The organism is Streptomyces sp. NPDC096013 (assembly GCF_044763565.1).
Lineage (GTDB): Bacteria > Actinomycetota > Actinomycetes > Streptomycetales > Streptomycetaceae > Streptomyces.
Map to the genome: position 1 here is coordinate 57,422 of NZ_JBIWGK010000025.1, position 45,154 is coordinate 102,575.

Below are 45,154 nucleotides of genomic sequence, written 5' to 3' on the forward strand. Positions count from 1 at the left end.
GGGGAGGTAGGCGCCGGGACGGCTGCGCATGGTCGGCGATGCGGGCGCCGAACACTGCGACGGCCAAGGCGATACCGGCAGAAGCAACCCCTCATTCCGCTGGTGGGTGCCCGTGGCTGAGCTCAGGCTCTGCGTCGACCCACGCCGATGCGTGAGCGTGGCCCGTCCGGGCGGGTCACTTGCCGACCAGACCCATGTGGGTCTCGTTGTAGCGGTCACCGTGGACACCAAAACGTCCCGCTGCCGCATCCAGATCCGCCCGCTCGTCCGCGGACAGCGCCACGTGCGTGGCGGCGGCGTTCTCCTCGACCCGCTCGATACGACGGGTGCCGGGGATCGGCACGATCGAGGGGTGCTGGGCGAGCAGCCACGCCAGCGCCACCTGGCCAGGTGTGGCGTTCTTCGCCCGGGCCAGGGCGGTGACGTGGTCGACCAGTTGCTGGTTGGCGGCACGGTTGTTCTCGCTGAAGCGGGGGATCGTGGTGCGGATGTCGCCGTCGGAGAACGTGGTGGCGGTGTCGACGGTGCCGGTGAGGAATCCCTTGCCCAGGGGGCTGAACGGCACGAAGCCGATGCCGAGTTCGGCCAGTGCCGGCAGCACCTCGGGCTCGGGGTCCCGGGTCCACAGGGAGTATTCGCTCTGCACCGCGGTCACCGGGTGGACCGCGTGGGCCCGGCGGATCGTGGAGGCCGCCGCTTCGGAGAGCCCGAAGTGCCGTACCTTCCCGGCCTGCACCAGCTCGCCGACGGCGCCGGCCACGTCCTCGATCGGGACGTTCGGGTCCACACGGTGCTGGTAGAACAGGTCGATCGTCTCCGTCCGCAGTCGGCGCAGCGAGGCGTCGGCGACGCGCTTGATCTGCTCGGGGCGGCTGTCGAGGCCGGTTGAGGCGCCGTTCTCGATGCGCCAGCCGAACTTCGTCGCCACAACGACCTGGTCCCGCACCGGGGCCAGGGCCTCACCGACGAGTTCCTCGTTCACGTAGGGGCCGTAGACCTCCGCGGTGTCGAAGAAGGTGACACCGCGCTCGACCGCGCCGCGCAGCACCCGGATCATGTCCGCGCGGCTGCCCGGATTGGGGCCGTAGCTCTGGGACATACCCATGCAGCCCAGGCCGATGGCCGAGACCTGCAGACCCTGGCCCAACGTACGTGTGTGCATCGTCGTTTCTCCCCTGCCGGTGTTGCCTCTGTGGTGGTGCGGGACGCGGGTGGCGGCTGGTTCAGTGGCTCGTGTACCCGCCGTCGACGGGCAGGGCCACGCCGATGACGAAGCCGGCGGCGTCCGCGACGGCGGCGCTCTTGGCCAGGCCGATCACCCCCCCCGTGCTTGGACGCGTGGTGCGCGGCTCGCTGGTTGACACGGTCGAAGGCCTCGGCGCTCTCATCGGTCGCGTGGCAGGCGGCGCCTGGATGACGGCCCGAAGGTCATGTCCAGGCGTCCGATGGCGCCCCACCGCACAGTCGACCGTCGCGGCGGTCGGCCCCATGCCGGACGCCGCGCCGGTGACCAGGGCGCCCCGCCCCTCGACGAGGCCGGTGCGGGGGTGGCGCCCGCCTGGCGTCACTTGCCGCTGTAGACGGGGAAGGCGCTGTGCTCGCCGTAGTCCACATCGCGCAGGTCGCGCAGGACATCCATGTCATCGCCGGAGATCTCGAAGTCGACGTCGGCGTTGGAGCGCATGTGCTCGGGGTTCGCCGTCTTCGGCAGGGACACGGTGCCCAGCTGAAGGGTGTAGCGGATGCACAGCTGGGGGACGGTCACGCCGTACTTCCGTGCCATCGCCTGGACTTCGGCGTTCTGCAGGATCGCGCCGTGGGCGATGGGCGAGTACGCCTCGACGAGGATCTGCTTGCTCTCGCAGTAGGCCAGGAGTTCTGAGGGGGTGTTGCCGGCGTGCACGAGCAGCTGGTTGACGTGCGGGACGACGGTCGCGCCCGCGAGGAGGTTCTCCAGGTCGTGCTGCTGGAAGTTGGAGACGCCGATGGAGCGGATCTTCCCGGCCTGGTGGGCCTCCTCCAGGGCTCGCCAGGCCGCGCGGTTGCCTTCGGCGTAGTCGCCGCCGCGGAAGTCGTTCCACGGCTGCGGGCTGTGGATCAGCATGAGGTCGACGCTGTCCAGGCCGAGCGTGCGCAGGGAGCCGTCGATGGCGGCGAGCGCCCGGTCGTAGTCCTTGATCTCCGCGGCGAGTTTGGTCGACACGAACAGCTCGTCGCGCGGCACGCCCGCGTCGCGCACACCCTCGCCGACGCCGTGCTCGTTGCCGTACGCCTGGGCCGTGTCGATGTTGCGGTAGCCGATCTCAACGGCCGCGCGGACCGCGTCGGCTGCCCGGTCGTCGTCGATGAACCAGGTGCCGAGGCCCAGCTTGGGGATCTCGACGCCGCCTGCCAGCGTGTAGGTCTCGTTCAGGATCGTCATGTGTTCGCTCCGTTCTTCGGCAGCTTGCCGTACACCTCGTCGGTGACGGGCTCGAGCCATTCGTTGCTGACGCCTTCGCTCGGTGTGATGAGGGCGAGGTGGGAGAACCACGCGTCGGCCTTCGCGCCGTGCCAGTGCTTCGTGCCGGCCGGGACGCGGATGACAGTTCCCGGCTCCATGCTGACGGGCTCCTCGCCGTAGGCCTGGTACCAGCCGCTGCCCGCCGTGCACAGCAGGATCTGGTCACCGCCGCCGTCCGCGCCGTGGTGAATGTGCCAGTTGTTGCGGCAGCCCGGCTCGAAGGAGACGTTGCTGACGGGAACGCTCCCCGAGGCGAGCGGCGCCAGATAGCTCTGGCCGATGAAGTACTGCGCGAAGGCGTCGTTCCTTTCCCCGAGAGGAAAGATCTGATCAAATTCGTGGACAGCCATACGATTCTCTCCGTTGATTCGACACGCCCCGCTCGACCGCGCGGGGCATGGGTGCCCTGGCCCGGCGGGTGGTCAGGCGGAACGCTCGTCCGCAATCTTCTTCAGCTGCGTGATCGCCGTCATGGCGTTGGGCCATCCGGCGTAGAACGCCAGGTGCGTGATCGCCTCGGACAGTTCCTCGACACTCAGACCGTGCTCCAGCGCCTTGCCCAGGTGGTAGGGGAGCTGCTCGCTGCGGTAGAGAGCAGCCAGCACGCTCACCGTGACCAGACTGCGGTCACGCGGGGACAGCCCGGGGCGCTCCCACACATCTCCGAACAGCACATCGTTCGAGATCCCGACGAGCTTCGGCGCGATCTGCGCCAGCTCCTGGGGCGCGGACTGCTTCGCCATGCGATGACTCCTTGTAACGGAAAAGACACGGGTCCGGCAGATCCACTCTCCACGAGAGCGGCCTGCCCGGCAGCCTTAGCCATCCCCGGGATCGGGCCCGGGGCGGGCGCAGCTGCCTTCCCTGTCGAGGAAACCGCAGGTCATAAGAGGGTGGAAGGCACTGTCGTTACAGGTACTGACAGGACCTCCCAGGCCCGCCGTAGGGGGCCTAGCCTGGCGGTATGGACACCGCCCACGACATCCGCGAGTTCCTCACCACCCGCCGCGCGAAGGTCACCCCCCAGCAGGCCGGTCTGCCGGCCTTCGGCGGTAACCGCCGCGTCCCAGGGCTGCGCCGCGAGGAAGTCGCTCTGCTCGCCGGTGTCAGCATCGACTACTACGTACGCCTGGAAAGGGGGCACCTCGCGGGAGCCTCAGAGGAGGTCCTCGACGCCGTCGCGGACGCCCTGCAACTGGACGACGCCGAACGCTCCCACCTCTACGACCTGGCCGCAGCCCAGCGCGCCCGCCCCGCTCGCCGGAGCAGCAGGAAGCCGCGCGGACCCGTCCCCGCCAGCATCCAGCGCGTCCTGGACTCCATGACCGACAGTCCGGCCTTCGTCCGCAACGGCCGCCTGGACATCCTGGCCATCAATCGTCTCGGCCGGGCTCTCTACGCCCCGCTCTTCGCCGGTGCCGCCACGCTCCCCGTCAACATCGCCCGCTTCCAGTTCCTGGACCCCGCAGGCCCGGACTTCTTCCCTGACTGGACGGCGTCGGTCAACACCACCGTCTCCCTGCTGCGCACCGAAGTCGGCCGTGCTCCCCACGACAGTGAACTCACCTCGCTCATCGGCGAGTTGGTCACCCGCAGCGACGAGTTCCGCAGCGCCTGGGCCAAACACAACGTGCGCCTGCACCACACCGGCAGCAAGCCCTTCCACCACCCCGAGATCGGCGACATCCTCCTCGACTTCGACGCCATGGCCCTGCCCGCCCAACCCGGCCTCACCCTCACCGCCTACAGCGCCGAACCCGGCACCCCCGCCCACGACGGACTGCGCCTGCTGTCCGCATGGGCCGCCACCGAAGACGCAACCGCCGACGGCACGCCAGGAACCCGGATCTGACCGACGTGCCCCGCCGCCGCGCGGGCAACGGAGGTCGCGGGCTCGGGCCGTGCGGCCCTGCTCTCAGCCCGTTTCGCGCACGATCACCGGCACGCGTCCATTCACCATCGACGTCCCCGCCCGACGTGGACGATCTCCCTGAGCGGCTCCACAGGACGCGGTGGTTCGAGTCCGATCTGCACTGGTCGGCAGTCGTACCCATCCGGAACCGGCGCGGGCTGGTGACGTACTGGACCGAGAAGTTCGACGGGCGCGCCGCGGAGCGCCACCTCAACGAACTCTCGCGTTTTCAGAACCTCACCGCCACGCTGGCTGGTCACGGGGCGGGCGGAGCGGCCTTTACGAGGCCGGTCTGGTAGGCGATGACGATGAGTTGGGCGCGGTCGCGGGCGCCCAGTTTCGTCATGGCGCGGTGAATGTGGGTGCGTACCGTCAGCGGGCTGAGCGTGAGGTGCTCGGCGATCTCGGTGTTGGACTTGCCATCCGCGGCCAGGGCCATGACTTCGCGTTCGCGCGCCGTGAGGTCCGCCAGGCGTTCCGGGGGTGCGAGGTGGGCGCCGGGGGCGGGGGCCGTGAGGAAGCGGGTGATGAGGGTGCGGGTAGCTGCCGGTGAGAGGAGGGCCTCACCGGAGGCCACCGTGCGCAGTCCGGCCAGCAGGGTGTCGGCGGTGACGTCCTTGCCGAGGAAGCCGCTGGCACCGGCGCGCAGCGCCTGGGCGACGTAGTCCTCGGTCTCGAAGGTGGTCAGGATGAGGACGCGCGTGGCGGTCAGTTGCGGATCGGCGCAGATCGCGGTGGTGGCGGCGAGGCCGTCCGTGCCCGGCATACGGATGTCCATGAGGACGATGTCGGGGTGGTGGGCGCGGGTCAGATCCACCGCTTCGGCACCGTCGGATGCTTCGCCGACCACCTGCATGTCGTCGCAGGAGTCGATCAGGATCCGGAAGGTGGCCCGCAGGAGAGCTTGGTCGTCGGCGAGCAGCACCCTGATGGTCATGGAGTCTTTTCGCTTTCTTCGGCGGTGCGCGGCTGGAGTGGCAGCGCGGTGGTGACCTCGAAGCCGCCTTCGGGGCGGGGCGCGGCGCGTAGTTCGCCGCCGATGGAGTGGGCGCGTTCGCGCATGCCCATGACGCCGAAGCCGCGGCTCGGGGCGGCCTCGGGAGTGGGGGAGGTGGCCGGGCCGTCGTTGCTGACCGTGAGCAGCAGACGCGAGCCGGAGTAGACGAGCCGTACGTGCGCTGTTTCCGCTCGGGCATGTTTGCTGACGTTGGTGAGCGCTTCCTGCACGATCCGGAACGCGGTCAGGTCCACGCCGGGCGAGAGCGGTTGTTGCTCCCCTTCCGTGGTGATGGTGACGGCGAGCCCCGCCGACGCGCACGCCGTGACCAGTTCGGGAAGGCGGGCCAGTCCGGGGGACGGCTCCAGCGGTGCGGAGTCCGGGTCGTCGCTCTGGCGCAGGAGTCCCAGGGCGGCCTTCAGCTCGCGCAGCGCGGAGGATGTGGTGCCGGTCAGGTCGGTGAGGATCGCCTTCGACTGCTGCGGATTGGTGAGCACGAGGTGGGCGGCGGTGCCGGCCTGGGCGTTGGCCAGGGCCAGGTGATGGGCGACGACGTCGTGCAGTTCGCGGGCGATGCGCACGCGTTCCTCGGTGACGCGCAGGCGTGCCTCTTCCTCGCGGGTGCGTTCCGCGTGTTCGGCGCGGGCCTGCACCGCCTGTAGATAGGCGCGGCGTAGTCGGGTCATGGTGCCGGCGGCGAGGGGGAGCAGCAGCCAGAAGAACGGGCCGATCGTCCTGAGCAGCAGCGACAAGTGGTCCATGGAGTCGGAGAAGGCCGCCGCGATCATCAGTGCCACCATGGTGGTGAACCCGTAGGCGCGGAGAGTCGTCCGGTCGGTGAGGGTGGCCAGCCAGTAGAGCGCCGCCATGATCGGTGCGAGCAGCAGCGGGGTGAGCAGGTACCCCATCGCGATCACGATCACGGCGCAGACGGCGTTCACGACGACGGCGGTGCGCGGGTGGCTGCGGTGCTTCAGCAGGGCGAGGCAGGACACGCCCATGAGGATGACGGCGGTCGTGTCCTGGTCCGGCGGGTGGGCGCCGGGCAGGGTGAGTGAGGCCCCGAGCGTCGCCGAGCCCATCAGGGGAAGGATCAGCGCGAGATCGACGACGAAGGGATGGCGGCCCGTGAACGCCTCGACGCGATCGGTGTAGCGCTCCAGGCTGGTACTCATCGTCTGCTCCGGTCGGTGGGCTGGGACCATCGTGGTCGACTTCGGGTGGGGACGCGCCACGAGGCCGCCCGTGTCATTCGTCACGGGCGGCCCCTTCGGGGTGCGGGGGGTGGGTCAGGCCGTCGTCACGTGCGCGCCACTTCGAGGTCGGCCGGGGAGGACGGCTCGGAGTCCGGCTCGGGCCGACGGCTGAGGGCCTCGCCCTCCACATCGACGCGGGGCATGATCCGGTCCAGCCACTTCGGGAGCCACCACGCCTTGTCGCCGAGCAGGGCGAGTACGGCGGGCACGATCGCCATGCGGACGACGAAGGCGTCGACCAGGACCGCGAAGGCGAGTCCGAACCCGATCATCTTGATCATCGAGTCACTCTCGCCGATGAAGCCGGAGAACACCGCGATCATGATCAGTGCGGCGGCCACGACCACCCGGGCGCTGTGCCGGAAACCGGACGTCACCGCCTGGCCGGGGGTCTCGCCGTGGACGTACGCCTCGCGCATCCGGGAGACGAGGAAGACCTCGTAGTCCATGGCCAGTCCGAAGACGATGCCCACCAGGAAGATCGGCATCAGGCTCATGATCGGCCCGGTCTGTTCCACGCCGAGGAGTCCGGCCCCGTGGCCCTGCTGGAAGACCATGACGACCATGCCGAGGGAGGCCAGTACCGAGAGCAGGAAGCCGAAGGCAGCTTTGAGCGGGACGAGCAGGGACCGGAACACCAGCAGCAGAAGCACGATCGCCAGGCCGACGACGACCACGAGATACGGCACCAGCGAGGCCTGCACCTTCTCGGAGATGTCGATGTTCAGTGCGGTGGTGCCGGTGACCTCGAAGGTCGCCGCCGTCTCGGACTCGACACCGGGACGCTCGCCCCGGATGGTCGTCACCAGGTCCTTGGTCTTCTCGTCGGTCGGCGCGGTGGAGGGCACGACCGAGAAGACGGCGGTGTCACCGGCTTCGTTGAAGCGGGCCGCGGAGACGGACACGACTCCCTTCGTGGCACCGATCTCCTTGGAGATCGTCGCCGCGGCAGCCTTCGCGTCGGCGCCCTTGGCGTCGACGACGATGGTCAGCGGCCCGTTGAAGCCCGGCCCGAATCCCTTGGCGAGGTCGTCGTAGGCCCGGCGTTCGGTGGTGGAGGTCGACTTGGCCTCGTCGCCGGGCATGCCGAGTTGCAGGTCGGTCACGGGCAGCGCGAGGGCGCCGAGGCCCACCACGCCGAGGAGCAGCACGGGCAAGGGACGGCGCAGGACGAACCGCGCCCAGCGGGCACCCCCGTTGTCCTCCGTGCCCGCCTCGACACTGCCGCTCTTGCGGGCCCGCCGCCGTAGCACGGCGTCCGGCCAGAAGCCGAGCAGCGCCGGGACCAGCGTCAGCGCGATCAGTACGGCGACGACGACCGCGCCCGCCGCGGCCAGCCCCATCTTGGTGAGCATCGGGATGCCGACCACCGTGAGCCCGGCCAGGGCGATGACGACGGTGAGGCCCGCGAAGACCACCGCCGACCCGGCGGTGCCGACCGCCAGCCCGGTCGCCTCTTGGGGCGTACGGCCCCTGGCGCGCTCCTCGCGATAGCGGGAGACGACGAACAGGGCGTAGTCGATGCCGACGGCCAGGCCCAGCATCATCGCGAGAGTGCCGGTCGTCGTGGACAGGCCGAGGGCGTCGGACAGGGCCAGGATCGTGGCCATGCTCACGCCGACACCGATGATCGCGGTCAGCAGCGGCAGCCCTGCCGCGGCCAGGGAACCGAAGGTGACCAGCAGCACCACGGCGGCGATCGCGATACCGATCACCTCGGCGGACCCGCCCGCGCCGCCGGTGTCACTGAGCGCGTTGCCGCCGACCTCGACGGTCAGGCCGGAGTCACGGGCCTCGCCGAGGACCTTCTCCAGGTGGGTCTTGTCGGTCTCGGCGAGATCGCTGGCTTTGACCTTGTAGGTGACGGTCGCATACGCCGTCGTACCGTCCGAGCTGACCGCCTTCGCCTGGAACGGGTCGACGGCGGTCGCCACCTGGGACCCGTCAGCCAGTTCGGTCACGGCCTTCTCGACGGCCTTCTTGTTGTCGGTGGCGGTGACCTTCTCGCCGCTCGGGGCGACAAAGACCACCCGCGCCGTCGCGCCGTCGGCCGTGGCCCCGGGGAAGCGCTGTTCCATCAGGTCGAACGCCTTCTGGGACTCGATGCCCGGCATCGAGAACTCCTCGTCGGCGGCTCCCGGCGCCTTGAGCGCACCCAGCCCGACGGCGGCCAGGACGGCCGCCCAGACAAGGGCGACGTACCAGCGTCGCCGGAAGGCCAGACGGCCCATCCGATACAGGAAAGTAGCCACTACAGAAGGTCTCCACATCTGGTGTCGATCGTCCTGCCAAGGCTCTCGGGGAGCGGGGCGTCCTGTCGTCGTGCGCCTGCCGACAATCCGCGCTACTCAGAACGCAGTACGGACCGGCCGTCAGGTCCCCCGCTGGTACGACACCCGTGCGCACGCGTCAGCCCCGAGACCTGGCCCGGTTCGGCGCCTCGTTCACGTGGGCGTAGCGCAATGCGGGTCGCGGCGCGGCGGGGCTTGCGGGGGTCCGCTGACCGGACAGCCTTCCTCGCTGTGGCTCGCTGTGGCGTCAGCCGCGAGAGCCGGTCGAGCGTGCGGGCGTCGCCGGCCGATGTGGACCCGGTGCCTGCCTTTCTCGATCGCTACGACGATCTGTTTGGCGGCGTCGGCGGTACTGATTCTCTTCGTGGCGATACGCGGATGGGCTTACGTTGATCGACTGTGGGGCTGTGGGGGCCGGTCGGGCGGTCGCCGATGCCATTCTGAGCGTCGGCTTGACACCTGGGACCTGCGGCGTGTCGCGCTCACCCACTTTCATGAGGACCATGTCGGCGATGCTGCCGAGACCACCGTGCACGGAGGGCCCCCGCCGCCTCCAACCCCTTCTACGTCGCGGTGTTGCCCGCGCCGTCGGGCAGCAACTGCTTCTGGATGGCGCGGTGGCGGTTCGGTCTGTGACGGGGCTGAGTGCGTGGCGAAGCAAGCAGTTGCTTGAAGCCGCCCCGACGACGGTTGTGGATCGGACGCGTTTCGCGGCCGCGGCGGACGCAGCCAGGAGACTCAACGCAGCTGGCGCGCGAGCTGACTTGGCCTGCCGGTGGTGTGAGTGGGTGATGTCTCCGGAGGACTGTCCGGTGGACCCGGGGCCGTGCTCATCGCCCTTCCTGTCTCCGACGGGCTGCCCCGCGGGCGGGTCAAAGGCCTGATCAGACCGCGGCAGACCTGACCTAGTCCGAGGCCGAAGCTGTCCATGCCGCGGTGACACACCCTTCCTCCCAATGCCACCATCCCTGGGCTTCGCCATGCTCCAACAACTTGCGGATCCGAGGCAGGTCCGCCGTCGGCGGGACGTCCAGTGCGACCATCCTGAACTGTTCGATGCCCTCGCCTGTTGTGCCAAGCCGATGGAAGGTCTCCAGCACGGTCTGCCGGGCTGCCCTCGAACCTCCGTCCCTCAGCACGATCAACCGGATGGTGCAGTTGCCTGAGGCGCGAACGGTCTCCCCGACCCACCACAAGCCTTCGTCGTCGACCTCGACCTTGACGATGTCATCGCTCGCGACCCCGCGAACGAACCACGGGGTGTTGTCCAAGCGCACGGTCCCGTCTCGCAGATCCACGGCCCAGAGGCTTTCGACGGTCGCCGGAGGCCAGCCATCCTCGTCGACCTCCATTCGGAAGTGAACCTTCACGTGGGCGTCGCTGATGTTGCTCATCGCGCCATCATCTATGGCGACCGACATGACGGGAAGCGTCGGAGATCATGAGCACCGGTCTGCTCGATCGACGGGGCGCCGAGGAATACCTTCGGTGCAGCCGGGCATCGTCGGTGATCCGGGCGATGAGGTTGTCGGGTCTCCTCCGGCTGGCCGCGCTGGGCTGGGTCCGGCCGGAGGAGCGAGCAACGAAGAGGAAGTCCTGCACCGCTCCGAGTCTGCCCGACGGTCTTCACCGCGGACAGCCGCCGACCAGCACGAGTATGACCTCACCCCCCATGTCATCCCCGTGACCTGCGCATTCAGGGCGAACGCAAGTCATTGGTCACGGGTCACAGCGTGAGTGTCTGTCCGGTGGGCAGGATGCGCACGTCGGTGTCGGGAGCCAGATCGCCGGCAGCGTCTTTGTAGTGCTCGGGATGGTTGCGATCGAGTTTCACGAGGATCCGGTCGCCGATCGCGCCGGAGGTGTAGGCGTAGTGGATCGGAACCGCCAGCCTGGGGCGCAACAGGGCGGTGAGTTCCGCGGCCTGAGCCGCGTCCATGACCTCTTGGCGGTTGCCCTGCGGACGGGAGGAAAGCCCGTTGATCGGCATCAGGGCCAGGTCGATGTCGGGGAAGCGCTGGGCGATCTCGTTCAGCTCGGGTATGCGGCGGGTGTCGGCACCGAAGAAGACCGTCGTACCGTCAGCCTCCAGGAGGTAGGTGACCTCAGGCACGCCGTGGCTGGCTGGCGCGGCGGTGACGCGCACCGGGCCGAGGAGGGCGGACTGCCAGGGGTCGAGCTCGGTGACATTGCGCCACCCGTTCGCGCGGACCTTCTTTCCGGTGCCCCGGTTGACCACGATGGGCACGTTCTTGTCGGGGTAAAGGGCCAATGCCCCCAGGTCGCAATGGTCGTAGTGGGCGTGGCTGATGAGGATGCCGTCCAGTCGCGGCAGGTCTGCCGCGGTGGCGATGCTGCGCGGTTCGCCCTGGCGGTACAGCAACCTTTCGGAGAACCAGGGGTCGGTAAGGATTTTCGCGCCGTCGAAGTCAAGCAGGACGCAGGCATGTACGACACGTTCGAGAGTGGTGGGCATACGTTTGTCTCCCTTGGCGGGCTAGTTCCCTTGGTGGACTGATATGGGTCCGAGTAGTCGCGACCCCTTGGGGTCTTCAGCCACGACGCGACGGGCGATAGGGCGGAGGGCGGCCCGCACTCGATCGTCGAGTTCGCGTTCCGGCGGTTCGAGGACGGTCGGCTCACCCGGTCGGCTTCCACGACAGCCGGGTTGGTGAGCGCACCGCCGAGCAGCGGCCGATGAACGCGGTGACGCCGAACACCAGGTGCGCCTGTTTCCGAACAGGTCGCCGTATGTGCGGGCCAGGACCGCCGAGACTGTCCCGGCGAGCATGTACGCCGTCACGATTCAGCTCGGTGCTCGGTGCTCGGTGCTCGGATGCGATCCGCAGAGCCGGTCGCGGAACTTATCCGGCCTCCCCTCGGGAGTGAGTCGCGCTCACGCGGTGGCGACCGCCGTTGCGACGTGTATCGCGGTCAGGAGCGAGGCACCCGCGATCATCGTCCCTTTCCGAGTGGCGACTCCGATGACGGCGTCGCCCACCTGGGCCGCGGCGGCTGCGCACAGGATGAGCGAGCTGGCCGCACCCGACCACGCGAGGGGTGCGACGAGGGCCGCCACCCCCAGGGGCACTCCTCTGGTCGCGTACATCCAGCCGTAGAACCGTTCACCGGCGGTCGGCGTGCCACTCTCACTCAGTGCCGCCGGACGTATACCTCCCACCAGCGCGAAGGCGATGCTCGCGATCGCGCCGACGGCGTTGACACCCAGGAGAACGTTCACGAGGCGTACTCGGTCGACGGTTCGGTGCCGTAGCGCGTCCAGACCTCGGCGACGGCGTCGCGCGACAATGGCTGGCCGGACTCGACCATGGCCTTGAGGTCACGGAAGTACTGCACGTACAGGTCCGGAGTGAAGGTGTTGAGCATGACCGCCGGGTCGTCACTCACGTTGGCGAAGGTGTGCGGTGCGCCCGGCGGGACCATGACCCACGTACCGGCTCCGGCGTCGTAGTCGTCCTGCCCGACGGTGAACCGCACGCTGCCCGAGAGTATGTAGAAGCCCTCGTCGTGCTGTGCGTGGCGGTGCTGCGGAGGGCCGGCGGTGTGCGGGGGGATGGTGATTTCGCCCATTCCCAGGCGGTGTTCGGTGTTGCTGCCGTCCTCGAGGATCCGGATCGTCGACGGGCCGTTGACGATGAGCTCGCCTTCGCCGGGACCGGTGATCGACACCTTGTTCATGAAGCCTCCCTGACTGGTGACTGGTGGGTTGCCGACGCCAGGACCCTAGGGTCGGTTCGAACAAGAATGCAAGTGGACTCTTAAAAAAATAGTTGACTCCAATTCAGGGAGTGCACCCGCTATGCTTGCAGCCGGAACGAGAGGATGATCATGGTCGAGCGGAGTCGCCCGAACGGGCTCAGCAACACGATGGAACGCACCAGGTCGGCGATCATCGCGGCCGCCCGCGACCTCGCCGACACCGGAGCCGAGATCACGATGCCGGCGGTCGCAGCCCACGCACGGGTCTCGGAAGCGACCGCGTACCGCTATTTCCCCGACCTCCTCTCACTCCTGCGCGCCTCCGTCATGGCGGAGGACCTGGTCGAGGTCCTGCGGTCGGCGACCCGCGGCGACGACCCGGTCGAACGGATCGGTCAGGCCGCGGAGATCCTCGGCCGGGCGGTGCTGCGCAGGCAGGGTGCCGTCCGGGTGATCGTGGCCTCGACCATCGCGAAGCCCTCGACCTCCAAGGACCGTCCCGCCCACCGCTTCGGACTCATCGAGCACGCGCTCGCCCCGTGGGCCGACAGCTGCCGTCCCGCGCACCGCGCGGACGTGGAACAACTGGTCCGGGGTCTCGCCCTCGTGATCAGCGCCGAGTCGCTGTTCGCCCTGACCGACCTCTGTGGCCTGACCCCCGACGACGCGATCGCCAGCCTCGCGACCACGGCTCGGCAGATGACCGCAGCGGCCGTCGCGGCCATCCCCGCGACACCCGCCACACACTGAGCCGCAGAATGCGATGCTGGCCGGCTCCGCCCACGACGACACCGGCAGAACCGCCTGCTGAACAAGGTCGTCGTTGAGGCCGACACGGCTCAAAAGGCCCTGGTGGACCAGGAGTTCAAGAACAGCGTCGTGGCTCACGGCGAACAGGTGGGCATCGAGGTCGAAGTGGTCGAGGGAAACCAGGCAGACCAGGGCTCGTACCCCAGCCCAAGCGGTGGGTGATGGAGCCGACCGCAGCGGGGAGCCGTCCTGTGGGCCGGTATTGGTGCGCCTGGAGGAGCGGGAGCGCGCCAGTTCGCCACGCAGGAGGCCGAAGGCGCGAGGGAATGGGTTGCCCAATTGACCGCCATCGGGACGAACTCGGCCGGGCTGCCGAGGAGATCCGGACCATCCGCAGGCCCCACTTTGGGGACGCCCGCCCGGTCATCCCGACCTCGGAGACGGTCAAGGGGTGCCTGAATCAGAGCGTGTCCTAGGACGATATGCCGAGGCGTGTTCGGGCTGAGGGAGGGTCCGGGGCCGGGACAGCGTCGCTACGGTGAGGTTCAGTCAAGATCACGTACGAGATGCGGGTGCCCCGCGCGAACTGCCCGGTGCGTCTTCGTCGAGGCGATGGCCCCCCGTGATGCGTTCAAGGAGAGCGATGCCGAGCGACGGTTACACGTACCTGTGCGAGTTCGACGCACTGGAGGACGGCGTTCCCCGGCGCTTCGAGGTGGAGGGTGTGCCGCTCTCCGTCGTGCTCGCGGAGAAGCAGGCCTTCGCGATCCACGACGTGTGTTCGCACAGCGCCGTCTCACTCTCCGAGGGGGAGGTGGACGGGTGCACGGTCGAGTGCTGGCTGCACGGTTCACGCTTCGATCTGCGCACCGGTCACCCCCTCGACCCGCCGGCGACCCGCCCGGTTCCGGTGTACCCGGTGCAGATCGAGGACGGCTGCGTGTACGCGCTCGTACAGCGGAGGGAGCGGTGACGTGGACAGCCGATGACGGCGCCCCGGAGCGGGCCGACGCGGCCCGCAACCGTTCCCGGCTGCGGGAGGCGGCCGTCCGGCTGGTGGCCGAACAGGGCGCGGAACATGTGACCATGCACGAGGTCGCTCAGGCCGCCGGAGTGGGAAAAGGCACCCTGTTCCGCCGGTTCGGCGACCGTACTGGTCTCCTGCTGACCTTGTTGGCCGACACTGAGGCCGACTTCCGTGAGGCGTACACCTCGGGTCCGCCTCCGCTGGGGCCGGGAGCGCCGCCGGGGGAGCGGCTGACAGCGTTCGGTCGCGCTCTGATCGAGCGCATTGCCGACGAGGACGACCTGGGTGCCGCGCTGGCCCGCCAAGTCCCCCTCGACCGACGCCACTCTTCGCCCACCGGCCGGTCTTTCCACGATCACGTTGTGTCCCTCTTGCGGGAGGCGGGAATCGAAGCCGATCACGAGATGCTTGCCCACGCCATGCTGGTGTTCACGACCTTCGAGACCATGGACTACCTGCGCAACGAGTGTCAGGTCACCACCACACGTCTGCAGGCCACTTGGTCCGACCTGGTGCGGTTGGTGACCGGGGGTGCCGGAGGGCCGCCTCGCGCGTCGGAGTCATGACAGCAGGACACGCACAGCGGTTCCTGCGCTCATGGCGTCCGCCTCCCGGGAGTCGGAGGCGCTGCGGTGGATCACGACGTTCCCCAGATCACGGGACAGTTGTGCGACGAGGGCGGCGACATGGCCTTGCCAGTGCGCCGGGGCGGTCGGGGGAGCGACGACGATCAACTCCAGTACGTCCGCGGGGTGCGAGGCCGTACCGTCGACGACGGCACCTTTCAGCGCGAGGTAGTCCGGTACGGGGTGAAGGTGAGCCTGCGCCCGCTCGCGGACCATGTCGATGACGCGGTCTTGCAGGTCTGTCAGTTGACGCAGAGCCGCCCAGGCGATGTGCCCCGCGACGATGCATACGGCTTCCCCTTTGCGCCGTGGGGCGATCAGACCGAGCAGGCCGAGACGGAAAAGCGCCGCCTCCAGTTGTGTGGCTGTCACCGCGGAGTCTTTGGACAACGCGTCTAGTGTCAGCGGAGCGGCGGCATCGGCCGTGTGGTGAGCGACAAGTGCGGTGAGGAGCCGGCCGGATGTCCCGGGGAACAGGGCGGACAGTGGAGTCCGGAAGTTCATGGCGCCTCCGGGTGGTGCCGTGCGGTTCTGGACACGTGAAACGTTCCGCTTCTGCGAGGGGTTCGACCACGGGGGAGGGAGGGGGCTCGCCGGCCTCGCGGGGAGATGGCATCGACGGCGAAACCGACGAGAGGTGGATTGCGCGGACTGAGGCCCGCGTCGCTAGGCGCCGTAAGCCCGGTGGTCGGTGAGTTCCGTGACGGCCTCGCTGAACTCCTTGAGTACGTCGAGGAGTCCGGCCCTGCCCCACAGAGCCAGACCGAGAACGGTGACGCCTACGGCCGTCATGTGCACGGCACCCGGGAGGTCCCGGTCCGACAGTGCCCGCATCGTCAACTGGTCCCCGCGGGCCCAGGCCCGCGTGGCCTCCGCCATGGCGAGCTCGTAATGGGGCGGGGCCGCGGCGGCGACCTCGTCGGACCGCAGGACCAGATCGTCCAGCTTCCATCGTCTGCCGGTCAGCTCCATGATGCTGATGGTGGAGCGCAGCAAGCCGCTCAGGACGGCGTACACCTCCGTCCAACGAGCCGCGTCCAGACCGGCCAGCGCCTTCTCGACCGCGGTGGCGTCGCGGTCCGCGTAGCCCCGGACGACCTTCAGCGCGTAGTCGCTGGAGGTGTTGCGCGTTGTGTCGCTCATGTGGTGCACCGTACGGTCGCCCGGGCGCGGGGGAATCGGTCTCCCGGCGCAACATGCCTCGGAAGAAAGCAGTAGGACCGACGATCTTCATCGTGAGATCCGGGCCGCCGCCGCGTTGGCGAAGAAGCAGATCGACAGCCAGCTCGGCCTCGGCATCAAGGCCACGGTGCAGGCACTGCCGATGGTGGTTCCCCGAGGGGGTCGGCTGGTGGAGAGCGGCGACCGGTACGAGCCTTGCTGGCTGATCGATCCCGACGGAGCGACCATCGTGGCGGTCGCCCTCTACTTCCAGGAGTTGCTGGCGCCGGGGAAAACGCCGTCAACGGTTCGTTCCTACGGGATGGGTCTGCTGCGGCGGTGGCGGTTCCTGCAAGCCGTAGACCTTTCCTGGTAAGTGAGTACACGGCCCAAGTGACAGACCCGCGCACCATCCCCTGGCGCCCGCGCCGGGCGCTGTGGTGTTTGTGCCCAGCTCCCAGCCGCGAAGGGGCGGCGGAGCGCGTCAGCCAGGGAAGCGCCCCGTCGAGCGCAGTTCCCAACGGCGTTCTGCGTAGGCCAGGTCGTCGCGCCACAGTCGTCCGGCCGCTGCTCGCATCAGCGGTCTGAGTACGGGCGCGGTCGTGCGTACGGCGGCGAAACCGCGGCGCTCCGACACGGCCATGATCGTTTCGATGACAGCCGTCCGTGGCCTGCCGTGTCGGTCCGGGCCGAGGGGAGTGGCGTGGGTTTCCACGACGGATCCCCGCCCCTCGCCCTCCGTGATGTGCATGACGACCGTCCGCGGTTCTGGCGCGGTGAACACGGCTCGCACGGGGACGACGAGCCGTCCGGCGACCTTGAAAGAGACGTCAACGGCGAAGCTGTCGTCGTCCTGTGCTTCTTGTGCTTCCTGTGTGTCCGCCGTCGCGGCGTCCGGTACGTCGAGCACCGTCAGATCCACGAACGAGTACGGGTGGAACCAGGCGCCGTGCCACGGGTCCAGCCGGTTCGCGACGATGTCTTCCGGTTCGCAGGTCCCCACGCCTTGGTAGACCGCCGAAACGGCGTCCGAAGGGTTGGGCCTCACCGGGACCATGGGCGCGCTCGACGGCGCTTCACCGCCGACCTCGTCGAGTCGGACCCACACCAGGACACCGTCGTCGTGGACCGGGAGTGGTTCCCACCCTGCGAAGGCGGCCCCCTCAAGGGCGAGTCCGTGCCAATGGCACACGAGCGTGCCGCAGTGCACGGGGCTGTTGCGGAGCGGGGCACCGAGGTGGGGACACACTCCGGGCCCGGCGACCAGCAGGCCCTCGGCGTTCCGCCAGACGACGACCTCCTGGCCGGCGACCGTGAGGGCCAGGGGACGGTCGTCCCGGATGTCGCGGGTGGCGCCCACGACGTACCAGTTGCCCGACGGCCTGGCCTGAGCCCGCTTCAGCGCCTGGGCGATCACGTTCGGCCGTGCCTCGCGCCAGGTCGGTCGCTGCCGTGCCCAGGGCACCGGGCGCCGGCGCAGAGACAGCGGAAGGCGTCCGCTCCGGGCCGGTCGATCGGCAGTCACGCGATCTCCTTCTGCGCCTGGGACGTGGACTCTCGCTGCTCGGAACGCAGGCGGTCCTGAGCACGGACCGCGAAGGGACCAGTCCCCGCACGCGATGTCGCCCGGGCCGCCATCACGCGCATCAGGCCGTCGAGCGCGACGGCCGCGCGGCGCGGACGGGGCACTGCGGAGCGTCGGTGCAGGACGGCGTATCCGTCCTCCGCGATCGCGTCCAGGATCCCTCCGTACAGGACGAACGCTGTCCGGATGCACGGACGGGACACCGGGTCGAGCATCGCGAGGCCGCGCACGGCCTCGCGGTAGACGGCGCGGGTGAGGTGCTCGAAGGCTCTCAACGCCTCGACGATACGCGGGTCGCTGCGGCCGGTCTTCCTGCTCCACAGCAGGAACTCCCGGTCGACGCCGTGGACTTGGAGCAGGTCCGCAGGCAGGTACACCCGGCCGCGGTCCAGGTCCTCGCCCACGTCCCGGAGGAAGTTCGTCATCTGGAACGCGACTCCCAGGGCGGCCGCGGAAGGTGCCGCCTCCTCACGGGGTACCACCGTGCCGAGAACTGGAAGCATCTGCAGCCCGATGACTGCGGCGGAGCCGTGCATGTACGTCTGAAGGTCGTCAAGGGTCGGGTAGTCGGTGACATGGAGATCACTGCGCATGGACGTCATGAAGTCACTGAAGTGCCGGTGGTCGATGTCGTAGCGCTGGGCCGTGTCGGCGAGCGCCAGGACGACTGGATCAGTGCACTTCTTCCTGTCGAGCAGCCCGCGCTCGAGGTCCGACTGGAGATCGGCGAGGTCCCTCGACCGGCTGCCCGTGTCGAGGGGCGCGGCCAGGGAGTCGACGATGTCGTCGGCCCAGCGGGCGAAGCCGTACAGAGCGTGGACGGCCGGCCGGCGTTCGACCGGCAGGAGACGGGTGGCGAGGAAGTACGTCTTGCCGTGACGGGCGTTGAGGCTGCGGCAGCGGCTGTAGGCGTCCCGCAGGGCGGGGTCGGTGATGCCCGCCGCGTCGAGTTCACGGTTGGTCATACGAGGGCGCCTTTGCTGGTGGCCGACGAATTGCGTCCGCTGCGGGGCGGCCGGCTGGTGAGCCCGGTGACGCGGGCGGCGGCGAGCTTGCCGGACAGCAGGACCGTGGGTACGCCGACACCCGGGGTGGTGCCGCATCCCGCGAGCACGGCGTTCTCGGTGCCGCGGACCAGGTTCCGGGGGCGGAACGGCCCCGTCTGCGCGAAGGTGTGAGCCGCGGAGAAGGGCGTGCCTGCCGCGTGTCCCTGGGCCTGCCAGTCGGCGGGCGTCACCAGGCACTCTTCTTCGATGGCCGAGCCGATGCCGTCCAGGCCGCGCTGATCCAGTTCCTTCAGGATGCTCTCGCGGTAGCGCGGTGCCAGGTCACCCCACTCTGCCGCGTCCGGGCCGATGTCCGTGTTCGGGCAGGGCGCGAGGATGTAGTGCAGGTGGCGGCCGGGCGGTGCGAGACCGGGATCCGTGGCGGTGGGCCGCGTGATGAGCAGGGACGGATCGCTCATCAGGTCGCCGGTTCGGGTCAGTTCCTCGAACGTGCGGCTCCACTTGGCGCCGAACGACAATGTGTGGTGGGCGAGGCCGGACCAGGTGCGGTCGGTGCCGGCGTGCAGGACGACGGCCGACGGCGAGTGCCGGATGCGGACCGGGCGTCGGGGCGTGTGGCCGAGGAGCCGGTAGGAGACGGGCAGGTCCGGGGTGAGGACCACGGCGTCGCAGGGAATGCGGTCGTCGGCGGTCACGACAGCGGTGACCCGGTCGCCGGAGCGCTCCAGCCGTTTGACGTCCTGCCCGAAGCGAAGGGTGGCCCCTGCTTGGGCCGCGGCGTCGGCCATGGCCTGGGGGAGGGCGTGCATGCCACCGCGTGGGAAGTACACGCCGGCGACGGTGTCCATGTAGGCGATGACGGCATAGGCGGCCAGGGCCCGCGCCGGCGGAACACCTGCGTAGAGGGCCTGGAACGAAAACACCCGGCGCAGCCGCTCGTCGCGCAGATAGTGGCCGATGCGCCGGTCCATGGTGCCGAATCCCCCGAGGGCCGCGAGCCGGGCCAGGTCGGGGGTCAGAAGCTGGAGAGGGGAGTCGAAGTTGGCGTCGATGAAGTGACGCATCTGGGCCCGGTACAACCGCTCGAGCCAGCTGCGCAGCCGCCGGTAGCCTCCGGCCTCATCGGCTCCCGCGAAGCGTTCGACCTCCGCTTCCATGGCCTCGGCGTCGGTGTGCACGTCGAGGGCGCTGCCGTCGGCGAACCGGGCCCGGTAGGCGGGGTGGAGGGGGAGGAGCTCGACGCGCTGGTGGAGGCTGTCGCCGACCGCGGCGAACGCCTCGTCCGCGAGGTCGGGCATGGTCAGCACGGTGGGACCGGTGTCCATCCGGTACCCGCCCCGCACCAGACGTCCTGCGCGGCCGCCGGGAAGTGCTTCGCGTTCGACGACGGTGACGCGGCGGCCGGCACCCAGGAGGTGGAGGGCCGCGGAAAGCCCGGAGAGCCCGGAGCCGACGACCACGACGTGATCTGTGGGGCCAGGAATTTTCTTGGTCATCGGGTGGCCTCCTCGGGGCCCGCGCTGATCAGCAGGTCTGCGGACGCGTCGTCCTGGAATCCCAGGGAGCCCGACCGCCGTGGCCGGGCCGGCAGTGGGGCCGCGGCCGAGCGCAGGAGGGCGCGCAGGGGGTGAAATCCATCTGGTTCGAACACGGCGCCGTCCAGGTGGCGCATGCCCTGGGCGACCAGCCGGTCGATCTTGGCCTCGACCGTCGCGTGCGCGCCGGTGGAGTCAAGGACCTCTCGCACTTCGGCGAGGCCCGGCTCGGACAGGTCCGCGCGGCCAACGGAGCTGTCCAGTACCGCCAGTGCTGTACGGTCGCCGACCGCTTCGGCCCTGGCACGTGCCAGGGCGATCAGGTAGGTCGGTTTACCCGAGCGGATGTCGTCGCCCGAGGGCTTACCGGTGGCTTCGGGGGTGCCGAAGATGCCCTGGAGGTCGTCGCGCAACTGGAAGGCGATGCCGACGCACCGGCCCGCCGAGCAGAGAGCCGCGGTTTTCGCGTCGTCCGCCCCGGCGAGGGCGGCACCGAGAGCCAACGGCCGTTCCACCGAGTACAGCGCGGTCTTGAGACAGGCGGAACGGATCGCGCGAGCCAGCGAGAGCGACGAGGTGGTCTGGCCCTGGATGTCCAAGTATTGCCCGGCCACCATTTCCATCCGCATCGAGCTCCACAGGCCGCGCACCCTGAGAGCAGGGTCCGGAGCGAGGGGGGTATCGGCTATCACGTCGTCCGCCCACGCCAGGGCGAGGTCACCGGCAAGGACGGCCGCCGCTTCACCGAAGCGTCCCGTCCGGGATGCGGTGCCCGCGTCGGCGTACTGGGCCTGCACGTCCGCGTGCAGGGCAGGCCGGCCGCGGCGGATCGTAGAACCGTCCATGATGTCGTCGTGGACGAGCGCGCACGTCTGGATCAGCTCCAGGGCGGCACCGATCCGAAGAGCGGCGTTCGCGTCGCCGCCCCGTCCACCGCACGCGACCAGCGCCCACCAGACGAACTGGGACCGGGTCCGCTTGCCACCGTCCAGGGTGAAGCGGGCGACCCGATCCGCGAGGTCGTGGGCGAATACCGGGTCGAGAGCAGATGCTCGCGCGGTCAGATCTCCCAGGAGGTCATCGAGAACGCGTCCCACCGCCCCGGGGACGTCACGGCCGACGGCGCGGAGATCGAGGTGGTCAGCCGGTGAGGGTGCGGGCATGACGCACCCCGTGCGTGCGTCGAGGAACTCCGCGCGGTCGTCGGTGCGCGCGTGGTCGGCAACGGTGTTGGTCTGCCGGGTGGCGCCGTGCGGACCGGACATTCCGCCGACCGCCCGGTAGGCCTGCGCCTTGCGGGGGAGCATCCCGGTTCCTTTCGCCGTGGTGAGGAACGACTTCTGTCTGAATGCATTCCGCAGCGGCCGGGGGCTCGGATGCGCCATCCGATGGAAAGGGCCGCGGCGGCCTGACACGTCACACGAAAGGCGTGACACCGAAGGGCTCCACACGATGTGTCTGGATGCCGGGCTGAGGGGCCGTCAGCCCGAAGCTTCAGGTCGAGCGCTTTCCCCTCTGGCCCTGCCGGTCCGTTCCCGGACGCGCAGCCCAGCCTGCATCCGGAAGGGACCCGGATCAGGAATGCTTGCGAGACCGTGCATGGTGCCCGCGCAGGGAAGGAGAGCAGGTGCTCGAGGCGGACGTTGCGATCGTGGGGGCGGGGGCTGCCGGACTGTCCCTGGCGCACCGGCTCTCACGGCCCCAGCCCGGGAGCCGCACAGTCTCGGTGCTCCTGATCGACGCTCCCCCCGGACCACTGCGGCCGCCGAGTCGCACGTGGTGCTTCTGGGAGCAGGACCACGGACCGTACGACCACGTTCTGATCGCGGCATGGCAGACGCTGCGCGTACGTCCTCCACACGGGCCGGCCATCGCCGACGACATCGCGCCACTGCGGTACAAGATGATCCGCTCGGAAGACTTCGAGAAGCTCGTCCACCGTGACTTGGCGCAGAGTGAGCACGTCCGATGCGTAGAGGCGACCGCCGAGACCGTGGAAAGCGTCAGCGACGGAGCCCTCGTCCACATCCGCACCGCCGACGGTCGCCCACACTCCGTCCGGGCCCGCTGGGTCTTCGACTCCCGCCCCCTCGGCAGCCTCCCGGCGGCCCGCACGACCCTGCTCCAGCACTTCCACGGCTGGTTCATCCGCTCCGACCGGCCGCAGTTCGACCCCGACACGGTCGAGCTCATGGACTTCAGAACCCCCCAGCCGGCGCACGGACTGTCCTTCGGCTACCTCCTGCCCATCGAGCGGAACCAGGCCCTGGTGGAGTACACGGAGTTCTCGTCCACCCTTCTCACACGACCGGCCTACGAGTCCGCGCTGCGGCACTACACCACGGACGTCCTCGGCCTGCGCGACATCGACATCGTGGACACCGAGACGGGAGTGATCCCCATGACAGACGCGCGGTTCGCCCGAGAGACCGCGCCGTCGGTGTTCCGCATCGGTGCCGCCGGAGGCGCGACCCGTCCCTCCACGGGCTACACCTTCGCCGCCGCACAACGCCAGGCCCGCGCCATCGCCGACGCGCTCGGAGAAGGGAGGCGACCACTGCCGCCTCCCGCCCACTCGGCCCGCTCCCGCGCCATGGACGCCGTCATGCTGCGAGCCCTGGACAGCGGACGCGTCGACGGCGCGGCCTTCTTCTCCCGCCTCTTCTCCCAGGTCCCCATGAAGCGGCTTCTGCGCTTCCTCGACGGTCGCACCCATCTCCACGAAGACATCGCCGTAGGAGTGCGCACCCCCGTCCTGCCCATGCTCACATCCGCGGCAGAACTCCTGTACCTGCCCCGCCGCCCCTTTCCCCGGCCATGACCGTCCCGCGGACGTGGTCCGCTGTTCAAGGAGACTCGATGACCCTGCTGCGCGACGAGGACCTGGCCGCGGCGTTCGACCACGCTGCTCGCAGCTACGACGTCCTGACAGCCGCCAACCCCGGCTATCACGCGCACCTGCGCCGCTCGGTACGCCGGCTCGGCCTGCACAACGGGGGCCGCGGACTGCGCGTACTGGACCTGGGCTGCGGAACGGGTGCCTCGACAGCCGCACTCGCAGCCCTGCTGCCCGAGGCGCGCATCACCGCGGTGGACGCCTCCGCCGGCATGCTGCAGCAAGCGGCCGCCAAACACTGGCCCAGCAACGTCACCTTCGTACACGCTCCCGCGGAGCGCCTCGCGGAGAGTGGCATCGACGCTCCCTTCGACGCGGTGTTCGCCGCCTATCTCTTCCGCAACGCGGCCGACCCCGACGGCGTACTGGCGACGGTGCACGACCTTCTCGTGCCGCACGGACGGTTGGCGGTGCACGAGTACACCCTCAGCGGCCGGCCCGCCCACCGCGCGATGTGGACCGCGGTGTGCGGCGGCATCGTGCTGCCCGTGGCCACCGCGCTCGGAGACGGTCGGCTGTACCGCCATCTGTGGCGCAGCGTGGTGGAGTTCGACACGGCCGACCAGTTCGCCGGCCGGGTGAGGGCTGCCGGGTTCGACCTCGTGCGCACCCTGCCCCTGCCAGGGTGGCAGGCCGGGATCACCCACACCTTCGTCGCCCGTCGAGCGCTCGCCGCCGTGGCAGGTGACCAGTGAAGGCCGGGCCGGCGCGAGGGGCGGCCCGTCGGGGCAGGGACAGGCAAGCCCGTGTCCTGACGCCGAAGCCCGGAGCCCTGCGGTTCGACGGCACCACCCCGCCGACGACGGCTGTGGTGGGCGGCGGCGTCGCCGGACTCGCAGCCGCGACCGCCCTCGCCGAACGGGGAGTGCGCGTCACGCTCTACGAGCGCGAACCGGCCCTCGGGGGACGCCTCGCCGGATGGCGGGTCGATCTGCTTGACGGCACGACGGCCACGATGAGCCGCGGCTTCCACGCCTTCTTTCGCCAGTACTACAACCTGCGCGGGCTGCTGCGCCGGACAGACCCCGGACTGCACCGCCTGACCGGGCTCGCCGACTATCCGCTCCTCCACAGCAGCGGACTGCAGGACAGCTTCCGGCACGTCCCACGGACCCCGCCGCTGAGCGCGCTCGGATTCGCCGCTCTGAGCCCCACCTTCCGCATCCGCGACCTGGCCCGGATGAACCCGTCAGCAGCCCTGCCCATGCTCGATGTCCGGGTGCCCGACGTCTATGCGCGCTTCGACCACGTCAGCGCCCACGACTTCCTGGAGTCGATCGGGTTCCCGCAGGCGGCGCACCACCTCGCGTTCGAGGTCTTCTCCCGCAGCTTCTTCGCCGACCCCCGCGAACTGTCCGCCGCCGAGATGCTGTTGATGTTCCACATCTACTTCCTCGGTTCCTCGGAAGGACTGCTCTTCGACGTCCCCGACGAGCCGTTCCCCTCAGCTCTGTGGGACCCTCTCGGCCGCTACCTTCAGGGCCATGGCGTCGCCCTCCGCACGTCCACCGCCGTGGAGAACATCACTCCCACGAGGGATGGAGGCTTCGTCGTGGCCACGGCCGAAGACGTGGTTCGGCACGACACGACCGTGCTCGCCCTGGACACGGCGGGACTGCGATCCGTCGTCGAGCGATCCCCTGAACTCGCCGACGGCCCCTGGCGCGACCGGGTGGCCCGCCTGCGCAACGCCCCTCCCTTTCTCGTGTCGCGACTCTGGCTCGACACACCCGTCGAACGCGACCGGCAGGGCTTCCTCGGCACCAGCGGTTTCGGCGGCCTCGACAACGTCAGTGTCCTGGAACGCTGGGAGGGTGAGGCGGCTCGATGGGCGGCGCGCACGGGCGGATCCGTGGTGGAACTCCATGCCTACTCCCTGACGGAAGGCCTGGACCGTGACGTGGAGCAGAAGCGCCTGCTCGAGCAGTTGCACACGGTCTATCCGGAGACGCGTGCTGCCGGGATCGTCGACGAGCGGCACGAATGGCGCTCCGACTGCCCGCTGTTCCCGGTCGGCGGATACGACGACCGGCCCGCCGTCCGCACCTGCGATCCGTGCCTCGTGGTCGCCGGTGACCTGGTCCGCACCGAACTGCCGGTGGCGCTGATGGAGCGCGCGGCGACCAGTGGATTCATGGCCGCCAACGCTCTGCTCGAACGATGGGGGCTCAGGGGCCAGACGCTGTGGACCGTGCCCGACCGCGGGCGCACAGCGGCTCTTCGGGGTCTGGCGCACTGGGGTGCGCTGTAGCCGGACCAGGCTGATCCCCAGTATTGCCTGGTCAGGTTGATATGAGTGTGGGTATGTCGCGGTGGCAGGCGGGGCAGGCGCTGGTCCAGAGGGTGAGGAGTGTCTGTAGCTCGCGGACGACTTTGCAGAGAGTTCAGGCCAGTGCTGCGTCTTTTGGGGGCCAGGCCAGTCGTTGCAGGGTGCAGAAGGCGTGCGCGACGGGGACGAGGGTGACGTGGTGGTGCCATCCGTTGAAGGCGCGGCCCATACTTCGCCACCGGCGGGCGTCCCGTCCCGGAGTACGGCTGGGCCATCGGCACCGCGTCGGCGGGCTGGGCGCAGAGCGTGGTGGAGATCCCCACCACGTAGTTCAGGCCGCGCTCCTGCAGTCCGTGCCGGAAGGCGGCGGCGTCGCCGTATCCGGCGTCCGCGATGGCCAGCGGCACCTCGATGCCCCAGGAGCGGGTCTCATCGAGCATGTCCAGAGCCAGCTGCCATTTCTCCACATGCCCGACATCGTCCGGGATGCCGCAGGCGGTGCGACGGGCGACCTTGTCCGCATCGGCCTTCGGCGAGGCGGGATCCCAGGTCTGGGGCAGGAACAGTCGCCAGTTGACGGCCGCGGAGGCGTGGTCGGACGCGAGATGGGGCGAGACGTCGACCTGGCAGTTGGTGACCTTGCCCGCGGTGCCGGTGTACTGCCGCGACACACACGCCGAGGCGCTCCCGCCTTTGAGGAACCCTGTGTCGTCGAACACGAATGCGTTGGGCCCGATCGCCTCCTCTATCCGCCAGGCGAGCTGGGCTGGGCCCGGAAGTGCGCCGGGTCCCAGGGGCTGGTGGTGATGAAGTTGGTCGGCGCCTGGCGATTTCCGTCCTTCCCGAGCCCGGCGGCCATCGGCTCGACCGACTTACGCTGCCCGTCGGTCAGAAGCCCTCGTAGATATACCTGCCCCCATCGGCGCTGATCCCTGCGCGCGAACGGCTCGAACACCTCCGCCGCGAACGCCTCCAACTCACCACGCACCGCAGCCATCTCGTCCGGAGTCACACACTTTCAACGTCACACCGGACCCGCAGGACGCGCACCACCCCAGCCGACCTGACCAAGCTCTACCAGGGTCCTCGTTATTCAGCTCGCTGCGAGCAGGACAGGTCCGCAACCCCCCTGCCGTGGTCGCTACGCAGGTGACCGCGCCGATCACCACCGCAGCAGCCGCCACGGCCGCGATCACCGGGTGCGGCTGGACGACGTCGTAGGCATTTCTGGCGTAGTGAGTTGGAGGTGGCCTTGGCTGAGGCGTCGTCTCCTTCGTGGACACAACGTGTTCGGGCTGGGCGTAACCTCGCTTCCTTCACCGATGTTCCTGAGGCTGCGGACGTGCTGGTGGTGCCGCTGCTGGATGCAGAGGACGCGGCGGTGACGCGACAGACCTCGGAGGCCTTGGCCCGAATCGGGACAGTGGCCGCCGTGAAGTTGTCGCCCTCGCAGTTGTCGAGGCTGACGGCAACCAGGCTGACTGGCTGCAGGCCGGGGTGCACGACGCGCTCGTGGGACCGGGCCGTGTGCCGTACGTTGCAACGGCCTGCAAAAATGTCGGTCAGGTCCAGGAAGTTGCTGTCCGGCGTCGGCCCGCAGGCAGACCGCATGCTCATCGGGGCGGTCTTGGCGAGAGTGTTCTCGGAGACGACGTGCACGCGTACTCCTGGGTGTCGACCTTCCCGTCCTAGGGAATGGTGCGCAGGGCGTCGCGCCATGGGAGTTCGGCGAGGGCGTCCGCCACCCTGCGCGCGTCGGCATGGGCCATGCGGGCCGCTGCGGTGCAGCCCGACAACCGGGCTTGGTGCCAGTGCATTTGTTGCTCGGCGTGGCACTGCCGAGAGCTGGTGACGGCCTTGGCGTTGTCACCGATGCCCGAGCGCGGTGGCGGGGCCGGGAAGCAGGGCCTTGAGCCGGATATCCGTAAGACGCCCGCTCTACGGCCGACGACATGGTCCCTGCGTGCACCACCCCTCGGTCGTCGCGGAGGCCACCATGACTGCCGAGCCGCGCTGGGCGTTCTCCGGTCCGAAAGGGACAAGGCGGCCTGACTGGGACCGCCTTGTCCCTTTCGGATGACCTGATGACGGTGTGGGAGGGGGCGGTGCGGCCGGTCAGCTGATGGTCTCCGCCTGGTGGGCTGGGGCGGGGTGGGGCAGCGGGATCTTCTGCGCGAGCTTGTCGCCTTCGACGTCGAGATCGGGCAGCAAGCGGTTCAGCCGGGCAGGAATCCACCAGGCCTTCTCCTGGGCGAGCGCCATGGTGGCCGGGATGAAGGTCATTCGGATGACGAAGGCGTCGATGAGAATGCCTACGGCCAGTGCGAAGCCGGCCTGTTTGATCATGGGCTGGGCGTTGAAGACGAAGCCGGCGAAGACGGACACCATGATGGTGGCCGCCGCCAGGACGACGGAACTGGCACGCGCGAAGCCGGTGACGGTGGCGTTGATGGCGGTGGCGCCGTGGACGTGTGCTTCGCGTATGGAGGTCCCCAGGAACATCTGGTAGTCCATGGCGAGCCCGTAGAGGACGCCGGTGATGATGATGGGCAGCAGGCTCACGACCGGTGCGGTGGCGTCGAGTCCGATCAGGCTCTGCAGCCAGCCCCACTGGAAGACGGCCGTGGTGAGGCCGAAGGTGGCGGCGATGCTCAGCAGGAAGCCGAGGGTGGCCGTCACCGGGACCAAGAAGGAGCGGAAGACCAGGAGCAGGACGATGAGGGACAGGCCGAGGACGGTGGCCACGTAGAGCGGAAGGACGTCGGCAAGCCGGTCGGAGACATCGATCGCGAGGGCGGTGAAACCGGCGATACCGATGACAGTGCCGTGGGCCGCGTCGATCTGCATGCTTCTGTCCCGCACGGCGGTGACAAGATCCTTGGTGGCGTCGTCGTTCGGGCCGCTGCCGGGGATCAGGCTGAGGATGGCGGTGGTGCCGGTCTGGTTCATCCCGGCCAGGGAGACCGATGTGGTGCCCTTGATGTTTCGCAGGTCCGAGGTCACCGCGGCAAGGGTCGCGGGGGTGAGGGGCCTTCCGTTTGTGGTTGAGCCGACGGCGATCAGAAGGGGGCCGTTGTAGCCGGGCCCGTAGGCGTCGCTGACCAGGTCGTAGCTGCGTCGCTGCCCGGTGTCGGTGTTGTAGCTGGCGCCGGAGGGTAGGCCCAGTTTCATGCCGGCAGCGGGCACCGCCAGGATCGCCGGGATCAGGATCGAGGCCGCGAGGGCGGCGTACCGGTGGCGGACCAGTAGTGCTCCCCAGCGGACGGCCCGGGTGCGCTCGGCGCCGCCTGCCCGCTCCTGATCCCTTCGCCGGGTACGGGTGGGGCAGATGCGTCCTTTGACTAGGCCCAGCAGGGCGGGCAGCAGGGTCAGGGCGAGCAGGACAGCGATCGCGATCGTGCCGGCCGCGACGATGGCCATGGTGCTGAGCAGCGTGATGCCGATGACCAGGAGCCCGGCCAGAGCGATGATGACGGTGCTGCCGGCGAAGAAGACCGCGCTCCCGGCGGTGCCGAGTGCGCGGCCGGTCGCTTCGTGGGGGTCCATGCCCTGGTCGAGGATCAGCCGGCGTTCCCGGTTGACGATGAACAGTGCGTAGTCGATGCCGACGGCCAGCCCCAGCATCAGCGCCAGCACCGCGGCGAGTGAGTGGATCTCGAACAGGGTGGAGAGGGTGAAGGCGCCGCCGACACCCACCGTGACGCCGGCCAGGGCGATGATCAGCGGCAGACCCGCCGCGATGACAGACCCCAGAGTGATCAGCAGGACAACAGCCGCCACGACGACGCCGACGATCTCCCCGACGCCGATGATTTCGGGGATCTCCATCATCGCCGCCGACGGCAGGACTTCCAGGCCGGCGGGCGTGGCCTGCTGCTCGGCGGCCCGGATGGTGCTGTCGATCGTGCCGGAAGGAAGTTCGAAGGTCTGCTCGTCGAACTGGAACTGCATCAGCGCCGTTGAGCCGTCGGCGGAGACGATGACCCCCGGCACCGGCTGACCTCCCTGCTGCAAGGGAACGGGTGCCTTGCCCGAGGACGGTCGCCCGGCGGCTTGGGCAACAGCCGCCTGAGCTCGCAGCAGTGGGCTGTTCTCGCCCCGGGTGACTTCCCGGGCCAGGGCTTTCCTGGCGTCGATGACGTGGTCATGGCCGTAGACAGCGTCGACGGCGGCCAAGAGGGCGGGCCGTGCCTTCGCGTCGTCGATCCGGGCGCCTTCCGGGGCCGTGAAGAGCAGCATGCCCTGGCCGCCGGAGGCCTCCGGCAGGGAGGTGGCCAATCCGTCGATGACCTTCTGGGACGGGGTGCCGTCGATGCGGACTTCGTTGCTGAGCTTGACCGGACTGGTCACGAGCAGAAGGACGATCGCCGCCAGCACGGCGAGCCAACCTCCGATGACGTACCAGGGCTTGCCGTAGGCGAACCTGCCCAGCCGGTACAGCAGAACGGACACAGAGTTCTCCCTCTGATCCAGGCGGTCCGACGGTTCGGACCGCACCAAGAAGTGAGAGGGTACTACCGAACTGGTAGTCAACTATCGATGCGGTAGGCTTCTATCGAATCAGCGGCCTCCTCGGACGTCAGAGAAGAGACACAGATGGCAACTACGGACGGCCGCACGGGTCGACGCCGGGTCGATGCCCGCTCCAGCATGGAGCGCATCGTCATCGCGGGGCGGACGGTGCTGGGCAGAGGCGAAGCCTCTCTGGAACAGATCGCCGCAGAGGCCGGCGTAGGCATCGCCACGCTCTACCGGCACTTCCCCAACCGTGAGGCGATCGTCCGGGCAGTCCTGGAGGACATCCTGGAAACCGACCTGCTCCCTCTCATCGAGCGAGCCGCCGACTCCCCGCACACCCGCCAGGCCCTTCAGGACATCGCCACGCATCTCCTCGACCTGATCACCGAAGAGCGGGGACTGGTCACCTTCGCCGGCAATTTTGCCGACGTCGCAGTGGAAGTCCTCCAGCGCTTCAGTGCCTCACTCCATCCACTTCTGGTGCGCGCACAGCAGGCCGGCGAGATCCGTGCCGACCTCACGGCCGAGGACATCCCTCACTTCCTCGTCATGGCGGTCGCCGGCCTCGCGCTCCCCGGCACCACACCCTCACTGCGCGCCCGCTTCATCACCCTGCTCTTCGACTCCCTCAACCCGGCCAACACAACCCCCCTGCCCCCGCTGCTCGTCGGCGAGAACGACCTGCGAGCCTCGCTCGGCAACGTCGCACGCACCTGATTCATGACCACCTGAACTGCCAGGTCGCCGGAGCCCACACGCATGGGACTCGCGACCGGGTCCTGGCCTTGAGACGACAGTGACTCGGAGCAGCGTGGATCATGTCGTGGACAGCTTCGCCCTCACCGTGTGAGACCGGGGCCGAGGTCCCCTCGGAGCGGTCGGGGCCGGGCAGGTCCATCGCGACACAGGCGCCGGGTGAGTGCAGATCCTGAACGTACTGGTCGGGCCGTGTCCCTGTCCGTGGGCCTGGCTGTTTTGGAGTTGTCGGCTCTAGGGGTGATCTGGTTTTTCTGGATTTCGTCGTACTGGTCGGCCTTCGGCGCGCAGCACTGCGGCGCAACGCCGGATGCCTACCTGTGGAAGGCCGTGTGTGTGGCGGTAGCCGCGCTGGTTTCAGCTGTTGTGGTCGGAGTCCGCCGGGTTCCCGTGGTTGCCGTCACCCAACTTGTCATAGCCCTCGCCATTTGAGCGGCCCTGACTGGTGCGAAGGCCGCTGGTGAAAGCGTTCACGAGTCCTCCTAGCGGGATGCCTGTCTCTCAAGTCTGTCCCGTGACGGACCTTCATCCCCGCGATGAGCTGACGCGAGCAACGCTCAGAACCTGTGGATCAGCCCGGGGAGGACGTCCGTGCTGATTACTGCGGCAGCTCCGGCGTGTTCGAGACCGGTGACGGTGCGGTCTGCACGTGGGGGAGGACGCAGGACTTCACTCCGGGATCGTGCGCTGGTACCGGGTGAGGGTCCGGCCGGAGATCGACCCGGAGGGTACACGGCCGGTGGGGACACCGCCCATGGCCTCGTAAAATGGCTCGGCGTTGGGGTCGGCGTCGATGGTGAACCCGGTGAACCCCAGCGCCCGGGCAGTCTCCACCGCATGCGTGAACAGCAGACGGCCGACACCCTGCCCGATCGCATCCGGATCGACGAACATCATGCCGAGAACACCCTGCGGCGCCACACCTTCAAGAGTCGTGAACCCCACGATGCGGCCGTCGCGTTCCGCAACAGCCGTCCGACGTGTGGCCAACTGTGGATCCCTGAGCGTGAGTTCCTCCCGACACGCCTCAAGGAACGCCGTGTCATACCCCCAGTGGGCCTTTGAGCGGAGCGCCAGATCAGACAGGAAGCCCGCTTCCCCGTCCTGGGCGGGACGGATCGAGATCGTCACTCAGTGCCTCCACGGAGTCGTTGTCACTCCATGATCCACGGACACGGTTTCAGAATGAGGGCGATCCACGGAACGGCTCCAGATTTCAGACAGACACTCACCTTGTTCTTTATCTACCCGCATGTCCTTGCAGTCGATCTGCTGAGCCTGAAGGCCTGATGTCGGGTGATCGGCTGCTCTGCCCACCGAAGTCCTGGAAGTCTTGGGGCTGCGCCTGAGCAACACGCGGCTGGAGCAGCGGTGGCCGACAGACGTTTCCGGAACAGGGCAACTTCCAACGGTATCCAGGTTGTTGACGGCATGGAGGCGATGGCCCCGCGATCGTGCGGAATTGTCTGCTCTGTGTACGAATGCCGAGCGACCGGAGGCTGCGTCCATGCGTTCCCACCGATCTGATGCGTCACCTCGCCGACGCGGGCCGCGCGCGCCGCTGACCGTGGCGGTGATCGCAGCCACGGTGGCCGCCGTGCTGCCGGCCGGCCTTCGTTTCCTGGGAGGTCCGTCGACGACGGAGACGGGCCGGTCGGCCTCTCCGGCGGTGAGCGGGCCGGACGGGTCCGGGGCGGGCGAGCCGGGCCTGTCCGGGGAGAGCAAAGCGGTGTACTCGCAACCGGACCGGCGACCATCCGGCAATACGGCTCCGGTGGCCCGGGCATCACCACGCTCGTCGGCCGGACCTGCTGGGGCGCGAGCACCACCGCGGACAGCGCCTGCTACAAGCAGACGGAGGCCGACACCACGCACGTCACCTCCACCGTCTTCAGCCGGGGCTGGGCCGCCCTGCGAACCTGCGCCGACGCCCACAAGGTCGCCGCGCTGGCGCCCGGCAAGCCCTGCACACTGACTCTCGACCTCGCGGCCACCGACCACGCCGTCCCGGCAGGACACCGACTCGCCCTGATCATCGCGGGGACCGACCGCGGCTTCGCCCAGCGGGTCGCCGACCGGCCGACGATCACCCTCGACCTGGCCCACACCTCCCTGCGGACAGCGGCTGTCGGCGGATCCAAGGCCCTCACGGCGGCGCTAGGTTGATGGCGACCGGACAGTTCACTGCGCCCGAGCGGGCAACCGTTCGGCCACGCCGTGTGGTTGACGGGGTACGGGAGGGACGACGAGGGCAGGGGCGCGACGGAGTGAGCCAATCGGCGGCGGACGGCGAGTCGGGATTCGAGGACTTCGTCGCCACCCGCGGGGACCGCTTGTACCGGGCCGCATGGCTCCTGACGGGCGACGCACACGCGGCAGAGGATCTTTTGCAGACGGTTCTGGCCCGGGTGTGGCCCAAGTGGTCGCGCATCGCGGGGGATAACCCAGAGGCGTACACGCGCCGGGCGTTGGTCAACGGCTACGCGACCTGGTGGCGACGGCGCTGGCGGGGCGAGACACCCACGGGGGACCTCCCGGAGGTCTCCCCGGCCCGGAATGTCTTCGCCGACATCGATCTGGAGCAGTCGCTGGCCTCCGTGATCCGTCAACTGCCGCCACGGCAGCGGGTGGTGGTGCTGCGCTATTTCGAGGACCTGAGTGTGGAGGAGACCGCCCCGGTACTGGGCTGCCGTCCCGGCACGGTCAAGAGCCAGGCCGCCAAAGCACTTCGGCTCCTGCGCCGCCAGCTCACGCCGTCACATCTCCTGGCAGTCGGTGAACAGCCGTGCCGCGTTCGGAAGAAGAGACGGCACAGAGGCCGGAAGAAGAACCGCTGCGTCTGATGCTGGCCCGGGCCACCCCGGCGGGCTCGAATCCCCGATGGGTCCAGGAGATCCGGCAGCGGGTGACGGCGTACCGGCGCCGTCGTCGTATCTGGCTGGCTGGCGGGCGCCACCGCCACAGTCGACGTCGCGGCGGTCGGTGTGGTGGTGCAGACCTGGCCCTCCTCCCCGCCTCCGGAGCGAACTGCGGCAGCACCGCCGGCATCCTGGGCGCCGCCCGGGTTCACCGACATCCGGCGGGCTGGTCTGTCCCGGGAGCCGAGTCGGGGGTGGCAGGTCGTCCTGCCGAGGGGCGCCCGCTCAGGGTCCGTGTCATCGTTTCGTTCAGTCCGGTTTCCCGGTCCCCGTCGACTCCTCTCAGCGCGGGCGCGGTGCTGGAGTTCTACGTCCGGAGCGATGACGCCAACGCGCGCGCGACGGTGCGTCAGGTGTACCCGGTCGACGACTGGTGCGAACGGGCGGGAGGGAACCGGCAACTGGTCGCCGTCCGGTCGCGGGCCGGCGACGGGGGGAGAGGCACGGAGCGGTTACGCCTGCCTGAACGACGCCTCGCGGGCAGTGATCGACCAGGCGAGCGAGATCCTCACCCGGACGTCCGCCACCGCGGTGGGCGCGAGCAGCAACTGAGGGGCAAGGAAACCCCTGAAGAGGAAACCATCTGCGGATGACCGGCGCGAGTCGCGTCTCGCGCAGCGTGAAGGGGCAACTGGAACGCAGCGAGGTCGACACCCTCGCCGCCTACGTCAAGGCGCTCGGTGGCAAGTTGAAGATTGTTGCTGACTGATGATGAGACCTGCGTCCTCGCCGTGAGACTGGCCGCCTTGCGCGTCGTGACGCCGCCGATGTTGGAGCCAGGCGTGCACACTTGCGCGCTCGACGAACCCGACTCCCGCAGCGCGGCCTTGGGTTCGCGCACTCCGTCGGCCGTCGGGGTACGCGGCACGATTGTCCTGGTCGGGGTCAGACGCTCCGTCCAGGTGTCCCGTAAACGATTGACCGACCACGTGCCGCGTGGTGTTGGTGGGCGGTCGGTTCAGGCGCCGGCCTGGAGGCGCAGGCCGGTCAGGGTGAGTTCCAGTGCGGAGCGGAACTGGTCGACGTCGTCGTGGCCGTCGAAGTCGTCCACGATCTCGTGGACGAACGGGAATTCCTCGGGGTCGAGTTCCCGCCAGCTCTTCGCGAAGCGGCTGAGGAATTCCTCGCGGGTCGTGGCGCCGTCGAGGACCTCCTGGGGCGGCTGCTGGCCGAGATCGACGGCGGAGCCGACGACGACGCCGATGACGGCGGACACCGCGTAGAACCGCTGGAGGGCGGTGAGGTCGAGGCGGAGCGTCTGCTGGCCGAGCCTCTCGTAGAGGCGCAGGGCGTTGCCCTGGACGTCGGTGTTGCGCATGAAGTAGTCGCCCAGCCAGGGGCGTTCGACGATCCTGTCGAAGAGCGTCAGTGCCATCTCGCGCAGGGCGTCGATCGGGTCGTCGCGGTGCGGAAGGCTCTCGATGTCGACCAGGACCGTGGCCATGACGTGGTCGGTGGCACGGTCGAGGAGTTCGTCCTTGCTGTCGACATACCAGTAGATGCTGGCCACTCCGCCGCCGAGGCGCTGGGCGAGTGCCCGGAAGGTGAGGGCCGACGGGCCGGCCTCGTCCAGCAGGGCCACCGCCTCCGTGAGGACGGACTCCATCGAGTGCGAGGCCCGTCGGCGTCCCGTACCAGAGCGGCTCTGAAGGCGTGCCATGGCTGTCGTCTCCTCGCTTTTCACGTCGCGTCTTGCATCGTATCGAACGTTGTTCTATCGTACCGCATCGTACGATGTTCGATACCCGTACAACGTTCGATGACCGTTCGCCGTTCGATGACCGAACGATGTTCGACCGGAAGGCCTGTGATGACCACCACCACGCTGCACTCACCCGCACGCGTCTACCCGTCCCTACGAGCGGCGTGGATACCCCTGGCAGCCCTCTGCCTGGCCTTCTTCGTCGAAATGGTCGACAACACACTGCTCTCGATCGCCCTGCCCACGATCGGCCGCGACCTCGGCAGCGGGACAACCGCACTGCAGTGGGTGACCGGCGCCTACTCGCTGACCTTCGGCGGACTGCTCCTCACCGCCGGGTCGACAGCCGACCGGTTCGGCCGTCGCCGAGTACTGCTGATCGGGCTCGGCGTGTTCGGCTCGCTGAGCCTGTGCGTCGTCCTCGTCACCACGGCGGGCGAGCTCATCGCCCTCAGGGCCGCGCTCGGCATAGCCGCCGCCGCGATGGCCCCGATCACGAACTCCCTCGTCTTCCGCCTCTTCGACGACAAGGCGCTGCGGATGCGCGCCATGACGGTGATGATCGTCGTGGGCATGTCCGGCTTCGTCCTCGGCCCCCTGCTCGGCGGCACCGCGCTGGCCCACGTGCGGTGGGAGTGGCTGCTGGTCGTCAACGCCCCCATCGCCCTGATCGCCTGCGTCGGCGTACGCCTCGGCGTCGCCGCCGACCGGGCCGAGGACCTGACCAAGGACGCGCTCGACGTACCCGGCGCAGTCCTGAGCGTCACGGCCATCGGGCTCGCCTGCTACTCGCTGACCAGTGGCGTCGAGCACGGCTGGCTCTCCACGATCACCTTGCTGTCGATCGCCGGGGCGGTCGCGGCCGCGATCGCGTTCGTCCGGCACGAACACCGCAGCGCCGCCCCCATGCTGGATCTGGGTCTGTTCACGAACGGCACCGTCCGGGGTGCGACCATCGCGCAGGTCGGTACGTCCATCGCGATGGCCGGCATCATGTTCGGCCTGATCCTGCACTTCCAGTACGCCTACGGGTGGAGCCCGGTGCGTGCCGGGCTGGCCAACCTGCCGATCATCGTGACCATGCTCGTCGCGACCCCCCTGTCCGAATGGCTCGGCCGCCGCTTCGGCCACCGCATCGCCTGCCTGGTGGGCGCGGCCTGCCTGGCCGGTTCGCTGGCGGGGCTGTCTTGGGGCGTCGATCACGGATACGGTGCCATCGCGGCCTGCATGGTGATCATGACCGTAGGACTGCGGACCGTGATGACGATCTGTGCGGTCGCACTCGTCGACGCGATGCCCGCCAACCGCACCTCCATCGGCGCCGCCCTCAACGACACCGCCCAGGAGGTCGGCTCCAGCATCGGCACCGCGGTGGTCGGCACCCTCATCGCCGCCCTGGTCACCACCCAACTGCCCGCCGGCACCTGGAGCCACGGCCTGGTGGCGTCCTTCTTCCACGGCGAACGGGTCACGTACGGCGTCCTCGCCATCGTCGTCGGCCTGATCGCCGCGGGCGGCGCGCTCAGCCTCACCGACTCCCACAGCGTCGAGGAACACCCCGAAGAGGACGCCGCCTGACGAGACGGGCGACCACTTCGGCACGGCCCCACGGAGCGTCCACATCGTCACCGACCACCGGCCGAGGCGAAGACAGCCCCGCGCACGAACGGTTCACCCTCGCCGCCGAGCCAACCCGGCGGCGAGGGTGTGCCGCGGCTCGGGGCTACCACCCCTACGACCCGCAGGCGTCACCCACCACGGCACCCAACACCCAACGGAATGTCCGCGCGTCGGGTTCCGACGGGGTGTCATTTGGAGGCGTCGTCGGACGGGTTCGTCTGGCTGCCACGGTTGGTCAGGAGACTGAGTACCGCGCTGGTCGTGGACATCGCCGCGAGCCTGACACACCACGAGGCGATCGCGTTGTTCCCGACGGTGGAGGCCAGCAGCGGCAGGTCGAGGAGCACACCGCTCAGCAGGACGGCGACCAGGGCGGCGACCGGCCATGTCCACAGCGCGGGCTCGTTCCCTACGGAGAGCACGGCGCCCGCCAGGGTCACGAGCGTACTCAGGACGATGACGAGTGTGGTGATGTCCATGGCGGTCAGCGGCTTCGGCTAGGAGTGGCAGAGACGGAGACAGGGGGAGCGGCCTGTGGGGACGAGTGCATGGGCGGTACGTACCGTGGCAGCGGCTGGGGGAGTGGGGTGGTCGACAGCGGAGCCGGGGCGGCGACGGCGCGGGCGAGGGTGTCCCGGCGGCGGGCGGCGAACCACAGCACGACCGCTGCGTACGCCGCGATCGCCACGATGTCGACCGCCACCCATTGCCAGGTCGCGTCGGCCGCCGTGTCGTCGTTCTTCAGGCCGTCGACGACGGCGGCTCCGAGGCCGAAGGCGATGAGGTTGTTGATCACGTGCAGACCGATGGCCGCCTCCAGGCCCCCGGTCCGTACTGTCAGCCAGCCGGCCGCCAGACCGAAGACGACCAGGTCGGCGAAGCCCCACGGGGTGCCCCAGCCGTGGGCCGCGGCGAAGAGGACTGCCTGGGGCACGACCGCGATCCAGGGAGACCGGAAGAAGCCGCCGACCGCCTGCGTCAGCCAGCCGCGGAAGACGTACTCCTCGGCGGCGGCCTGGAGCGGGACCAGTACCAGCAGCATGGCCAGCGCGGGCAGGAAGACGTGCCAGCCCGCCCATCCGGGGGCCGGAGTGTCGTCGGAGGGCAGCAGGAGGGCGGCAGCGTCGACCGCGGCGAAGACGGGTAGCGCGACCAGCAGGCACAGTCCCAGCCAGCGCCCGCGCAGCCGTCCGGTGACCGACGACGCCGTGCCGATGGGGCGGCGGCCGATCCACCGCACGGCCAGCAGGACCAGTGGAATAGCCAGCACGATGTACAGCAGGTCCAGGGCGGTGCCGGTGACCGGGCCGAACTCGGCGAAGCCGTCGTGATCTTTGGGGTAGCCCTGGTGGTTGCCCCAGCTGTCGGCGGCGGAGGACAGCAGGATCAGGGCCAGCAGCCAGCCCCCGGCTATGAACAGGGTTCCGGCCAGCGGCCGCCACCAGCGGTGACGGGCGGAGGCAAGGGCCAGCCGGTGGTAGGGAAGTTGCTCGGCGCACAGTGGATTCGTCATGGCTACAGACTGTCCGCGGGCGAGGGCCGGGTCATCGGCCCTCGGCAGGACCGCTCTCTCTATCGCTGGATAGAGCCGGATAGAGCTGGATGGAACCGGAACGAGCTGGCCGGAGAAGGCTGCTCGGGGGCGCGTCGCGCCCTACGCTCGTGTCCGACATGGAGACCATCCGTAACTGGCTGCTGCCCGCACTGCTCGCGGTCGGGCAGGCGGCCTGGTTCCTGCCCGGAAACACCCTGCGGGAGGGCGAACTGCCCAGCCCCGCCGCCTTCGTCGTCATCGTGGCCGCCGTGGTGGTGGAGACCGTGGCGCTGGGGTGGCGGCGGCGCACGCCGGTCGCGGCGCTGGGGTGGACGCTCGGAGCGTCGTTGGTGGTCCAGTCGTTGTCGACCGACGGCTCCGCCGACGTCGGCCCGCTGTTCGCGCTGTACTCCGTAGCGGTCCGGTGCCCCACTCGCGTCACGGTCCTCGCCCTCGCCGCCACCACCGCGTGCGACTGGGGGCTGTCCACCGTACGGATCGGCTTGCGGCCCTCCCTCGTGTCGGAGTTGGCGATCGCTGCCGTCGTGTACGTGACCTGCGCCGGGCTGGGCGCGGCGCGACGCCAGTGGCTCGCCGGACGGCTGACGGCGGCCCGGCTGCTGGCCGGGGCCGAGGAGAGCAGACAGCGGGCGGGTGACATCGAACGCCACCGGCTGGCCCGGGAGTTGCACGATGTCAGCGCTCACCACCTGACATCGGTCGTGGTCACCGTCGACGCGGCCCGCCGACTCGGCGGCAGCAGGCCCGAACTGGCCGTCGAGGCTTTGGCGTTCGCCGAACGGACGGGCGGCGAGACCCTGACCGCGATCCGGCGACTGGTCGCGGTGATGCGGACGACGGAGCAGGCGGACACCGCAGACACCGCGCGTGACCCGGACGGCGCAAGCCACGCAAACCTTGTAAGCGTTACGGGTGTTATGGGCACCAATGGCGTTCAGGAAGGCATGTGCGGTGCTGGCAGTGCGGGCGGTGCGGGTCGTCCGGAACTCCGCCCCGGGCCTCGGCCGATGACCCGTCCGATTGAGGAACTGGTCGCCGGTTTCGGCCGGTTGGGCCGGCCGATCGCCACCCGGATGCCCGACGATCTGGCCGGACCGGCCGGCGAGGCGGTCTTCGGCATCGTCCGGGAAGCCCTCACCAACGCGCTGCGGTACGCGCCCGGCGCCGCCGTCCGGATCGACGTACGGCGGGAGGAGGGAGCATTGGACCTCGCCGTGGACAACGACCCGCCGCGTGCCTCGGCACAACCCGCCGGAGCGGGCCTGGGATCCGGGCGCGGGGTCGCGGGGATGCGGGAGCGCGCGGCGGCCGTCGGCGGCGAACTCACCGCCGGTCCCGGGCCGGGCGGGGGCTGGCGGGTGCGAGCCACGCTGCCCGACAGCACCGGTCCGCGGCGGCCCGTCGTACGCTCCAGGCGGCGGGACTTCCTGCGGGAGCAGCGGCTGACGGACGGCGCGCTCGCGTTCACGGCGACGGTGGCTCCGCTGCTCGTCGCGCTCGTGGCCGCGGAGGAGTGGACGGACCGGGGCGGCTGGGCCCTCTCCTCCATCGGCGTACTGTCTGTGCTGCTGGCCCTGCACGCGCTGCCCCTGCTGTGGCGGCGGCGGGCGCCCTGGGCGGCGCTGGCCGGGGTGATGGCCACGGCGTGGCTGTGGCCGGTGGTGCGCGTGTTCACCGAACTGCCGTCGCGGTTCGCGCAGTTCCTGGTGGGCGGCGGATGTGCGGAGCTGCTGGTCGTGTACGCGGTGGCGGCCTATGGCCGCGGTGCCGGACGGACCTGGCCGGCGGCGGTCGCCCCCGCCTTCGGACTGGCCGGTGCGGTGACGGCGACGGCGGCCGCCGACGGATCCGTCGCGGACGGGTCCTCACTGGGCGGGATCTGGGCGTGGGCTCTCGCGGTGCTCGTCGCTCTGGCGATGGGGCTGGTGATCTGCCTGTTTCTCGCGCCGGTGTGGGTTGCGGGTGTGGCCGTCAGAGGGCGCAGGCTGCGCGTCCTGGCACGGGAGGACTCCGAACTCGCCGATTCCGTACGGCAGGCGGAGGCCGCCGCCGAGGACGAGCGGCGCAGGCTGGCCGTCAGCCTCCAGGACGCGGTCCTGCGGCGGACGGCGGGCGTGGTGGAACTGGCCCGCCAGGGGCGCCTGGACGAGGTGGCCGCGGAGGCCCGCTCGGCGCTGGCCGCGATGCGTGAGCTGCTGCATAGCCTCGGAGACGCGGAGGCGTCGCGGCAGCGCCTCGCTCCCCAGCCGACCGCCGCCGAACTCGACGCCCTGTGCCACCAACTGCGTTCGGCAGGACGGGAAGTGACGCTGCGGGGGATACCCGAAGCGGTCGCGGGGCTGCCCGTGCCGGTGGCTCTTTCGGCCTACCGCGTGGTGGAAGCGGCGCTCGGTGCGGGCGACCGGGGGCCGGCCCGGGTGACCCTGCGGCGGCGCCGTAACACCCTGCACATCACCGTCGCCGGGGTACGCCTGGCCGTCGCGGGCCCGGTCGCGGAACGGCTACGGGTGCAGGCCACGTCCGCCGAGGGCCGGATCACCCTCGACACGGCCGGTACGGTACGAGTGTCGCTGCCTGCCGGGCCGTCTCCGGCCCCCGTTCAGGAGGTACCCCCGTCGCCATACGCGTGATGGTCGTCGACGACCAGGCGGTGGTCCGGGCCGGATTCGCCGCGATCGTCGACGCCGAACCCGACATGACCGTGATAGGCGAGGCCGGCGACGGGGCGACGGCGGTTTCGCTCGCTGCCCGCGAGGCCCCCGACCTGGTGCTGATGGACATCCGCATGCCCGGCATGGACGGACTGACCGCGACCCGGCTCATCACCGCGCTGGAGAGCCGGCCACGCGTCCTGGTCCTGACCACCTTCGACCTCGACGTCTACGTGTACGAGGCACTGCGCGCCGGATCGTCGGGCTTCCTCCTCAAGGACGCCCAGCCGGAAGACCTGTTGGCGGCGATCCGGGTCGTCGCCGCCGGTGATGGCATCCTCGCCCCGGCCGTCACCCGCCGCCTCATCGACACCTTCGCCCAGGGAGCTCCTCCGCCGCCCGCCGTCACCGGCGTCCTCGACCAACTCACCCCGCGCGAACGGGAAGTACTGCTGCACATCGCCTCCGGTCTCACCAACGCCGAGATCGCCACTCACCTCGGTGTGACCACCGGTACCGTGAAAACCCACGTCAACGCTCTGCTCACCAAGCTGGGGCTGCGTGACCGCGTGCAGGCGACGATCCTGGCGTACGAGTGCGGACTGATCCGGCCGGGCGGGGCGCCCACCGCGTGACTCCCTCGGCGAGAGCTGCACCCGAAGACATCTCGCACTCGGGAAACGGCACATCGTCGATGACCCACACCTTGGGCCGGACCACTTCGGCCGGCCGTTCAGCGATCAGCCGCCGCACCGGAGCCCCCTGCCACGGCGACTGGCCGACCGTCAGCAGTCCGCTTCGCCGGGGGTGATCACTTCGCGCTGGGCGGTCTGTGCGACGCGGGCGAGCAGGGTGCGCAGCTGCTCTGCTTCGTGGTCGTCGAGGTCGGTCAAGAGGCGCGCTTCGGCGGCGTCGAGGCTGTGGCGTACCTGGGTCAGGAGTTCGTGTCCGGTCTCGGTGATGACGACCTGGCGTGCGCGCCGGTCGCGCGGGTCGGGCGTGCGGGTCACCAGTCCGTGTGCTTCGAGGTCGTCCAGGAGATAGCTCATCACGGTGCGATCCAGGTTGACCTCCTTTGCCAGGGCGAGCTGCGAGGGAGGCTTGCCGCCGCCGGCCAGGGCGACCAGTACCAGGTAGCCGCGCGCACCCCCGGGCAGGTCGGCAACTGAGGCGGTGGCAACCCGGCGGAATGCCGTGGAAACCATGCGGATCGCCCAGCCCAGGTCGGTGTCCAGCGCAAGGCCTGCGGCTTCACCGCGGGGCTGCTTCTTCTCGGACATGGATGCACTCACCCGCGCACTCTAACAGAAATACGCTGTCCACAAGATGTTCTTGTGGACAGAACATCTTGTGTGCATAGTTGTTTGGGTGAGGGCGCGCCCCGGACGTGAACCGTTCGGCGTGCCGACAGCAGTACAGAGGGAAGATCATCATGAGCATCAGTACCGCTTTGCAGGGCCGCACTGCACTCGTGACCGGAGCGACGTCGGGTATCGGTAGGGCCGTCGCGCAGAACCTGGCTCACCAGGGCGCCACGGTCGTGCTGCATGGCCGCGACCAGGCCAGGGGCGAGGCCCTGGCCAAAGAGATAGCGGCCGAGGGCGGCACCGCCCGTTTCATCGTCGCGGACCTCACCGATGCCGAGGACACGCTGCGCTTGGGCGCCGAGGCCGGCGCGGTGGACATCCTGGTGAACAATGCGGGCCTGTATGAGTTCGCGCCGACCGCGGCGAGTGATGCCGCGAGCTTCGACCGGCAGATCGCGGTCAACACGCGCGCCCCGTTCCTCCTGGTCGGAGCTCTGGCTCCAGGCATGGCCGAGCGAGGTCACGGCTCGATCGTGATCGTCGGCTCCAGCGCGGCCCGGATGCCCGCTCCCATTGGTGCCGCGTACGGCGCCTCCAAGGCCGGCGTGGAGATCCTGACCCGTTACTGGGCCACCGAGTTCGGACCCGCCGGCGTGCGCGTCAATGCCGTTTCGCCTGGCCCTGTGCACACCGAGGGCACGAAGGCGGCGCTCGGTGAACACACGGCGATGCTGGACAAGACCAACGCACGCGGCCGTGCCGGAGACCCCGCCGAGATCGCTGAGGTCGTCTCGTTCCTGGTCAGTGCGTCCAGCTCCTACGTCAACGGTGCCGTTCTGTTCGCCGACGGCGGCGAACGGAGCGCCCTGCCCTCCTGAGGAAGACACGGTCATGAACATCTTCGTGATCGGCGCCACCGGCTTCGTCGGCGGCGCTCTCGCCCGACACCTCACGACGCATGGGCACACGGTCACCGGACTGGCACGTACCGAAGAGGCAGCAGGCACGCTTCAGGCCCAGGGCATCATCCCGCTCGCGGGCGACCTGGACACACGCCGACAAGCCGTCATCCAAGCGGCGCGGGCCGCGGACGCGACGATCTACGCCGCCCAGACCGGCGCGGAGCAGGAAACCACGACCGTGCGGGAACTGATGGGTGCGCTGGCCGGTACCGGCAAGACGCTCATGTTCCTGTCCGGCAGCGGGGTGCTGCTTCAGCGCACCGGCGGGTCGTGGAGCCCGGACGTCTTCACCGAGAACGACCCGTTCACGCCAGAGCCCTTGGCCGACTTCCGCAAGGCCGCCGAGGACACGGTCCTGGCCGCCGGCGAGCGGAAACTGCGCACGATGATCATCCGCCCCGGCCTGATCTGGGGCCCCGGCGACCACGGGCACATGTCAATGATCTACCGGTCTGTCGCCGTGACCGGTGCGGCCAACTATGTCGGTGAAGGGTTGAACACCTACAGCCACGTCCACGTTGACGACGTGGCCCGTCTGTTCGCTCTCGCCCTGGACAAGGGACAGACAGGAGCGCTCTACCACGCGGCCGCCGGGGAGACTCCCAACCGCTGGATCGCGGAGAAGGTCGCCGAAGACCTCGATGTGCAGGCCCGCAGTCTCACCGCCGAGGAAGCGGTGGGGGTGTGGGGTGAGTTCGGCGCCCTGATCATGGCTGCCTCCAGCCGCATCCGCGCACCCCGCGCCCAGCGGGAGCTGGGCTGGCAGCCCGAACACCCCGACATGCTGACCATGATCGGCGCGGAACACCTGCGCCGACTCGCCCGCCGCAGCGCCTGACCTGTGGCTTCGCCGCCACCGGCACACCAGCCTCGGTGGCGGAGCCGTCTCGTGCGGCATCCGGCGGCACGTATGACCTACTTCCGCAGCGGACCCCGTTCCGATTGCTTTCGCCCCTACGAAAGGCGGCTCCCCGTGACTACGGCCGACTGGCTTCCCGCCGGCTTCACGACCCACAAGATCGCCAGCAACAGCACCCGCCTGTCAGTGGCCGTCGGGGGCAGCGGACCTGTTCTGGTCCTGCTGCACGGCTGGCCCCAGACCTCCCGCGCCTGGGCCCGCGTCATGCCCGCCCTTGCCGAGTCCCGCACAGTCGTCGTGCCCGACCTGCGCGGCACCGGAGACAGCGACCGCCCCGAAGGCGGCTACGCCAAGACCCACCAGGCCGACGACATACGCGGCCTTCTGACGGCCCTCGATCTGAACGGTCCGGTGGCCGTGGCCGGCCACGACATCGGCTCCATGGTCGCCCTCGCCTGGGCCGCCGCCCACCCCGAGGACATCTCCCACCTCATCCTCGTCGACGCCCTTCTGCCCGGCCTCGGCCTGGAAGAGGCGATGAATGTCGCCGAGGGCGGCATGTGGCACTTCGGCTTCTTCATGACCCCGCACTTCCCTGAAATGCTCTTCGCCGGCCATGAACTGGAGTTCTTTTCCGCCAACACGTTCACCGCCATGTCCAACCGTTGCCGAGGCCGTAGTCAGGTCTCAGCATTCCGGGCATTGCGGCCCGGAAGGTCCGTCACATCACCAGAGCGTGAGGGCTTCGGTTTGAGGACGGTCTCTCGTTTC

44 protein-coding genes and 1 pseudogene are annotated in these 45,154 nt (G+C 69.4%); 19 read left to right on the plus strand and 26 right to left on the minus strand.

Going from position 1 to position 45,154, the window contains the following annotated elements:
* Positions 1-175: 175 nt before the first annotated feature.
* The 4 genes from ACIRB1_RS44025 to ACIRB1_RS44040 form a co-directional block, all read right to left on the minus strand.
* On the minus strand, positions 176-1,162 hold the full coding sequence (locus ACIRB1_RS44025) for an aldo/keto reductase (RefSeq protein WP_403469609.1): 987 nt from the start codon (positions 1,160-1,162) through the stop codon (positions 176-178).
* Positions 1,163-1,564: 402 nt separating this feature from the next.
* A complete protein-coding gene (locus tag ACIRB1_RS44030; protein WP_403469610.1) occupies positions 1,565-2,422 on the minus strand; it encodes an aldo/keto reductase in 858 nt (285 codons plus the stop codon).
* Entirely contained in the window at positions 2,419-2,853 is a 435-nt protein-coding gene (locus ACIRB1_RS44035; protein WP_403469611.1) for a cupin domain-containing protein, read from the minus strand. The genes ACIRB1_RS44030 and ACIRB1_RS44035 overlap by 4 nt, the downstream gene beginning before the upstream one ends.
* A gap of 72 nt (positions 2,854-2,925) precedes the next feature.
* Complete coding sequence (locus tag ACIRB1_RS44040; RefSeq protein WP_403469612.1) at positions 2,926-3,246, minus strand: carboxymuconolactone decarboxylase family protein; 321 nt, start codon at positions 3,244-3,246, stop codon at positions 2,926-2,928.
* A 221-nt stretch (positions 3,247-3,467) separates the two neighbouring features.
* Here ACIRB1_RS44040 and ACIRB1_RS44045 point away from each other — a divergent pair, with 221 nt between their 5' ends.
* Positions 3,468-4,355 (plus strand): helix-turn-helix transcriptional regulator, encoded by an 888-nt coding sequence (locus ACIRB1_RS44045; protein WP_403469613.1) that lies wholly within the window; start codon positions 3,468-3,470, stop codon positions 4,353-4,355.
* A complete protein-coding gene (locus ACIRB1_RS44050; protein ID WP_403469614.1) occupies positions 4,301-4,714 on the plus strand; it encodes an epoxide hydrolase N-terminal domain-containing protein in 414 nt (137 codons plus the stop codon). The genes ACIRB1_RS44045 and ACIRB1_RS44050 overlap by 55 nt, the downstream gene beginning before the upstream one ends.
* On the opposite strand, the gene ACIRB1_RS44055 is transcribed toward ACIRB1_RS44050, so the two are convergent.
* From ACIRB1_RS44055 to ACIRB1_RS44085, 7 genes are all read right to left on the minus strand, one after another.
* Entirely contained in the window at positions 4,672-5,352 is a 681-nt protein-coding gene (locus ACIRB1_RS44055) for a response regulator (protein WP_403469615.1), read from the minus strand. The genes ACIRB1_RS44050 and ACIRB1_RS44055 overlap by 43 nt on opposite strands.
* On the minus strand, positions 5,349-6,587 hold the full coding sequence (locus ACIRB1_RS44060; RefSeq protein ID WP_403469616.1) for a sensor histidine kinase: 1,239 nt from the start codon (positions 6,585-6,587) through the stop codon (positions 5,349-5,351). The genes ACIRB1_RS44055 and ACIRB1_RS44060 overlap by 4 nt, the downstream gene beginning before the upstream one ends.
* Positions 6,588-6,712: 125 nt before the next feature.
* Positions 6,713-8,920, minus strand: a complete 2,208-nt coding sequence (locus ACIRB1_RS44065; protein WP_403469617.1) for an MMPL family transporter — start codon at positions 8,918-8,920, stop codon at positions 6,713-6,715.
* A 944-nt stretch (positions 8,921-9,864) separates the two neighbouring features.
* Positions 9,865-10,353, minus strand: coding sequence for a DUF4265 domain-containing protein (locus tag ACIRB1_RS44070; RefSeq protein WP_403469618.1), 489 nt, complete (start codon positions 10,351-10,353; stop codon positions 9,865-9,867).
* Positions 10,354-10,685: 332 nt separating this feature from the next.
* Positions 10,686-11,435, minus strand: coding sequence for an MBL fold metallo-hydrolase (locus tag ACIRB1_RS44075; RefSeq protein ID WP_403469619.1), 750 nt, complete (start codon positions 11,433-11,435; stop codon positions 10,686-10,688).
* 420 nt (positions 11,436-11,855) lie between these two features.
* Complete coding sequence (locus tag ACIRB1_RS44080; RefSeq protein WP_403469620.1) at positions 11,856-12,200, minus strand: hypothetical protein; 345 nt, start codon at positions 12,198-12,200, stop codon at positions 11,856-11,858.
* On the minus strand, positions 12,197-12,658 hold the full coding sequence (locus ACIRB1_RS44085; protein ID WP_403469621.1) for a cupin domain-containing protein: 462 nt from the start codon (positions 12,656-12,658) through the stop codon (positions 12,197-12,199). Before ACIRB1_RS44085 ends, ACIRB1_RS44080 begins: the two co-directional genes overlap by 4 nt.
* Before the next feature lie 150 nt (positions 12,659-12,808).
* On the opposite strand from ACIRB1_RS44085, the gene ACIRB1_RS44090 reads away from it, so the two are divergent.
* The 3 genes from ACIRB1_RS44090 (at position 12,809) to ACIRB1_RS44100 (ending at position 15,022) form a co-directional block, all read left to right on the plus strand.
* Complete coding sequence (locus ACIRB1_RS44090) at positions 12,809-13,429, plus strand: TetR/AcrR family transcriptional regulator (RefSeq protein WP_403469622.1); 621 nt, start codon at positions 12,809-12,811, stop codon at positions 13,427-13,429.
* 643 nt (positions 13,430-14,072) lie between these two features.
* Positions 14,073-14,402, plus strand: a complete 330-nt coding sequence (locus ACIRB1_RS44095) for a non-heme iron oxygenase ferredoxin subunit (protein ID WP_403469623.1) — start codon at positions 14,073-14,075, stop codon at positions 14,400-14,402.
* Positions 14,399-15,022 carry a TetR/AcrR family transcriptional regulator gene (locus tag ACIRB1_RS44100; RefSeq protein WP_403469624.1) on the plus strand — a complete coding sequence of 208 codons (624 nt, stop codon included), beginning with the start codon at positions 14,399-14,401 and terminating at the stop codon, positions 15,020-15,022. The genes ACIRB1_RS44095 and ACIRB1_RS44100 overlap by 4 nt, the downstream gene beginning before the upstream one ends.
* Here the strand turns inward: ACIRB1_RS44100 and ACIRB1_RS44105 are convergent.
* Together ACIRB1_RS44105 and ACIRB1_RS44110 are read right to left on the minus strand one after the other, a co-directional pair.
* On the minus strand, positions 15,017-15,454 hold the full coding sequence (locus tag ACIRB1_RS44105) for a hypothetical protein (RefSeq protein ID WP_403469625.1): 438 nt from the start codon (positions 15,452-15,454) through the stop codon (positions 15,017-15,019). The two genes, ACIRB1_RS44100 and ACIRB1_RS44105, sit on opposite strands and share 6 nt — an antisense overlap.
* 294 nt (positions 15,455-15,748) lie before the next feature.
* The gene (locus ACIRB1_RS44110; RefSeq protein WP_403469626.1) at positions 15,749-16,225 is read right to left on the minus strand and encodes a hypothetical protein; all 477 of its coding nucleotides are present in this window, start codon (positions 16,223-16,225) and stop codon (positions 15,749-15,751) included.
* Here ACIRB1_RS44110 and ACIRB1_RS44115 point away from each other — a divergent pair.
* Entirely contained in the window at positions 16,215-16,619 is a 405-nt protein-coding gene (locus ACIRB1_RS44115; RefSeq protein ID WP_403469627.1) for a hypothetical protein, read from the plus strand. The two genes, ACIRB1_RS44110 and ACIRB1_RS44115, sit on opposite strands and share 11 nt — an antisense overlap.
* A gap of 108 nt (positions 16,620-16,727) precedes the next feature.
* On the opposite strand, the gene ACIRB1_RS44120 is transcribed toward ACIRB1_RS44115, so the two are convergent.
* The 4 genes from ACIRB1_RS44120 to ACIRB1_RS44135 are packed head-to-tail and all read right to left on the minus strand — an operon-like array spanning position 16,728 to position 21,677.
* Positions 16,728-17,768, minus strand: coding sequence for a DUF5914 domain-containing protein (locus ACIRB1_RS44120; RefSeq protein ID WP_403469628.1), 1,041 nt, complete (start codon positions 17,766-17,768; stop codon positions 16,728-16,730).
* Positions 17,765-18,793 carry a phytoene/squalene synthase family protein gene (locus ACIRB1_RS44125; RefSeq protein WP_403469629.1) on the minus strand — a complete coding sequence of 343 codons (1,029 nt, stop codon included), beginning with the start codon at positions 18,791-18,793 and terminating at the stop codon, positions 17,765-17,767. The genes ACIRB1_RS44120 and ACIRB1_RS44125 overlap by 4 nt, the downstream gene beginning before the upstream one ends.
* Positions 18,790-20,331 (minus strand): phytoene desaturase, encoded by a 1,542-nt coding sequence (locus ACIRB1_RS44130; RefSeq protein WP_403469630.1) that lies wholly within the window; start codon positions 20,329-20,331, stop codon positions 18,790-18,792. The genes ACIRB1_RS44125 and ACIRB1_RS44130 overlap by 4 nt, the downstream gene beginning before the upstream one ends.
* On the minus strand, positions 20,328-21,677 hold the full coding sequence (locus tag ACIRB1_RS44135; RefSeq protein ID WP_403469631.1) for a polyprenyl synthetase family protein: 1,350 nt from the start codon (positions 21,675-21,677) through the stop codon (positions 20,328-20,330). Before ACIRB1_RS44135 ends, ACIRB1_RS44130 begins: the two co-directional genes overlap by 4 nt.
* A 320-nt stretch (positions 21,678-21,997) precedes the next feature.
* Between ACIRB1_RS44135 and ACIRB1_RS44140 the strand changes: the two genes are divergently transcribed.
* The 3 genes from ACIRB1_RS44140 to ACIRB1_RS44150 are packed head-to-tail and all read left to right on the plus strand — an operon-like array spanning position 21,998 to position 25,517.
* Positions 21,998-23,191, plus strand: coding sequence for a lycopene cyclase family protein (locus ACIRB1_RS44140; RefSeq protein ID WP_403469632.1), 1,194 nt, complete (start codon positions 21,998-22,000; stop codon positions 23,189-23,191).
* Between the two features lie 38 nt (positions 23,192-23,229).
* Positions 23,230-23,961: a methyltransferase domain-containing protein gene (locus ACIRB1_RS44145; protein ID WP_403469633.1), complete on the plus strand. Its 732-nt coding sequence runs from the start codon at positions 23,230-23,232 to the stop codon at positions 23,959-23,961.
* Positions 23,958-25,517, plus strand: coding sequence for an FAD-dependent oxidoreductase (locus ACIRB1_RS44150; RefSeq protein WP_403469634.1), 1,560 nt, complete (start codon positions 23,958-23,960; stop codon positions 25,515-25,517). Before ACIRB1_RS44145 ends, ACIRB1_RS44150 begins: the two co-directional genes overlap by 4 nt.
* Before the next feature lie 305 nt (positions 25,518-25,822).
* Here ACIRB1_RS44150 and ACIRB1_RS44155 read toward each other — a convergent pair.
* From ACIRB1_RS44155 to ACIRB1_RS44170, 4 genes and pseudogenes are all read right to left on the minus strand, one after another.
* Positions 25,823-26,254, minus strand: a pseudogene (locus tag ACIRB1_RS44155) (transposase); the annotation flags it as partial.
* 26 nt (positions 26,255-26,280) lie between these two features.
* On the minus strand, positions 26,281-26,547 hold the full coding sequence (locus ACIRB1_RS44160) for a transposase (protein WP_403469635.1): 267 nt from the start codon (positions 26,545-26,547) through the stop codon (positions 26,281-26,283).
* Between the two features lie 676 nt (positions 26,548-27,223).
* The gene (locus tag ACIRB1_RS44165) at positions 27,224-27,352 is read right to left on the minus strand and encodes a hypothetical protein (protein ID WP_403469636.1); all 129 of its coding nucleotides are present in this window, start codon (positions 27,350-27,352) and stop codon (positions 27,224-27,226) included.
* 298 nt (positions 27,353-27,650) lie between these two features.
* A complete protein-coding gene (locus tag ACIRB1_RS44170; RefSeq protein ID WP_403469637.1) occupies positions 27,651-29,987 on the minus strand; it encodes an MMPL family transporter in 2,337 nt (778 codons plus the stop codon).
* 144 nt (positions 29,988-30,131) lie between these two features.
* On the opposite strand from ACIRB1_RS44170, the gene ACIRB1_RS44175 reads away from it, so the two are divergent.
* Positions 30,132-30,770, plus strand: a complete 639-nt coding sequence (locus tag ACIRB1_RS44175; RefSeq protein ID WP_403469638.1) for a TetR/AcrR family transcriptional regulator — start codon at positions 30,132-30,134, stop codon at positions 30,768-30,770.
* Positions 30,771-30,968: 198 nt separating this feature from the next.
* Positions 30,969-31,241, plus strand: coding sequence for a DUF6234 family protein (locus tag ACIRB1_RS44180; protein WP_403469639.1), 273 nt, complete (start codon positions 30,969-30,971; stop codon positions 31,239-31,241).
* A 237-nt stretch (positions 31,242-31,478) separates the two neighbouring features.
* Here ACIRB1_RS44180 and ACIRB1_RS44185 read toward each other — a convergent pair whose 3' ends face one another.
* Positions 31,479-31,940, minus strand: coding sequence for a GNAT family N-acetyltransferase (locus ACIRB1_RS44185; RefSeq protein ID WP_403469640.1), 462 nt, complete (start codon positions 31,938-31,940; stop codon positions 31,479-31,481).
* 654 nt (positions 31,941-32,594) lie between these two features.
* Between ACIRB1_RS44185 and ACIRB1_RS44190 the strand changes: the two genes are divergently transcribed.
* Both ACIRB1_RS44190 and ACIRB1_RS44195 read left to right on the plus strand, forming a co-directional pair.
* Positions 32,595-32,975, plus strand: coding sequence for a CocE/NonD family hydrolase C-terminal non-catalytic domain-containing protein (locus ACIRB1_RS44190; RefSeq protein WP_403469653.1), 381 nt, complete (start codon positions 32,595-32,597; stop codon positions 32,973-32,975).
* A gap of 101 nt (positions 32,976-33,076) precedes the next feature.
* Positions 33,077-33,652: a SigE family RNA polymerase sigma factor gene (locus ACIRB1_RS44195; RefSeq protein WP_403469641.1), complete on the plus strand. Its 576-nt coding sequence runs from the start codon at positions 33,077-33,079 to the stop codon at positions 33,650-33,652.
* Positions 33,653-34,685: 1,033 nt separating this feature from the next.
* Here the strand turns inward: ACIRB1_RS44195 and ACIRB1_RS44200 are convergent.
* The gene (locus ACIRB1_RS44200; protein ID WP_403469654.1) at positions 34,686-35,333 is read right to left on the minus strand and encodes a TetR/AcrR family transcriptional regulator; all 648 of its coding nucleotides are present in this window, start codon (positions 35,331-35,333) and stop codon (positions 34,686-34,688) included.
* Positions 35,334-35,537: 204 nt separating this feature from the next.
* On the opposite strand from ACIRB1_RS44200, the gene ACIRB1_RS44205 reads away from it, so the two are divergent.
* Complete coding sequence (locus tag ACIRB1_RS44205) at positions 35,538-37,007, plus strand: MFS transporter (protein WP_403469642.1); 1,470 nt, start codon at positions 35,538-35,540, stop codon at positions 37,005-37,007.
* A 230-nt stretch (positions 37,008-37,237) separates the two neighbouring features.
* Here ACIRB1_RS44205 and ACIRB1_RS44210 read toward each other — a convergent pair whose 3' ends face one another.
* Together ACIRB1_RS44210 and ACIRB1_RS44215 are read right to left on the minus strand one after the other, a co-directional pair.
* Positions 37,238-37,528, minus strand: a complete 291-nt coding sequence (locus ACIRB1_RS44210) for a hypothetical protein (RefSeq protein ID WP_403469643.1) — start codon at positions 37,526-37,528, stop codon at positions 37,238-37,240.
* Positions 37,529-37,533: 5 nt separating this feature from the next.
* Positions 37,534-38,562: a lysostaphin resistance A-like protein gene (locus tag ACIRB1_RS44215; protein ID WP_403469644.1), complete on the minus strand. Its 1,029-nt coding sequence runs from the start codon at positions 38,560-38,562 to the stop codon at positions 37,534-37,536.
* A 158-nt stretch (positions 38,563-38,720) separates the two neighbouring features.
* Here ACIRB1_RS44215 and ACIRB1_RS44220 point away from each other — a divergent pair, with 158 nt between their 5' ends.
* Positions 38,721-41,234 (plus strand): histidine kinase, encoded by a 2,514-nt coding sequence (locus tag ACIRB1_RS44220; RefSeq protein WP_403469645.1) that lies wholly within the window; start codon positions 38,721-38,723, stop codon positions 41,232-41,234.
* On the plus strand, positions 41,234-41,890 hold the full coding sequence (locus tag ACIRB1_RS44225) for a response regulator (RefSeq protein WP_403469646.1): 657 nt from the start codon (positions 41,234-41,236) through the stop codon (positions 41,888-41,890). The genes ACIRB1_RS44220 and ACIRB1_RS44225 overlap by 1 nt, the downstream gene beginning before the upstream one ends.
* A 150-nt stretch (positions 41,891-42,040) precedes the next feature.
* Here the strand turns inward: ACIRB1_RS44225 and ACIRB1_RS44230 are convergent, their stop codons facing one another.
* Positions 42,041-42,535 (minus strand): MarR family winged helix-turn-helix transcriptional regulator, encoded by a 495-nt coding sequence (locus ACIRB1_RS44230; protein ID WP_403469647.1) that lies wholly within the window; start codon positions 42,533-42,535, stop codon positions 42,041-42,043.
* Between the two features lie 152 nt (positions 42,536-42,687).
* Between ACIRB1_RS44230 and ACIRB1_RS44235 the strand changes: the two genes are divergently transcribed.
* The 3 genes from ACIRB1_RS44235 to ACIRB1_RS44245 form a co-directional block, all read left to right on the plus strand.
* Positions 42,688-43,440: an SDR family NAD(P)-dependent oxidoreductase gene (locus ACIRB1_RS44235; RefSeq protein WP_403469648.1), complete on the plus strand. Its 753-nt coding sequence runs from the start codon at positions 42,688-42,690 to the stop codon at positions 43,438-43,440.
* 13 nt (positions 43,441-43,453) lie between these two features.
* A complete protein-coding gene (locus ACIRB1_RS44240) occupies positions 43,454-44,362 on the plus strand; it encodes an NAD-dependent epimerase/dehydratase family protein (RefSeq protein WP_403469649.1) in 909 nt (302 codons plus the stop codon).
* A gap of 135 nt (positions 44,363-44,497) precedes the next feature.
* Positions 44,498-45,154, plus strand: a 657-nt coding sequence (locus tag ACIRB1_RS44245) for an alpha/beta fold hydrolase (protein WP_403469650.1), incomplete at its 3' end; no start/stop codon positions are given.

Coding starts and splice junctions, on each gene's coding strand:
- ACIRB1_RS44025 (WP_403469609.1), bottom strand. CDS start 1,162: ATGCACACACGTACGTTGGGCCAGGGTCTGCAGGTCTCGGCCATCGGC.
- ACIRB1_RS44030 (WP_403469610.1), bottom strand. CDS start 2,422: ATGACGATCCTGAACGAGACCTACACGCTGGCAGGCGGCGTCGAGATC.
- ACIRB1_RS44035 (WP_403469611.1), bottom strand. CDS start 2,853: ATGGCTGTCCACGAATTTGATCAGATCTTTCCTCTCGGGGAAAGGAAC.
- ACIRB1_RS44040 (WP_403469612.1), bottom strand. CDS start 3,246: ATGGCGAAGCAGTCCGCGCCCCAGGAGCTGGCGCAGATCGCGCCGAAG.
- ACIRB1_RS44045 (WP_403469613.1), top strand. CDS start 3,468: ATGGACACCGCCCACGACATCCGCGAGTTCCTCACCACCCGCCGCGCG.
- ACIRB1_RS44050 (WP_403469614.1), top strand. CDS start 4,301: ATGGGCCGCCACCGAAGACGCAACCGCCGACGGCACGCCAGGAACCCG.
- ACIRB1_RS44055 (WP_403469615.1), bottom strand. CDS start 5,352: ATGACCATCAGGGTGCTGCTCGCCGACGACCAAGCTCTCCTGCGGGCC.
- ACIRB1_RS44060 (WP_403469616.1), bottom strand. CDS start 6,587: ATGAGTACCAGCCTGGAGCGCTACACCGATCGCGTCGAGGCGTTCACG.
- ACIRB1_RS44070 (WP_403469618.1), bottom strand. CDS start 10,353: ATGAGCAACATCAGCGACGCCCACGTGAAGGTTCACTTCCGAATGGAG.
- ACIRB1_RS44075 (WP_403469619.1), bottom strand. CDS start 11,435: ATGCCCACCACTCTCGAACGTGTCGTACATGCCTGCGTCCTGCTTGAC.
- ACIRB1_RS44085 (WP_403469621.1), bottom strand. CDS start 12,658: ATGAACAAGGTGTCGATCACCGGTCCCGGCGAAGGCGAGCTCATCGTC.
- ACIRB1_RS44090 (WP_403469622.1), top strand. CDS start 12,809: ATGGTCGAGCGGAGTCGCCCGAACGGGCTCAGCAACACGATGGAACGC.
- ACIRB1_RS44095 (WP_403469623.1), top strand. CDS start 14,073: ATGCCGAGCGACGGTTACACGTACCTGTGCGAGTTCGACGCACTGGAG.
- ACIRB1_RS44110 (WP_403469626.1), bottom strand. CDS start 16,225: ATGAGCGACACAACGCGCAACACCTCCAGCGACTACGCGCTGAAGGTC.
- ACIRB1_RS44125 (WP_403469629.1), bottom strand. CDS start 18,793: ATGACCAACCGTGAACTCGACGCGGCGGGCATCACCGACCCCGCCCTG.
- ACIRB1_RS44130 (WP_403469630.1), bottom strand. CDS start 20,331: ATGACCAAGAAAATTCCTGGCCCCACAGATCACGTCGTGGTCGTCGGC.
- ACIRB1_RS44135 (WP_403469631.1), bottom strand. CDS start 21,677: ATGCTCCCCCGCAAGGCGCAGGCCTACCGGGCGGTCGGCGGAATGTCC.
- ACIRB1_RS44145 (WP_403469633.1), top strand. CDS start 23,230: ATGACCCTGCTGCGCGACGAGGACCTGGCCGCGGCGTTCGACCACGCT.
- ACIRB1_RS44165 (WP_403469636.1), bottom strand. CDS start 27,352: ATGCACTGGCACCAAGCCCGGTTGTCGGGCTGCACCGCAGCGGCCCGC.
- ACIRB1_RS44175 (WP_403469638.1), top strand. CDS start 30,132: ATGGCAACTACGGACGGCCGCACGGGTCGACGCCGGGTCGATGCCCGC.
- ACIRB1_RS44200 (WP_403469654.1), bottom strand. CDS start 35,333: ATGGAGTCCGTCCTCACGGAGGCGGTGGCCCTGCTGGACGAGGCCGGC.
- ACIRB1_RS44205 (WP_403469642.1), top strand. CDS start 35,538: ATGACCACCACCACGCTGCACTCACCCGCACGCGTCTACCCGTCCCTA.
- ACIRB1_RS44210 (WP_403469643.1), bottom strand. CDS start 37,528: ATGGACATCACCACACTCGTCATCGTCCTGAGTACGCTCGTGACCCTG.
- ACIRB1_RS44215 (WP_403469644.1), bottom strand. CDS start 38,562: ATGACGAATCCACTGTGCGCCGAGCAACTTCCCTACCACCGGCTGGCC.
- ACIRB1_RS44220 (WP_403469645.1), top strand. CDS start 38,721: ATGGAGACCATCCGTAACTGGCTGCTGCCCGCACTGCTCGCGGTCGGG.
- ACIRB1_RS44225 (WP_403469646.1), top strand. CDS start 41,234: ATGGTCGTCGACGACCAGGCGGTGGTCCGGGCCGGATTCGCCGCGATC.
- ACIRB1_RS44230 (WP_403469647.1), bottom strand. CDS start 42,535: ATGTCCGAGAAGAAGCAGCCCCGCGGTGAAGCCGCAGGCCTTGCGCTG.
- ACIRB1_RS44235 (WP_403469648.1), top strand. CDS start 42,688: ATGAGCATCAGTACCGCTTTGCAGGGCCGCACTGCACTCGTGACCGGA.
- ACIRB1_RS44240 (WP_403469649.1), top strand. CDS start 43,454: ATGAACATCTTCGTGATCGGCGCCACCGGCTTCGTCGGCGGCGCTCTC.